We start from the raw sequence: 55552 nt of genomic DNA, 5'->3' as shown, positions 1-55552 counted from the left end.
TACAGGATACTGAATACTGGCTACTTTTTCTATTATTTCCTTGCTAAAATATGAGCATATGCTTATAATTGAGAGTGAGCCGGGCACCCGCAGTACCCATGCTGCAGCCCTGAACCCTATTGAAAAATAAACGTTTAAATTATCAGTGAAATGAGTAAAGATATGATCATCACCTTCGAAGGCGGCAAGAAAGTGAATGCCGAATTCAAGGGATTCACCATCGAGACCGATCAGTCGGAATACGCCGGCGGAGAGGGTTCTGCTCCTGAGCCGTTCATGCTGTTTCTTGCCTCCATCGGAACCTGTGCGGGCATCTATGTCTATTCATTCTGCCAGAGCCGTGAAATTCCGACCGAGGGTATCCGGATCGTGCAGTCACATTTTCCCAAAGAGACCGGGCGGGGTATAGGCAAAATCGTGCTGACCATCGAAGTTCCTCCGGATTTTCCCGAAAAGTACAGGGACGCCGTCGTCAATGCGGCGAATCTCTGTGCCGTGAAAAAGCATATCCAGGATCCGCCTGTTTTTGAAGTGGTTACGGCCACAACATGAAAGTGAGGATCTTCTGATGCCTTCTGAAACCGTTTTTTTTCAACATGTCTGCAAACAACACCATAAACAAGATGACCACTGAAGCTCTGCATGGAGGGCAGCCGTCCAAGCTGCGCAATTTTCACATAACCTTTTTCGCCATCGTGCTCGGCATGGCGGGTTTTACGCTTGCCATACAGAAAGCAGGGGGGCTGCTTGAACTCCTCAAACCCGCAAGCGACATTCTTCTCTATGTTACGCTCGCCATGTTCGTGGTGGTAAGCGCGGTCTATCTTCTCAAGGCTGTAACCAATCCGGATACCATCAGTCATGAGTGGAACCACCCGATCAAGATCAACTTCTTTCCGCTCATCGCGAAGATTTTTCTCGTGCTGAGCGTCGTTTACCTCGAACGGAATCTGCAGATATCCTACTACATGTGGGTAACCGGCGTCATTCTGCAGCTGCTTGCCTCGATCTTTATCATTTCAAGCTGGATAACCCAGACGCATTTCAAGATCGAGCACATGACTCCCGGCTGGTTCATTCCCATCGTTGGCGCCATCATCGTGCCGATTGCCGGTGTCAAGCATGGATTCGTCGAAGTGTCGTGGTTTTTCTTTTCCGTCGGTTTGATCTTCTGGATGGCCCTTTTCACCATCGTGATGTACCGGATTGTTTTCCACGCATCGATCCCCGAGCGTCTTCTACCGACACTCTTCATTCTGTTCGCGCCTCCGGCTATCGGATTCATAGCCTATAACAAGCTGGCCGGCGGTGAACTCGATGCTTTTGCCCGTATTTTGTACTATTTTTCGCTCTTCATGTTCATTCTCGTCCTGTTCAGGCTCCCCATGCTTGCCAAGATCAATTTCTACCTCTCATGGTGGGCGTACTCCTTCCCGGTTGCAGCCAAAGCGCTCGCCACGCTTCTGATGCTCAATCTGACAAAGGACCCGTTTTTCAGGAATCTCGCCATATTCGAGCTCGGTTTTCTTGTGCTGATCATTGCGATACTGCTTGTGAGGACAACCATGGCCATGGTTAAAAGTGAGATTTGCATCGAGGACTGATCGTTATCCAGCCTAAAAGCCTATGAAGCAGAACAAGGTGGGCCGGCCGGTGAGCTGCCGATGTATAGAGGATCTGCCGAAATTCACCTGTTTCAAGCCGGAGGGGATCTCTCCCTCAAAGCTCGAGAGCGTCGTGCTTTCCGTCGATGAGGTCGAGGCGCTCCGGCTTGCAGACAAGCTCGGCCTTTACCAGGCCGAGGCTGCGTCGAGAATGAAGGTGTCGCGGCAGACCTTCGGCCGTATTATCGAATCGGCGCATAAAAAAGTTGCCGAGGCCATTATCGACGGCAAATCGATCTGCGTCGAGGGCGGCAACATCGAACAGGTCTGCGGCCATGCCGAAATTGCCGGCGAGAACACCTGCGTCTGCCTGCACTGCGGTTTTGAAAAGCCCCATCTCGAAGGCATTCCCTGCCGCATGGAGCAGTGTCCCGACTGCGGCAAGCCGCTGATACGCAAGGGGAGGTGCAGCAGTGTTGCCTGAACCGCTATCCTGTTTTTCCCTTCTCAGGCTGCCGGCGCTCCATTTCGGTGCCGGCAGCTTTTCTTTTCTTCCGAAGCTCGCATCGGGATTCGGCAGGAACCCCATGATCGTGACCGGCAGTCGCTCGCTTGAAGCTTCAGGCCGTCTCGAACAGCTGTTTTCGGAGCTGCGTCAATCGGGTTCCGGATATCTGCACACGAGGGTTCAGGGGGAGCCCTCTCCGGAGCTGATCGACGCCGCAGTCGAGTCGGGCAGGAAGGCCGGAACCGATTCGGTGATCGCAATCGGAGGCGGCAGCGTGATCGATGCCGGCAAGGCGGTTTCGGCAATGCTGCTTCAGTGCCAACCGGTCGAGTGCTTTATCGAGGGACGCCCCGGTTTTCTCGAACACGACGGACGAAAGGTGCCGTTCCTTGCAGTGCCGACAACTTCCGGAACTGGCAGCGAGGCCACGAACAACGCCGTAATCAGCAGGGTGGGTGCCGACGGATTCAAGCGTTCCCTGCGCCATCCCGCTTTCGTGCCGGACGTCGCCGTTGTCGATCCCGAGCTTCTCTGTTCGGCGCCGCGCCATCTTACCGCCGCGTCAGGTATGGACGCCTTTACCCAGCTGCTGGAAGCCTGGGTTTCCCCTTTTGCTTCTCCCTATACGGACAGCCTTGCTTTCAGCGGCATGGAATATTTCAGCCGGTCGTTCCTGAACGCCTGTTCGGACGGGGCCGGCGATCCTGCGGTGCGTGGTGATATCGCCTATGCCGCATTTCTTTCGGGTGTTGTGCTCGGCAATGCCGGGCTCGGCATCGTTCACGGCTTTGCCTCATCGGTCGGCGGCGCGTTTGATATTCCTCACGGAGTACTCTGCGCCGCACTGCTCGGCGAAGCAACCCGTGAAAATATTCTGCAGTTGCAGCTTTCCGGATCAGGCCGTTCTGCCCTGCAGAAATATGCAGCGGTCGGTCGCCTGCTCACGGGACGTGCCGATGCGGGCACGGATGAAGGGTGCATGCTGCTGGTTGAAGAGCTTGAGGCGTGGCGAAGCCGGCTCGATATTCCACGGCTCGGCGCTTACGGTATCGGTGAAGGTGATACGGAGCGTCTTGCCGTTGTCACGCGCAGCAAGAGCAATCCGGTAGAGCTTGGGCCCGAAAGCCTTAAAAAAATCCTGCTTGCCAGCCTGTAGCCGCTTCGGGACTTTTTAATCCTGAGCGACCGCCTATTCTTCCCTTTTTGCGAATGGGCATTTGATGTATATTGAAAGCACGTTATAAAACGAATGCCCGGTACGGTGCCTTTTTTCAGGGCAGCGCATCGGCATGAGTGCAGACAAAGCCTTCCCCCAACACGACAAAGGCTTTTATGAAATCAAGGATTCGGGTAATTCTGATTGCCGTCGCATCGTTGGCAATAGTTGCAGGAACGGCTGTTTTGTTTCAGCGGACGCAAAGTTCAGCAAATTCCCTGAAAGCCGGGGAGCGTCTTTTTTACGATCGGAACTATTCCAGGGCTCTTGCAGCTCTCTCGACGGCACATGCAAGAGATCCTGAAGAAGAGCGGGCGGCCTGGTATCTTTATCTGACCTATCTGCGCCTCGGCCGACAGAAAGAGGCTGATGTGCTGCTTGCGGATCTGAACCCGAAGGGCATCCGCGACAGTGGAATTCTGGCCGAACTCGGCAATTACCATTATGAAAAGAAAGCATATGCCGAAGCCGCGCGCTGCTATGCCGGAAGCCTTTCTCTGGCCGAGAATCCTTTCGTCCGCCGCAGGTATGCGGAGGCGCTTGTCTGGCAACGGAGCTACAGCAGGGCGCTTGCCGAACTCGATCGTCTCCTGCGTGACAACCCCTCCGACAGGTGGCTCCAGGAACTCAGAGCCGACGTGCTTTCGTGGGACGGCCAGCATGTGAAGGCGCTCGGCAGGTATCGGGAACTCTATCTTGCCGGCTATCACACAGAGTCGATCCTCAGAAAAATGACGCCGCTACTCGGATACGTCGCCGCAGATTCAGCAGGAACGGGTTTCAGCAGGGAGTCGCTCCCGAAAAAGAGCCCTGCCTTCAACGATTCTGCGGAGCGGCCGCTTGCCGGTGATGAGTCTGCTTCCGGCCTGTACCTGAACACTGAAGAGAACGCAACGAGACTGCTCAAACGGCATCCCGGCGATGAAGGACTGTTGAGGAGGGCTATTTCGGCTCACGAAGCCGCAGGCCATCCGCAGCAGGCCCTCGCGCTGTATGAACGCCTTTTGATAATGCGGCCGCACGATCCTGCATTGGCGACGGCGGCCGCCAGGACTTTTGCATGGGCGGGAATGCTCGGGCGTGCCCGGCAGCTTTACGGCGCGCTCATCCACAGAGGAAAGGCAACCGACGCGGCAAAGGCTGAATATGCAGAGGTGCTTTACCGGGACAGGGCTTACGGCGATGCTGCGCAACAGTACCGGGAGCTGTGGAAAAGAGGTGCGCTCACAAGCAAACAGGCGCTTGACTACTCACGCGCGCTTATCTCCCTGAAGGAGTATGCTGAGGCGTCAGGCGTTCTCGAAGAGCTTCAGCGCCGTGAGCCGGGTAATTCCGGAGTGCTCGAAGCCAGGGCCGATCTGGCGTTCGCGATCCGGGAATACGACCGGGCGGAGCGGCTGTACGGCAGTCTGATACAGGCAAGGCCGCAGGACCCTGTGCCTTACGGCAGGCTTGCCGATATCGCCATGGCAAGGCACGATTATCCGAAAGCGCTCGGCATCAGCCGGAACATGCTCCTGAAGTTTCCTTCCAGCGAGAACGCCCTGCTGAACATCGCCCGCATATCGAGCTGGCAGAGGGACTACAGTACCTCTCTGGAGTCTTACGACAGGCTTCTCGGGTCGGTCCATGCCAGCTCCCGCCATTACCGCGAAAAAGCGCGGGTGCTCGGATGGATGAGGGCTTACGGGAGCTCGCTTCGCCTCTACAGGGAGGCGATTTCCCGGTATCCGGAGGATTCCGCTCTCAGGGCCGAGTCGGAAGCCAAGAGCCGCTATTATCGGAACGCCTACCGCAGTTCCGTCAGGGCATACAGAAGCTGGCTGCTTGCCGAACCGCACCATCCCGAGGCGCTTTTCGACCTCGGGCAGCTCTACATGCAGCAGCAGCGCTGGCGTGAAGCCGCGGAAACCTATGATGCACTTTTGGCCGATATGCCTGATCATCGGCAGGCGGCAACCGTAAGAAAGAAAATCGATGTGCTTTCATCTTTCAGGAGGCTTGAAAGCGGTGCGGAATATTTCAGCGCAAAGAGCGCCCGTCGTCTTACCGACGTGAACTGGACCGGCTTGCGCACGGCTCTTTACATGCCCATGCAGGACAGGGTTTCAGTATTTGTGAAATTCGACAGGAGGGATTACCGTTTCGGGTCAGGACGGTATACCCCGTTCAGTAACGCCCTGACGGCAGGGCTGGAATACAGAAACATGCCGGATATCCTGGTGCGGGCCGCCTGGGGCTTCAAGCAGAACTCCGGAAATCTCAGGGACAGTCATACCGGGTATATCGAAGCCGAGAGCATGCCGCTCGACAACCTTCATTTCGATCTTGCGTTCCGGCGTGAGGAGGTGATCGAGAATTATGAAACATTCAGCAATCATCTTCAGAAAAGCAGCTGGCAGGGCAGGGTGCTCTATGACGGGTTCAGACGCTGGAATGCTGGCGTCGATTACGCTCTTGACCGTTATTCCGACGGCAACAGCAGGACAAACATCGGAGCCGATGTCACCGCGCATCTTTTCTATGAACCCACGCGCCTGAGCGTGAGCTACCGCTGGCAGAACTACGGTTTCAGCGACCGGCGGGAGGAGTACTTCTCGCCTGCATCCTTCACAACCCATACGCTTGGTCTGGAGTGGCAGCATTTCCTGAACGGCGAAGAGCTCTACCGCAGCACAAACGACACCTATTACGGCGCGGCATACCGGGTGAGTTTCGAACCGGGCAGCAGCCTCTCCCATCACGTCGAGGCCGGCGTGTACCGCGACTGGAACAGCCGTTTATCCACCTCCCTGCAATACCAGCATACATGGAACAGCAAGGAGGATGTCTACGAGGACGACCGGTTCTCCGCCCAGGCCCGGTGGCATTTTTAGGCAACGTTTCCTAACGCTTAGTTTGCGATGCAGCAGAAAAATAAATTCAGGATTCTCGCGGCCCAGGTGGTTGTGCTGCTTGTCGCCGTCACCATCTACGTGCTCGCCCGTGCCTGGTTTCTTTACCAGGCTCGTTTCGACACCTTCGAGCGGATTTTCAGCATCGTGTTTCTGCTTTCGGAACTCTTCATCATGTTTCACGCCTTCGGCTTTTTTTCGAACCTCGTCAGCGAAAGCCGCAACCATGATCCTTCCCCGCAGGCGGATCCCGGCAGGGACGCTTCGGTGGCCATCCTCATCCCGGCACGGCATGAACCGAAACAGGTTGTCGAAAACACCCTGCTTACCTGTATGGGTCTGGCATATCCCAACAAGAGGGTTTACCTTCTCGACGACTCGGCCATCGAAAGCTACAAGCAGGAAGCAAGGGAGCTTGCCGAACGATACGACATTACGCTTTTCACCCGGCCTGACAACAGGGGTGCGAAAGCCGGCCTGATCAACGACGTGCTGAAAACCCTTACGGAAAAGTATATCGCCGTATTCGACGCCGACCAGAACCCCATGCCGGGATTTCTGAAAAAGGTGCTGCCATTTCTGGAAGCCGACGATCGTCTCGCCTTCGTCCAGACGCCGCAGTTCTATTCCAATACCGATGCCAGCCGGGTGGCGCTGGTCTCCAACGTCCAGCAGGCGGTGTTTTTCGAGTACGTCTGCGAGGGGAAATCGTCGAAAGAGTCGATGTTCTGCTGCGGCACCAACGTGGTGATACGGCGCAGTGCGCTTGAAGATGTCGGGGGATTCGACGAAGAGACCGTTACCGAGGATGTCGCCACAACGCTGAAACTGCACCGGAACGGATGGAAGTCGCTTTACTACAACAAGGCCTACACCTTCGGCATGGCGCCTGAGGACCTTGGCTCGTACTTCAAGCAGCAGAACCGCTGGGCGATGGGCAACGTCCAGCTTTTCAGGAAGCTTGTCGTCCTGTTCTTCACCGACATCAGGGTGCTCAAGCCCGTGCAGTGGTTCGAATACGCCATAACCTCGACCTACTATTTTATCGGATGGGCCTACCTGTTTCTCCTGGCCGGTCCGATTCTCTACACCTTTTTCAATGTTCCCTCCTATTTCATGGACCCGTCGGTCTACGTACTGACCTTTGTGCCGTATTTCATGCTGTCGCTTCTGGTTTACTATTCGAGCATGGAAAAGAGAAACTACTCCACGATCAACGTTTTCAGGGCACAGATGCTGAGTCTCATGACCATTCCGGTTTATATCAGGGCTTCGGTGTCCGGCCTGCTGAATGTCGGAAAAGGGTTTCAGGTGACGCCAAAGGACGGAGCGAAAACCGTTCCGCTCCGGGTGCTCTGGCCCCAGCTTCTTTTGTGGGGCGTGCATGTTTCCGCCCTGACGTGGGGGCTCCTCAGGCTTTATTACGAGCAGAACGTTTCCCTTCTGATGAACGTTTTCTGGACCGGTTTCCATTGCTTGATGTTCAGCGGAATCTTTTACTTCAACCGTGAATGAAGGTGTTTATTCTTTTGCTGTTATTCATGGCGTTTCAGCTTTCGATGGTCAACTGCAGTGCAGCTCCGCCGGATCCTTCGGAGATTGTGCGGGGTTCCTGGGAGCATTACCGCCAGGCATTTATCAGGGAGGGACGGGTAGTGCGCCCCGGGAACGGCAGCGATACCGTTTCAGAGGGTGAGGCTTACGCCATGCTCCGTGCCGTGCTCATGGACGACAGGAAAACCTTTGACGAGTGCCTTGCATGGACCGAATCCCGTCTTTCCCGAAAAAACTCCCATGGTGACCGGCTGCTTGCATGGCACTTCGAAAACGGAGAGGTTACCGATTCGACAGCTGCTTCCGATGCCGATATCGATTACGCCTTCAGTCTTGTTCTTGCATCGCGGACCTGGAAGGATGGAAGCTATCTCGATCTTGCCCGGGAGGTACTCGAAAGCATCCTCAGGCACGAAACCCTGGAGCGGGCCGGCAGGCTCTACCTGCTGCCATGGCCGGCCCCAACCGGCGGGATTGCTGATCTGGCGCCCCAGAACCCATCCTACTACGCCCCTTCGCACTTCAGGGTGTTTTACGAGGTCACCGGCGACAAACGCTGGCTTGAGCTTGCCGACACCGGCTATTACCTTATCGGACGGCTTCAGGACTCCTGCGGCGGAACGGGAGGGAGCGGGCTTGTGCCGGACTGGTGCGCCGTCGATCTGCAGGGGAACATAGCACAGCTTCCCGGAAAATCCTCGATCTACGGCTGGGAGTCGGTCAGGGTTCCACTCAGGGTTGCCGCAGACTTCCAGATCAGTGGCGACAGCCGCGCCCTGGGCGTTCTTCGGCGTTTTGGTGCGTTTTTCGACCGTGAGTTCAGCCGGACCGGCAGGATTTTTTCCGAATACGCCTGTGACGGCAGAGCCGTTGGCCCCTTTGAAAACGCACTGTTCTACAGTGCAGCCTATGCTGCTCTCCAGTCATCGGAATTTCAATCGGCCGACGCTGTACTGGAGCGTCTCCGGGAGTTTGTCCGCCATGACGGCTTGCAATGGTGGTATCAGGACAGGGAGGACTATTATGTCAACAGTCTTGCATGGCTTGTTGAGTATTACAATATGAAAAAGCAGTGAGCATATACCCGGGGCTGAAAAAACGTAAATGATCGACAGCCTCAGTGAAGCTGTAAACAGGAAAGAATGCTCTCGTTTCTCCGGTATTTGACTGGTGTGAACCGGATCCGGGTTCAGTGATAGTGTGTTTTATTTGGCATGGAAGTTGCAATATTTAACTGTAAAGGCGATAAGCAACCCCAACCCCTAAAATGCACAAGCCATGTCACAGCAATACAAAAACATACTGGACTCCCTCAACGCAATGGGCCTTTATGCAAAGCATGTTAAGAGTACCCTGGAGTTTTCAGGACTCGAAGAGGAGTCTCGCAGGCAGATAGCGGTCATTCTTGAGTCGATGTACGAAGAGTCCTGCCGTCAGGAAAGAGCTTTCAAACAGGCTCTCGCGAACTGAAAGCAACAAAAAAGCCCCTCATTGCGGAGGGGTTTTTTTGTTTACGAAAACATTTTTTTCAAGCAGACAGCCACCATTGCGCACTGATACAGTCGTATCAGAACAAGTCGGTTGTATCATATAAGACGGTTTTTATCTACTTCTTTTCACTCCGGTGTTGTCCTGTTCAGGGGTTTATGGCATATAATCCGTTTGGCACAGGAATTGAAACTATAAAAACAGAAGTCATTACAAGCAAAACGGAGCCGGAAATGTTAAGCAAGGAGATTTACCAGGATTACTTCGAGCAGATACTTGATGTTCGCGCAAGGCTCATAGAGCAGGCATCGGAAATTGTCGCAGAGGCCGATGATGAAGCGCTGCAGGAGGTTGTAAGGAATATCGCGGCATTCGGAGAGCGACAGCTATCGATGGCGGAGGAGTTGAGCCGTCTTCTCAATGCGGCATGAAAATGCTCCACAGCCTGATGCGATCCGGGCTTCATGCCGTTATTGCGCTCAATTTCCGCTTTTTCCTCCTGCCAAGGAATGCATCACTCCGATCTCATGCAAAAGCCGAACTGTTTTCGTGCCCGTCCGGCCTTTTTCTGATGGTCTGAAGCGTTTTTGCAGTGTGCCGTTGTTTTGCGCCTCGTATCCGTTACTTTCCGGCTGCGAAATATGCCTTGACTTTGGCGGTAAACTGGTTTTCGGTCATCCTTTCACAGGTTTCCACAGCGGTGATTCTGTTTTGGAGATCATGGTTTGAGCGGATCTCTTTTGCCAGTTCAACTTTTGCTTCCCCAGGGCCGAAAAGAGCAATCGAATCGGAATCTGCGAGCAGGGCGATAATCTGCTGAAAAAAAGCGTGGTACTGGTGCATCCGGCTCTCTTCAGCGCTTTTTTCCTTCACGACCGACTGTGCTACGTTCGTTCCTCCGGCCTTCCAGCCGCCGGATGGCTTGAAATGGCTTTCGGCACCCGATTCCAGGTACTGCACCGAGACGTTTTCGCCTTCAACGGAAACCAGAACGGCTTCCCTGTGGTCAATCCATATACCGGTGTTGTTTTTCATGGTTTCGCTCCTTCTGTTGCTGCAGGATATCTTCACACTTCAATATACGCTGCTTTCGTGCTTATTGTCTTGTAGACCACCAATCGTCTCCATAGTTGTAAAACAGCTCTTCGCCCCGTTCGATATTGCGCAGGGCATAAATGACGAGCTCCGGTCCGAGAGAGGTTTCTTCGAGGTAGTAAGCCACATTCGGGGTGGAGGAGTGGTTGAAAAGCATGCCGTTGCCCATGGCGACCAGGCGTTTCTTTTCATCGCTTCCGTAAAAGACGTAGTTGAGCAGTTCGCCTCCGACATCCCTGTCGGTTACTTCAAGGGCCGGACACCGCTCGACGGTAGCCCCCTCCCTGATGTTTTTGAGTGCGAAGGCTCCTCGTCCGGCAACCGTCGAGGCCTCAATGCCGACCAGCCCGGTACCGCCGGCGTTACGGGTTTTCAGGAGAAAGCCGATTCCTCCTCCACCCAGAATGCCGCTGGCAAGAGCCGCAGCGATGAGGTAAAGATTGCTGTCCATAGGTGTTTCTGTTTGAAAAAAACAATGTTACGAAAAATTGCCCATTTTCGGAGGTGATGAGAGATCCTGGTTTTTTCGTGAGCATCCAATCCTGCAGCAGCTTTGTCAGCCCGTTGCGGCAAAATGGCACCGGTCAGCAGTTCCGGGGCTGCACGGGATATCCTGCGAATGCCGTGGATTTTCCGGTTTATGTCTTTACAACCCTTCGAAAAGGTCGACAAGCGGGGGAGTGTGGTTCTCCTGAAAGATTTCGAATACGGCCTGAAGGCCAACCATACCCTTTATTCCCGTTTTTTCGATTGTATCCTGAAAGGTGGCGTAACAGTCCAGTGCGTTCAGGTTGCTTCTGACGTCGCACTCTTCAGCGGTTACGATGCAGTCGATCTCCTCCGGGGTTGAGCCGCTCAGTTTGAAATGAGGGCTTTTCAGGGCATCCTCCTCCCGGAGGGTGACGAAGGCAAGCCGTTTGAGCCACAAACACCTTTCCTTCATAGCGGTAAAAACTCTCTTGACGACGGAGTGCGTAACCAGGTGGTCGTGAAATCCGCTGATGCCGTGCACCGGATAGGTTACGACAACCTGCGGCTGTACAGATTCGATCTGCCGTTCCACTATCCTTTCGATCTCCCTCGGATCCATCTCCTTGAGAGCGCTGTCGGGAAGGTCGAGTACCCTCATGCCGCTCAGGCCGAGTGCTTCGGCCACCGAGAGCATCTCCCGGTGGCGGATCCGGCCCATCTCTTCAATCGAATAGCCGTATTTATGACGCTGTTTCGTTGCTCCGCCCCTGGTGAGTGTCAGAAGATGGACCTCGTGACCCTGCCTTTTCTGGAACGACATAACCTGGGCCGGACCGAACGATTCGTCGTCAGGGTGCGGATAGATGTAGAGTATGTTCACGCGGTTTCCTTTGTTTTCCTGCCGGTTCCCGAAGCCTCCTTCCTTTCGTGGAGGCGACTGCATGATCCAAATTACGGGATAATTCGCCAAATATTCAACGGCCTCTTCCGGAATGATCAGCTTTTATCGGGGGTTATAGAATAGCTGGCGGTTCCAACGGATAATCATGATGTATCATTTTCCATGAAACTCTTTACCGTTTTGCGTTATCTCTGGGCATTCCCCAATACGGCTATCGGGTTGCTGCTGCTTCCTCCTGCGCTTGTTTCAGGCGGTACCGTCAAACGGATTCGGGGCGTGCTGGAAATCAGCGGCAGGGTGCCGGCATGGGTGCTCGAGCGCATTCCCTTTGCCGGGACGCCTGCTGCCCTGACGCTCGGCCATGTGGTGCTCGGCTGCAGCGAGGAGGATCTCCAGCGGTGGCGCAGCCACGAACTGATACATGTACGGCAGTACGAGCGCTGGGGTCCTTTTTTCATTCCCGCATATGTGTTCAGTTCCCTTTCTGCCCGTTTGAAAGGGAAAGACGGTTATCTGGCGAACCGTTTCGAAGCGGAAGCATTTTTGCGTCAACGGGATGTCACATGAAAAAGAGGAAGGTGCTGCATGCAGCTCAATGCGTCAGGTAACGATTCGCATCAGGCCGTCCTTAAAATAAGCGGGCTGTCGAAAACCTATCTCATGGGAGAGGTGAGGGTCGAAGCACTCAAAAATGTTTCGATCGAGTTTTTTTCCGGTGAGCTTGCCGTGCTGCTCGGGGCCTCCGGCAGCGGTAAATCGACCCTGCTCAACATCATCGGAGGGCTTGACGTGCCCTCGGAGGGAAGGCTTTATTTTAACGGACAGGAAATCACCGCGGCAAGCGAAGCCGAGCTGACGGCTTACCGCCGCCGTTCCATCGGGTTCGTGTTCCAGTTCTACAACCTGATCTCCAGCCTTTCCGCCCTCGAGAACGTGCAGCTCGTCACCGAAATCGCCGATAATCCCATGCCTGCGGACGAGGCTCTCCGGCTGGTAGGGCTCTCCAGTCGTCTGAACCACTTTCCCGCTCAGCTTTCGGGAGGCGAGCAGCAGCGAGTTGCCATAGCGAGAGCGGTAGCAAAACGCCCCGAACTGCTGCTCTGCGATGAGCCTACCGGCGCTCTCGACTACCAGACAGGCAAGCTGGTGCTCGAGGTTATCGAAAAGGTGAACCGCGAACTGGGCACGACGACACTGGTCATTACCCATAACGCCTCGATTGCCGGTATGGCAGACCGGGTGGTAAGGCTGGGAAGCGGCGAAGTTACCGAAGACCGCAGAAACCTTGTGCGCCTGACTCCTTCCGAACTCGTCTGGTAGGCCGATTATGAACCTGCTCCGGAAAAAACTTTTGCGGGAACTGATGCACCTGAAGGGCCAGATGCTCGCTGTGGCTGCGGTGGTAGCCTGCGGTATTTCCGTGTTCGTCTCCATGAGCAGCGTCAAATATTCGCTTGAAGCGTCGCGCGAACGCTATTACAGCCGATACCGGTTTGCCGATGTTTTTCTGCAGGTCAAGCGCGCTCCGGAGTTTTACCGCGAAAGCGTGAGCCGCATTCCCGGAGTGGCTTCGGTCAGTTCACGCATCGTTGCCGATGTGACGCTCGATGTGCCGGGTCTTGACGAACCGGCGACCGGCAGACTTGTTTCCATACCCGAATATCGCACGGCACCGGTACTGAACGATCTGTTCATCAGGAGCGGACGCTATATCGAGCCGGGCAAGCCGGAGGAGGTAATTGCCAGCAAACCATTTCTCGAAGCCAACGGACTCGTTCCCGGCGACCGGATAGGTGCTGTGATCAACGGGCGTAAAAAACAGCTGCTGATTGTCGGCATGGGGCTTTCGCCCGAATATATCTATGAGGTTCAGCCCGGGGCTTTTTTTCCCGACAAACGGCGATTCGGGGTCTTCTGGATGAGCCGGAGCGCTCTGGAATCGGCGCTTGACATGAGCGGTGCGTTCAACGATCTTTCCCTTACGCTGGCGCACGGAGCTTCCGAAAAGGACGTTCTCATGCAGCTCGACAATATCTTCAGGCGTTACGGTTCTCTGGGTGCCTACGGCCGGAGCGAGCAGCTTTCCGACCGCTTCATTGTCGATGAGATCAAGCAGGTGGGTATCCAGATCACTTTTCTGCCTGCCGTGTTTCTTGCCGTTGCGGTTTTTTTGCTCAACATCGTGCTTCGCCGCATTGTTGCGACCCAGCGCGACCAGATTGCCGTGCTCAAGGCCATGGGGTATTCGAATGAAGAGGTCGGGCTGCACTATCTCGGTTTCGCCATGGTCCCTACGGCTGCGGGAGCCGTTGCGGGAACAGTGCTCGGGGCGTGGCTCGGAAGGGGGCTGATGAACATCTATGCCGATTTCTACAATTTCGCCGAACTGGTCTATCTTTTCCGGATCGAGGATGTAGCCCTCTCGGTGCTTCTGAGTTTCGCCGCGGCCCTGGCCGGAGCGCTCGGCGCAGTTCGCAGCGCGGTGCTGCTGCCTCCTGCCGAAGCGATGCGTCCGGACTCTCCCGCACTTTTCAGGCCGGGTATTCTCGATCGACCTTCGCTGCAGAAAAAGATATCCGTTCCGGTCAGGATTATCGTACGCAACCTGGAGCGGCGACCGTTGAAAGCCGCCCTGTCGGTAGTGATGATTTCGCTTGCCGTAGCCATTCTCGTTGCCGGACGCTACACCTACGATGCCGTTGACCGCATGATACTTGTCGAGTTCAACGAGAAGCATCGCGAAGACGTCACAGTTGTTTTCAACGATCCAATGCCGCCGGGAGTGGCCTATAATCTGGCTTCGCTCGACGGCGTGCTCGAACATGAGTATTATCGGGAGGAGCCGGTCAGAATGAGCTTCGGACACCGCATGCGCCGCCAGTCGGTCAAGGGACTGCAGTCCGGCGAAGGCCTGCAGCGGCTGGTCGACAAGATGAACCGCCAGATCAGCCTGCCTTCCTCGGGTATCCTGCTTACTTCGACGCTTGCCGATATTCTCGGCGTCAGGCAGGGCGACAAGCTGCAGATCGAGTTTCTTCAGGGTCGGCAGCTGCATCGTGAAGTGGAGGTTGCCGGCACGATCGACGAGATTCTGGGACTTTCCGCATATATGCACATCGAGGCGCTCGACAGGCTTGCCGGCGACGGCGGCGCATTGAATGCCGCTTATCTGCGTATCGACAGCTCCAGTACTTCCCGACTCTATTCCGATTTCAAGAATACCCCCGGGGTGGGCAGCATCATGATGCTCAAGGCGCTCAAGGAGAGTTTCGACGAGCTGATAGCCGAAAGCATGACTACCTCTACCGTTATTCTTACATCATTTGCCTGTGTGCTTGCCTTTGCCGTGATCTACAACGGCGCACGGATTTCGCTTTCCGAACGGGCGCGTGAGCTTACGAGCCTCAGGGTGCTGGGGATGACCAGGGGTGAAATCTCCTTCATTCTGCTTGGAGAACAGGTACTTCTGACCCTTCTTGCCGTTCCTCTCGGCTTTTTCACAGGCATAGGGCTTTCGGCGCTGCTCGCCGTCGGACTCAGTTCGGAACTTTACCGGCTTCCTCTTGTTTTCAGTGCCTATAACTTTCTTTTCGCCTTTACGGTTGTCGTTATTGTTTCTGCGGTTTCTGCCGTAGCCGTCAGGCGGCGTCTTGTCGCTCTCGATCTTGTCGAAGTTCTGAAAACCAGGGAGTAAATGCCATGAAGGTTCTTTCCAAAACACAGCGCATTGCGGCGCTCTCTCTTGCCGCTGCGGCACTCGTTCTCTTTTTTGTGTTCAGACCCTCACCGCTTCCGGTTGATTTCGGCAGGGTCAGCAAAGGGCCTCTGCAGGTTACCCTCGATGCCGAAGGCGTTACAAGGGTGAATGAGCGCTTTGTCGTTGCGGCTCCGGTTACCGGAAGGCTGGTGAGAATAACCCTTGAAGAGGGGGATCGGGTAAGCAGGGGGGATGTGGTGGCGGCACTGCTTCCTCCGGAACTCGATTCCAGGGAGTACCGCGAGGCTTCGGCACGTGCCGCATCGGCAAGGGCCGTTTTCGACGAAGCGGTTGCGCGCGAACGCCGCGTTGCGCTGGATCTCCGGCAGGCGGAGCGCCGCTCGGTGCGGTACCGGAACCTCTACAATGAAGGAGCGGTTTCCAGGGAGGCGTTCGAACTGGCCGGCAACGAGGCGGAAATGCTTCGCAAGGAGGCTGCTGCTGCCCGTTCGGCTGCCCTGTCGGCCCGTTTTGCGTTCGAGGCACAGGAAGCACTCGTTGACCGGGAAACAGCGGGGAAACCCCTGCAGGTGCTCTCTCCGGTTGACGGAAAGGTGCTCAGGATACATGAAAAAAGCGAACGGGTGATCGCTGCCGGCTCTCCTCTTGTCGATATCGGCGACCCCTCCTCGATAGAAATAGTCATCGATGTGCTCTCATCGGATGCGGTGAGTGTAAGGCCGGGCAACTCCGTGATCGTCGAAGAGTGGGGAGGGGGGAAATCGCTGAAGGCTACGGTCAAAACCGTTGAACCGGCCGCCTTTACCAAGGTGTCGGCGCTCGGCATCGAGGAGAAACGGGTGAACATCGTAGCGGTTCTCCAGGAGTATGAGCCCCTTCTCGGGGACAACTTCCGTGTTCAGGCCAGAATTGTGCTCAGGAAGGCGGAAAACGTGCTTCAGGTACCGGTAAGCAGTCTTTTCAGGGGTGCCGGGGAGTGGAAGGTGTTTGTGATCGAGCACGGAAAGGCGGTCGAGAAACCCGTCAGGATAGGTATGCGCGGAGCCTTTCATGCCCAGGTCCTGGAGGGGCTCGAGGATGGCGACCGGGTGGTCGTCCATCCTACGAACGAACTGGGCGACAGGATGAGGGTTACCATTCAGAAATAGAGGTCGATACCAGGGTCCTTCATTTGAACCAGATGGACTCGGGGTGGCGTTCATGCAGTTTTTTGTCGAGGCCGAGCCAGTGGCCGGAAGGCAGAATCATCATCAGCACCGAAAAAATCATGAAGGGTGGCAGGGTGAGGTTGTAGAATCCTCCAGCCGCGAAATTCAGCACCAGAAAAAGCGCAAAGGCAGCATTGGCACGCACGGTAAGTCCCAGAGCAAGGCAGACCCCTATGATCATCTCTCCTATGGTGACGATCCAGGCTATCGGCAAGGCCAGCGGAATGGCGAAGTGTTCGAGATAGAAGGTCTGAAAGTCGTTAAGGAGCGGGGGAGCCGAGAGCCGCTCTGTGAAAAAACCATACATCTTGTCGGTCCAGAGCCAACCCCGGACAAGTTTGTGCCAGAAGCCGTAGAGAAAAAAGATGGCGAAAATGTAGCGTCCGATAAGGAAGAGCACGATTCCTGCGGTCTGCAGCGGATGCGCTTTCGTGTACTCCCGATTCAGGGAAAAGGTACTCATACTGCTGTTATTAAAGCGTTTATCAAAGCAGAGGCAATATACTAATTTCCCGGAAGTCAAGCTATCCGGTAGTCAGTAGTCAGTAGTCAGTAGTCAGGAGTCAGTAGTCGGTAGACAGTAGACAGTAGACAGTAGACAGTAGACAGTAGACAGTAGACAGTAGTCGCTAGGCGGTAGTCAGTAGTCAGGAGTCAGTAGGCGGTTGGCGGTAGTCAGGAGTCAGTAGTCAGGAGTCAGTAGACAGTAGGCGGAAATCCGGAATACAGAATACTGGCTACTGTCTACTGATTTCACATCAGATTCTGCGGATCGACGTCGATGGTTACCGTGAGCCTTGCAGTGCGGTAGAGGGCGTGGAGCGCATCAATCTGGTTGTGTATGAACGGGGGAGAGAGTTTCCCTGCGAGAATTTTTGCAAGCAGCTGGAAGCGGTACCGCCCTTTCAGTTTGGCGATCCCGGCCGGTGCGGGGCCCAGCAGCAAGGCTTTTTCGGCAGGCAGGTGAGCTTCGAGCTGTTTTTTGAATGCGAGGGCCGCCTCTTCGGCTTTCCGTTCGTCCGTCGACGAGAATTCGAATTTAACCAGCCTTGCGGCGGGGGGATAGCGGAGCATGGTTCTCAGAGCCATTTCCCGCTCGAAGAACTTTTCGTAGCTCCCTTCCAGCAGGGCCCTGAATACCTCGCTTTCGCTTTTGTAGACCTGAAGATAGACCTCGCCTGCAATGGAGGATCTTCCGGCTCTGCCGGAAACCTGGGTCAGGAGGGAGTACATGCGTTCGGCTGCCCTGAAGTCGGGGAGGTTCAGTCCGATGTCGGCCATCAGCACCCCTACGAGGGTCACGTCGGGGAAATCGAGCCCTTTTGCAACCATCTGCGTGCCGAGCAGGATGCGGGATTTTTTTTCATGAAACGCTTTCAGAATGCGGCCGTGCGATCCTTTCGTCGAGGTGGTGTCGATGTCCATGCGGAGGATGTGCTCTTCGGGAAAAAGGGTTTTCAGCTCCTCCTCGATGCGCTCCGTGCCGCTGCTTTTGTAGAAGAGGTTTTCGGAGCCGCACTTGCCGCACTTTTCCGTGAAAAGCTCGGTATGGCCGCAGTAGTGACATCGCAGCTGCATTCCGGTGGTGTGGTATACCAGCGGAATATTACAGTGCCGGCAGACGGGGGTGTGACCGCAGTCGAGGCAGAAAACGCTTCCGGCAAAACCCCTCCGGTTCTGAAGCAGAATGACCTGTTCGTTTTTTTCGATCCGCTTTCCGATTTCACGGAAGAGCCGGTCGGATATCGAAGCTGACGCTCTTGGCGCTTCCCTCATCGAAATCAGGGTGACGAGCGGCATGGAGGCCCCGTCGATTCTCTGTGCAAGGCGGATCATCCGGTATTTTCCGCTTCGTGCGTTGTAGTACGATTCGAATGACGGTGTCGCGGAGCCGAGTACGCACAGGGCGCCTTCGAACATGGCGCGCATGACTGCGGTGTCCCTTGCATGGTAGCGCGGGTTCCGGTCCTGTTTGTATGCGCCGTCATGTTCTTCATCGACAATAATCGCTCCCACGTTGTCGAGGGGGGCGAAAATGGTCGAGCGCGCCCCGAGCGCAATTTTTGTACGGCCGTTTCTGAGACTGTGCCATGCGTCGTATTTCTCCTGATCGCTCATGGCACTGTGCAGAATGGTTATGTCGTCATGGAAATGGTGGCGGAAACGGCCTGCGGTCTGGGGAGTGAGGGATATTTCCGGAACCAGAACAATGGCTGTTTTGCCGCCGGCAATCACTTTTTTCAGCAGTTCGATGTAGATGAGGGTTTTGCCGCTTCCGGTCACTCCATGCAGCAGGAATGCGCCGAACCGCTCCTGCCGGACGGCTTCGCCGAGAATGTCGAGAGCTGCACTCTGGGCGTCGGTAAGAGATTGCGGTTTTTGGGGGGCTTCCGAATAGGTGTTCCTGAAATTGCTTCTTATATCGACCGATGTTTTGTCGGCAACGCCTTTTCTGACCAGTTCGTTGAGGATTGCCGGAGAAAACCCGAGAGTTTCGGCAAAACCGTTCTGATCTCCGAGTGCCTCAAGAGCCCTGAAGGCTTCGAGCTGCCTTGGCGCGTTGCGCAGGATATCTTCAGGGTCGCCAGGCGGCTTTGCGGCGATTCTCCAGGCAGTTTTTTGCTTGGGCCTGGTCGTGGCGAATTTTTTTTTCAGCGTGATATAGCCACCTTTTTCCAGTTCGGAGAGCGTTCCGGAAAGCTGCTTTCTGCCGAGTCTTTTCTGAAGCTGGCGCAGGGTGAGTTTTTTTTCATCCGCGAGCAGCTGCAGGATCGAGCGGCGGAGCGGTGTGCTGACGGTTTTTCGGTCGGCAGGTTTCAGCTCAAAGCTGTTGAGTTCGACAACGTCGTTGATTGTGGTTCGGATTGCTGCAGGAAGGGCGGCTATGACCGTATCGAGCGGCATGGTGAGGTAGTAATCAGCCATCCATTGTGCGAGCCGGATCTGGTTTCTGCGCAGCACAGGCTCTCCTCCGTAGAGAAGGTCGGCGATGAGCGGTCCGCTGATCCGTTCGCTGTTTTCCGGGTTGAGTTCAAGAACATATCCGGGGTAAAGCGCATCCCTTCCGTTTCCTGAATTCACCAGCACCATGCTCCCGTGCCGTATCTCCTGTTCCAGGCCGACCGGAACCGGAAGCGTCACGGGTTCGCCCCTGAAAAGCCTGTCGATAACGAGGAGTGCCTGCATAGCGCGTAAAGAAAAAGTCAGTGGCGGGGCTCTGACTTTTTATGTTCTGATTTACCCTGCATTCTGTTCAGCAGGATGAAAGCGCTCCCAGAATCCGGTCCCTGATCTCCTCAACGCTGCCGGTTCCTTTCACTTTCCGGTATTTGGGTGCATTCGCTTCTCCGTTCATCGCCCAGCCGCTGTAATATTCGATAAGCGGCGCAGTCTGGCTGTGGTAGATTTCCAGCCGTTTTTTTACGGTTTCTTCCTGGTCGTCCTCTCTCTGTACGAGGGTCTCTCCGGTTTCATCGTCGAGGCCAGCCTGTTTCGGAGGGTTGAAGAGGATATGGTAGGATCTGCCTGAAGCCGGGTGGATCCGTCTTCCGCTCATGCGGGTGATGATTTCAGTATCGTCCACATCGATTTCAACGACATGATTGATCGTTATTCCGTCTTTTTTCAGGGATTCCGCTTGCGCCAGCGTACGGGGAAAGCCGTCGAAAAGACATCCGTTAGAGCAGTCGGACTGTTCGAGGCGTTCTTTTACCAGTGCAAGGATGATGTCGTCCGAAACGAGCTGGCCGGCATCCATCACCTTCTTGGCTTCAATACCGACGGGCGTCTCTGCTTTGACTGCAGCTCTGAGCATGTCGCCAGTTGAAATCTGGGGGATGTTCAAAGCTTTTGATATATAGTATGCCTGTGTTCCTTTTCCGGCTCCGGGAGCTCCCAGTAAAATAATTCTCATCAAAAACTGCTTAGATGGTTTTTTTTGTGATAATCGTGAATTTCGGCTTGGACGGTTTTGCTTCGGATGCCGCGCTATCCGTTTCGGTCACAGCTGAGGAGGTTCCGTTCTGTTCGGCCGGTTTTTCTGCTGCAGGTTCGGCCGAAGCATTTTTTGAGCCCATTTTCAACGGTATGGACTGAACAGGGCTTTTCTTCTTGAATTCGATTGGCTTCGCTTTCGGCGAGCCATCCGGTTTCTTCTGGTTTTGCAACCTTGCCTCGTCGAAAATCTGCTGAAAAGCCGCGGTTGCGCCTTTGGGATCTACGGAACGGTAGAGGTAGTCATCCTCATTGATGATTTTTTTCCTGAATTCGAAATCCAGAGCTCCAAGCAGCATTCTTATGACCCTGCGGCTTTCTCCGAGATCGCCTTTCGATTCGATATTCGTCAGTGCCTTGGCGTTCACGGTGGTGATCAGGCGGCCGTTCACATCCTTTTCTTCGTGGAGTCCGAACGTGACATCGATTTTCATGCCGAGCAGGGCAAAGGAAAACACTTCGGCACGGATAACCCTCATGCCTCCGACAGCCGTTTTTTCATGTTTGAAATTCCATCCCACCCACCGGTCGATCTTGTCGACGATGAAATCCGATACTTCCTGGGCGGGGAGTTCATACCTGCGAACCTTCAGTTCGTTGAAAACAGGCGTTTCCGAAGTGTGCGTGGCATTGCCGGTCAAGCCGTGATAAGCCTTGGCGAACTCTGTTTTGAAAGGAATGAAATCTGTCAAATCCATGGTTGTTGAGCCGGTTAGATAATTAATGCGGTTCTTACGGGATATGCGGCCGTTCTCCTGCGGCAAGCTGACCGCATGCGGCATCGATGGTCGCTCCCTGACTTTTTCTGACAGTTACCTGAAGCCCCGAATCAAGAAGAGAGCGCATAAAGAGCTCTCTCGTCCCGGTATAAACAGGCTTGAACTTAATATTAACGATTGCATTATAATCAATCAAATTAATTTTACAGAAAAGGCTTTTTGCGAATTTGACGAGTGCCCTTGCGTCTTCCGGGCTGTCGTTGATCCCGTCGAGCAGCATATAAACAAGGGTCACCGGCTGTCCGGTTTTTCTGTTGTATTCCGAGAGCGCCCGCTTCAGTTCGTCGAGAGGGTAGTCGTGCGCGACAGGCATCAAGGATTCGCGTTTTTCCTGGATTGCGGCATGCAGCGAGACTGCAAGTTTCGTTTTTACCGACGAGTCGCCGAGAATCCCGATTTCAGGCACCAGGCCAACGGTAGAGAGGGTGATCTTGCGTTGCGGCAGACTGAACCGGTAGTGCTGGTCGGTGAGGGTAAGCACTGCGTCAAGAACATTGGTCATATTGAGCAGCGGTTCTCCCATGCCCATGAATACCAGATTGGTTATTTTTTTCGCTTCGCCGTACCGTTCCGCAAGAAAATCGTTGAGCAGGAACACCTGATCGGTTATCTCTCCGGGCGAGAGGTTTCTTATGAAACCCATCCGGCCTGTTGCACAGAAGGAGCATTTGAGCGGGCAGCCCGCCTGAGATGAAATGCATGCGGTTATTCTGTCGCCGGAGGGGATGAGTACCGATTCCACGGATTGGCCGTCCGGCATGCGTACCAGAAATTTCGTTGTCGGAATGTCCTGGCCGTTGTCGGACTCCTCCCTGTGTTCGTCAAGGGTGGCCGTCCTGACGGTGTACATGGAGGAGAGCCGGCGTCGCAGAGCAAGGCTCAGGATCGTTATGTCATCAAAGTTGCCGGCGCGGTGACTGAACAGCCACTGGTGGATCTGGGATGCCCGGTATGCAGGTTGGTCGAGAGCTGAAACAGCCGCTCTCAGTCCGGTTCTGGTCAGGTCCTTGATGTTTTGATGTATCGGCTGTATGGATTGCATGAAACAGGGGAAAATGGTACTGGTTGAACTTATTGCCGGTGATGTGCGGCATTGATTTGTTTGTAACGGTAAAAAAGGTTTTTTTTAGTCTGAAATAGGATTAAAGGGATTTTGGAAAAAAAAAGTAAATACGTATAGTGATTTCAGTGAGCTTCAGATGGCATTTGCCGGCTTTTTTCGTGTTGTCGTCGGGCTGGAGATCATTTCAAAATCGTAAACATATTACTAAAAACTCGCCCATACAGTCTATCATGAGTGCAAAAAACGAAAACGATGTCAACTATGACCATCAACTGCTCGACAAGGTAATTCATGCCCGGATACGTTTTGCTGCCCTGGCTTACCTTCATGCAGCCCGTCAGGCCTCGTTCGTTGAGATCCGTGATCAGATAAGGGCGACAGACGGAAATCTGAGTGTACACATGCGGAAGCTGGAGTCGGCAGGCTATATCAGCTGCGACAAGGAGTTTCAGGCACGCAAGCCCCAGACCATATACAGTATAACACCAGCAGGCAAAGAGGCGTTTTCGAACTATAAAAATCACCTCGGTTCTTTTTTCGGAGAAGAGATCGTTTTTCAGCCGGCCTGAAGCCATCCGTTCAAAAGCCGCTGTTTATTTTTTCCTTAGAGGGAAAAGTAATAGATTAAGTTCTTTTGTTAAAGTTATAGGAAACGGATGATACTACCGGGTTACGGGCGTAAGCTTGATTTGAAGGAATGGTCTCCTGTTATTGAGGTTTTGCTTGATGGTCGGCATTTTGTGCTGACGACTCATGAAAATTCCGACGGTGACGGTCTTGGCAGTGAAGTCGCCCTTTCACTGGTACTCAGAGCGCTCGGTCGGGATGTGGCGATTGTAAATCCCACTGAGGTTCCCCCCAATTATATTTTTCTGAAACAGGCCGGAGATATCGCGTTTTTCAATGATCGCGATGAGGAGGCAATTCAGGAACTCTCTCTCAGCGATGTCGTTGTCGTGCTCGATGCGAACCTCGCTGACCGCCTTGGTTCATTGCGACCGCATGTCCAGTTCGCACGGGAGCTCGGGGCTCTTAAAATAGTCTGCATCGATCATCATCTCGATCCTGAGGATTTCGCCGATGTGATGGTCTGCGAGCAGTATGCATCTTCCACCGGTGAACTGGTTTACGATCTTATCAAGGCTCTCGAGGAAAAGACGGGTATGTCGCTCATCACGCCGCAGGTTGCCGATGCGCTCTATACGGCAGTCATGACCGATACAGGATCTTTCAGGTTTCCCAAGAGTACTCCCTATGTCTATCGCCTCGCCGGTGATCTCGTTCAGAAGGGAGCCGATCCGTCGGCAATCTACGACAGGGTATACAACTCGCTGACTCCGCAGGCGCTGAAACTGCTGGGTGCTTCACTGAGTGCCATCACCATACATGACGACGGAAAAATCGCTTCGCTTTTCATTTCACAGGAGATGATGAAATCGACAGGCAGTAAACTCTTTGATACCGATCTGATCGTTAAATATCTTTTAAGTGTGCCCTCGGTGCTCATTGCCGTCCTCATGGTTGAGATGCATGACGGAAGGATCAAGGCCAGTTTTCGCTCGAGAGGCGCCATCTATGTAAACCAGCTGGCCAAGCGTTACGGTGGAGGAGGGCATATGAATGCGGCAGGATGTCTTTTGCAGTATTCTGCTGAAAGAGCCCGCAAGGCCATACCCGATGATGTCAGGGCATTTCTGAAAACGCAGGATATCGCCCAGTATACCTGATTACACTGAAAGACAAACGAACATTTCTGTTATGAACATATCTGCTATAGCCGATCCGGTCAGGAAAATCAGTACAGCTCTTCTTGTCGTTCCCTTTACCAGCGCTTCACTTAAAAAGAACGGTGCAGCACTGCTCGCCGACCTTGGCTTCGATGCCGGGGTCATGGAAGATTTCAAGGCTGAAAACGGCCAGGTGGCATTGCTTTATGGGAGTGCCGGAAAAGCCTCTGCCGAAAGGGTCGCCCTGCTCGGGTTAGGCGAGGGAAAGAAAATCGAGGATTATCGGAAGGCCGGGGCCATGCTTGCGGCAAAAGCCATCGAAATAAAGGTCGGTTCGCTTGTGGTAGATATGACTGCCATAAAGACCTTTGCGGTATCAGCTAAATCCTCCATACAGGCTCTGGTTTCGGCGTTCATAGAGGGTGGTATTTTAGGTTCCTACCGTTTCGACCGGCTGAAAAGCGACAAGCTTAAAAAGAAGAAGGACAGGGACGATAAAAAGAAGGAGATTGCCGAACTGGTTCTGCGGTCCGATTTCTCGCAGCTTGCCGCTCTTGAAGAGGGTATCGCTGCAGGCCGGATTACCGGTTCCTGCCAGAATATGGCCAGAGATCTGGTGAATCTTCCCGGAAACATGCTCCAGGCCGAGGATATCTCCCGCGCAGCCCAGGATTCCGGCGCAAGGGGCGGCTATGAGGTCAGGGTATTCGGAAAGGAGGAGATCGAAGCTCTCGGTATGGGGGGGCTGCTTGCGGTGAACAAGGGCAGCCTGCATCCGCCGACCTTCACCGTGATGGAATACAATCCCGCCGGCAAAGCAGCGCGGACGATAGCGCTTGTCGGCAAGGGCGTCACCTTCGATTCCGGAGGAATTTCCCTGAAACCTTCGGAAGGTATGGGGGAAATGAAATCCGATATGGCGGGTGCAGCTGCCGTTATCGGCGCGCTCGAAGCTGCGGCGCTCCTCAGGCTGCCGGTAAGGGTGATCGGTCTTGTTCCCGCTACTGACAACATGCCGAGCGGTTCCGCCCTGAAGCCCGGTGATGTCATCACGACCTATTCCGGTATTACGGTGGAAGTAGGAAATACCGATGCAGAAGGCCGGCTTATTCTTGCCGATGCTCTCACCTATGCAAAAAAACAGTACAACCCCGATATCATCATCGATCTGGCGACCCTTACAGGGGCGTGCATCGTTGCGCTCGGGTACTCCGTTGCCGGACTTTTCAGCAACAGCGACAAGCTTGCCGAGGATATCTACGATGCGGGACAGCGTACAGGAGAGAAAGTGTGGCGCATGCCGCTCTGGGAAGAGTATGACGAGATGATCAAGTCGGATATCGCCGATGTCAGCAATCTCGGCGCCAGAGGCGCAGGTTCTGTAACCGCAGCCAAATTTCTCGAGAAATTTACCGACGGCCACAAGAAGTGGGCGCATATCGATATTGCCGGGCCGTCATTCGCGTCTGGCAAGGGTGGCGCGAAAGTCGCCGGGGGAACAGGTTTCGGCGTGAGACTGATCGTCGATCTTCTGAAAACCTGGTCGTAACGGGAACCGCAGGAGAATGATCTGTTCATAAAACGTTAACGCTCATGACGCTGACGCAACCCAATCCGGTTGTTATTGTCCCCGGAGTGCTTTTCTGGGACGGCCTCTACGAGGTGATGCGCGATGCACTGTCCGAATACATGCCGAAAGAGAAAATCGCCATAGCTCCGGTGAGTTTTCTTGACTGGGTGGGTTTTCCTCCTTCCCCTGAACGTTCAACCAACAGGGTAATGGCGGCAATCGACCGCTCGGTGCGCGCTTTGCAGAAACAATTTCCGGGAGAAAAGGTCACGATTGTCGCGCACAGCGGCGGAGGTACCGTGGCCATGATCTATCTTCTTGAAAAACCTTTTCAGGGGGATATCTATCATCCAGGTGAGTCTGTCGGAAAGCTCGTGACGCTCGGAACCCCCTTTCATACCCATGAGCACTATGCGAAAATCAAGACGGATTTTATTTTCAGGTATCTCGACCGGGACTTTTTTTCCCGTAAAGAGGTAGTCTCTATCGTGAGCGACCAGTATCCGGGCAATCTGCAGGGCAGTGTTGTTGAAAAGATGTGTTTTATGTTCTATAAAAGCGTTGCCGAAGACGGCCAGGTTTCCGGAGACGGTATCGTTCCCGCAGGTAGTTGTTATCTTGAGGGTGCGCGCAATGTAACCATTCCGCATGTCGAGCATCTTCCTACACCGCATACCAGATGGTATGGCACAAAAGAGGGGGTTGAACAATGGATTCAATGGCTGTAAGGCATAACGGGTTCAGGCCGGCCGCACTGCTGGCGTTTCTGGCATTCTTGCTGTTTCTTTCGGGATGTGACCGTTCGGCAAAGCCTGAAGAGGACCCGCAGCAGCAACATATGGAATCGATGATGGCCATTCTGACACAGGTACAGAAGAATCTGGTGAGAATACAGCAGAAGGAGGCTGTCGTCGAACGTCTTTCCTCCGATATCGAAAAACATGACAGCAGGGATGCCGATCGTATCGGAAGGGATATCTATGCAAGTATCCGTTTTATCGATTCGACGCTTTCGGCAAGCAAGGCGCTTATTGCGACGCTTGAAGAGGAGAACAGGAAATCGCAGTACCGGGTGGCATCGCTTGACAAGCTGACTTCCGAGATGAAAACCGCCATCCACGACAGGGACACGGAGGTAAAGAAGCTTAAAGGGCAGGTTCAGCGGCTCAGCAGCGAGGTGACCTCCCTGATGAAGACGGTAGATGTGCTTGACGATTTCATTCAGGAGCAGGGCGATCAGCTCTATACGGCATACTATATCACCGGCACATTCGAGGAGCTTGTTTCCAGGGGTGTTCTTGTAAAAATCAATGCGCTGGAGAAGTTTTTCGGCAATCAGTACCGTATCTCCCCGGACTTCAACGTAGAGCTGTTCAAAAAGCTCGATATTACCGAAACGAGAGATATCTTTTTCAACAAGCCGCTGAAAAGCCTTAAAATCATCACACCGCATACAACAGGATCGTATGAGCTTGCCGGAGGCACTACCTCATCCCTTCTGTTGATCCGCGACGAAAACGAGTTCTGGAAAAAGTCTCGCTGTCTCGTTGTCGTTTTTGAATGAGGGTAAGCCCCTTGAGTTTTAACTTACTTGAATTAAATAAGATAACTGATGAAAATCACGATATTCGGTTCCGGTTATGTAGGTCTTGTCACCGGAGCTTGTTTTGCCGAGGTTGGTAACGAGGTGCTGTGCGTCGATATAGACCAGACAAAAATCGACCGTCTGAAGAACGGCGAAATACCCATTTACGAACCCGGACTCGATACCATCGTTCATGAAAACAGCCGGAAGGGCCGTCTAAAATTCACGTCGGACATTCTTGAAGGTGTCGAATTCGGTCTCTACCAGTTCATTGCCGTCGGAACGCCTCCCGATGAGGATGGTTCGGCCGATCTCCGACATGTTCTGAGCGTTGCGGAAAGTATTGGTACCCATATGCAGGAGTACCGCATTATCATCAACAAATCTACCGTTCCGGTAGGTACCGCCGATCTGGTGCGAGAAAAAGTGCTTTCCGTACTCAACGAGCGCAATGCCGGCATCGATTTCGATGTGGTTTCCAATCCGGAGTTCCTCAAGGAGGGAGATGCCGTCAACGATTTCATGAAACCTGAAAGAATCGTCGTGGGAGTCGACAATCCCCGCACAAGGGAGCTTCTGCGTTTTCTCTATTCGCCGTTCAACCGGAGCCACGAGCGCTTTATCGCGATGGACATCCGCTCGGCAGAGCTGACCAAGTATGCGGCAAATTCCATGCTTGCCACCAAAATCAGCTTTATGAACGAGATCGCCAACATCGCCGAGCGTGTCGGTGCCGATGTGGAAGAGGTAAGAAGAGGCATCGGATCGGATTCCCGGATCGGATTTTCGTTTATCTATCCAGGCGTCGGCTATGGAGGCTCCTGTTTTCCTAAAGATGTACAGGCGCTCGAACGTACCGCCCGCAAACACGGTTACGATTCGAGAATTCTGCAGGCTGTCGAGGCGGTCAACAACGACCAGAAAAGCAGCATCGTCGGAAAGATCAGGGAGCATTTCAACGGCAACCTCAAAGGCCTCATCATTGCGCTCTGGGGGCTTGCCTTCAAACCCAACACCGATGATATGCGTGAGGCACCCAGTCGGCGCGTGATGCAGGACCTCTGGGAGGCGGGCGCAACCGTAAGGGTTTACGATCCTGTGGCCATTGAAGAAGCGAAAAGAATTTACGGCCAGAGGGATGGCCTTTTCTATGCGTCGAGCCCCGATGATGCGGTTGCCGGTGCCGATGCGCTTGCCATCCTGACTGAATGGCTTATGTTCCGCAGCCCCGATTTCGAAATGATCAAGAGGGAACTCAAGGAACCGGTGATTTTCGACGGCAGGAACATCTATAATCCAGACTTCATGGAACAGTCGGGCTTTACCTACTACTCCATCGGCAGGCGTCCGAGGGGCGTAAGCTGAGCGGTTTCATTTCCAGAACCTGTAACAGTGATGCAGCGGGCCGCTTCCTTTTCCAAGCTGGAAGGCGGCTCCTGCCCTGATTGCCTCGAACGTGTAGGCTTTAGCCTTTTCCACAGCTGATTCCAGCGGCATACCGCCGGCAAGAAAGGCCGCGACAGCCGAAGATAGCGTACAGCCGGTGCCGTGGGTGTTGCGGGTTGTGATTTTTTCCGTGCTGAACCAGCTGATCCGGTTGTTGCTGATCAGGCAGTCGCTGCATCGATCTCCTTTCTGATGTCCCCCCTTTACAAGCACCGAAGATGCTCCCATCTGCTGCAGCATTCGAGCGGTTTGCTCTATCTCCTTTTCGGTTGAAGGTAGCCTCTTTTCTCCCAGAAGGAGCGCGCTTTCGGGAATGTTCGGCGTAATCAGGCGCGCAAGAGGGAACAGTTCTTCGATCAAGACCGGCAGGGCATTGCGTTTGAGCAGCTCCCTTCCGCTGGACGATTGCAGAACGGTGTCGAGTACGACGGGAGCTTCGATTTTTTTCAGCATTCCGGCCACCGTTCTGATGATGGCCACGCTTCCCAGCATGCCGATTTTCACGGCATCGACAGGTATGTCGCCGAGAATCGTCTCCAGCTGGACTTTTATGTTCGATACGGGCATTTCGAAGCAGTCGGCAACGCCAAGGGTATTCTGTGCGGTGACGGCCGTTATGACGGAAACTCCGTAGCAATCCAGAGCGGCGAAGGTTTTCAGGTCCGCCTGTATTCCGGCTCCGCCGCTGCCGTCAGAACCTGCGATGGTGAGAACGGTTTTATATCGCACTTCGGTTTATTGACGGTGTTGAAGAAGGTTCACCAGCTCCCGAGCTTCACGTTCAGGTTCAGGAGCCCTGCTTATGGCGGCAATAACGGCGATTCCAGAGGCTCCCGAAGTGATCGTAAGTGCGGCGTTGTTTCTGTTTATGCCCCCGATGGCAACAATCGGAATACCGACTGCTGTCTTTACGGCGGCTATGGATTCAGGCCCGAGCGGGCGACAGTGTTTTTCTTTCGAAGAGGTCTCAAAGATATGGCCGAACCCTACATAATCAGCCCCGTCTTTTTCTGCACGCAGAGCCTCTTCATAGGTAGAGGCCGAAATGCCCATGATTTTTTTCGGGCCAAGCAGTTTCCGTGCCGCTGCGGCAGGGAGATCCTCCTGACCCAGATGTACACCGTCTGCATTCATCGCCAGGGCTATATCCAGCCTGTCGTTGACGATAAATAAGGCGTTGTATTCCCTGCAGAGTGCCTGTACTGCAATTGCCCACTGGTAAAGCTGATCTCCGGATGCGGATTTATGGCGCAGCTGGATCATCGACGCCCCGCCTTCAAGAACTTCGCGGACGAGAGTGACCGGAGAGGGGGACTCCTCGGTAACATAACAGAGAAACGGTGCGGAAGGGATCATGAGACAAGCATTTTTTCAAAGGTTTTCAGTAATTCCGGTAACGTTCCGGTATCGGTAAACAGTGAGAGAGCGGCAACTCCGTAAGCGCCTTCCGCCAGACAGAGCCTTGCATTTTCCGGCGTAATGCCACCAATGGCGAATACCGGGATCGATACGGAGCGGCAGACGGCTCGAAGGGTGCCGGAACCCAGGGGAGCTCCGTACTGTCGCTTGGAAGGGGTATCGAAAACAGGCCCGAATATCAGGTAATCCACACCGGATTGTGCGGCGTTCAGGGCAGATTCCAGAGAGTGAGCGCTTTTTCCTATGATCATGTTGCCGGTAAAGGATCTGAGTTTATCAGGGGGCGATGACGATTCCCTCAGGTGAACTCCGTCAAGGGCTGCCGCTGCAGCTATATCTGCACGTTCATTAAGGGAAACAGACGCATTTCTTCCTGCAGCTTCGGTTTTTACGGCAAGGCTCAGCCTGAAAAGCGTCGCTCCATCGAGATGTTTTTCCCTTATCTGCAACAGGCAGGGAAGGGAAGGGCGGAGCAGCCGTATCTGCCGCCGTATCAGCAGGCCTGAACCATCCTGATCGGTGCCGCTGCTGATTATGCAGAGACGCGGCAGTATTGCAGGGGCGTTTATGCTCATTTTACGGATAGATAGCGTGTTTTTGATGTAAAATATCACAACACAGGCTCCCTATCAACAGCCGGTATTGCTAAAAAGAAGGATTTGATGTAACATATCAGGAATGCCCGGGGTTCCCTTACCCTTTGCTGCAGCGAGCATTCTTTATTTTTTTGCAATATAACGATCCCTCCCCATGTCGCATATTGAAGATAACATTGTTCGTGCAGGCTTCAGCCTTCCTCTGCCGGCCGTTCCTGCCGGGTTTTATCTGCCTGCGCTCAGGCAGGGCGATATGGTCTACACTTCCGGTCAGCTTCCGCTGAAAGACGGCAGGCTTGTAGAGCCCGGGGGCAAGGGAAAAGTCAATGAAATCAACCAGCAAGATGCGGCAACAGCTGCCGGAGCAGCTCTTCTCAACGCTCTTTCAGCCGTTAAATTCCTGATCGGATCGCTTGATGCCGTTGAGCGGATCGTCAAGCTTACGGTCTACGTTGCGAGCGAATCGTATTTTTCCGGTCAGCACCTTGTCGCCAACGGGGCATCTTCCCTTCTGGTTGAGTTTTTCGGAGAGAAGGGAAGGCACGTGAGAAGTGCTGTTGGCGTCGCTGAATTACCCCTCGATGCAAGCGTCGAGCTTGAACTTATTGTGGCATGTAACCCCTCCCCCAAGCCGGAATAAATCCGTCCAAAAAATCACTTTCAGACCCTCCTTAATCGAGTTGGAATAACTTTTTCAATTCTGGTTTTTTCTGTTGTTTATCGATTCTTAAAAAAAAGATAAACACATTGCTTATTACATTGTGTATTTCCAATAAATATAGAGATTATAATAAGATAGGTGCTCTTATTTTTGCTTTTTAACTTTTTTATTATATGGTTTTTGACTTTATAAACATGAACCATAACTTTTTTATAAGTAGACGGTTACCTGTATCGTATGTCTTGTTTATGGTGGTGTGTATAATGTTATATATCATTTTATTTTTTAGGTAAACAATATAAATAATTTTTTAGCAAAAACAATATAATATATTTAAAAAAAAGAAAATAGGCTAATTTGTCTGATAATTCTTTTATGCTGTTATAAATGTTTTTTATTTTTCTATTTATGTGTGTATTTATTGAATTTTATGGTTTTGATGATTTTGTAAAATCTTTTAAATAATATCATCTGTTGATATATTATTATCGGATATAAAATTTTCTTGTGTTCGGTTTATTATTGATTCTGTTTTTTATATGGATTCATTGATCGATCTAATTTTCTTTTTTTTGTTATTAATTTATAGCATCTGAAAAATCACGACAGCTTTCGATTGTTATCGTTGTCTTGTCCTTTCAGGATTTTGTTTACTGTCAGGAATATGCTTTTGATGCTGACCGATAATTCCGAATCGATCGGGGTGCGGTTGATTGAAGTCCCTTGCGGATCCGGAGGAGAGGGGGACGGGTTTGGAATGTTTTTTTGCGTTTTTGTTCCGTGATCGGTAAAATGCATATCAAAAAGAATGAAGCGGCTTTTCGCTTAAATCAATCCCGGCTCACATGTCCCGCATTTTAACCGTTATCGTAATGGTCGTTGTTCTTGCCTTCGGCGTCTTTCTCGGTACCAGACTGAACAGGGGTGAACAGGAGGGCAAAGGCTCCGAGAGAAAAATGGTTGATGCATACAGTCTGATACGGGATCTGTATGTCGATGAGGTGCAGGCCGACAGCCTTGCTGGAGCAGGCATCAAGGGAATGGTTGAGTCGCTTGATCCTCATTCGGTTTATCTCGAGCCCGAGGAGGTTTCCTTTTCGCAGGCGGAGTTCGACGGCAATTTTGACGGTATCGGTATCGAGTTCGACGTTATTAACGATACCCTTCTTGTCGTTACCCCACTTTCAGGGGGGCCAAGCGCTGCTGTAGGTATGGCCGCAGGTGACCGGATTGTTGCCATCGATTCGGTTTCGGCCATAGGTATAACGCATCAGGAGGTATTGCGCAAGCTCAGGGGTAAAAGGGGAACAACGGTAAAACTGAAGGTGTTCCGCCCTCTCAGCGGAAAGCTTATGGATTTTCTTGTCACAAGGGAGCGGATTTCAACATCGAGTATTGATGCCGTCTTTGTTCTCAAGGATGGAACCGGATATATACGTCTGAGCCGGTTTGTCGCAACAACGGCCGGCGAGTTCCGCAAGGCGCTTGCTTTACTGAAAAAGCAGGGCATGAAAAATCTCGTGATCGATCTGCGTGGAAACCCGGGCGGATTTCTCGAACAGGCCGTCGAAGTGGCTGACGAGTTTCTGCACAAGAATCAACTTGTCGTTTATACCAAAAGCGCCAAGAATGCGGTTGAAGACGCCCGTTACGAGGCGAAATCCGGAGATGGTTTCGAGAAGGGCAAGGTTGCAGTACTGGTCGATAAGGGAAGTGCTTCCGCTTCGGAAATTCTTGCCGGTGCCCTGCAGGACAACAAGCGCGCTGTGATTATCGGCGAGCTGACATTCGGCAAGGGGCTTGTGCAGCGGCAGTTCGAGTTCAAGGATGGCTCGGCCATGCGCCTGACCGTATCGAGGTACTACACCCCTTCCGGTCGGCAGATTCAGAGAACCTACCGTAAAGGTGGCGACGGACGGGATCTTTATTACAAGGACGCCATGGTCAATCTGCAGCCGATGAAACTGTTTGCTGCACCGGAGAGTTACCTTTATCTTAAAAACAGCGATATATCCGTTTACCGCACCGGTTCTCTCCCCGGAGTTCTTTCTCGCCCCGAAAACGGTAAAGTCCTGCAGAAAGGACAGTATGATCTGCTCAGGGATGCCGGCGGAATTATTCCCGACTACTGGGTCAGCGGCAGGCCTTATGCGGATTTTTACCAGGAGCTTTACGCTACAGGCTCATTTGAGTATCTTGCACAGCGGATTCTTGACGATCCGGCAAGCAGCGTCCAGAAGCACCGGAAATCGCTCGAGCGTTTTATCAGCGATTACACCGGGGAAAGCCGTCTTGAGGCGCTTGTCATGAAAGTCTGCGCGGAAAAAAAGATTACATTCAAGAAGCAGGCCTTCATTCAGGAGCGGAAGAACATCGCCCTCGCAGTAAAGGCAAGGCTTGCCCATCGTATGTTCGGAGCTGAAGGGCAGATCAGGGTTTACATCATGCAGTCTGATCCTCTTGTTATGGTTGCCTCGAGAGTTCTTGGTTCGGAAACGTCCGCAGTGCGTTAATTTCAAAACAATACCGCCATGTCCCTGCTCGAAAAAATAAACAGCAGTACCTGCGCCCTTCGTCTGAAAAACGACTGGCTCAAGATTTTTACCTGCCCGGTTCCGACCTCCGATTTTCTCTCTTTCGTCGGCGTTGCCGAAATCGACGCCCCACAGCATGCGGTGCTCAGTCTGCTCTACGATATCGAAGCCGCAACGGAGTGGGTCTGGAAAACCAGGGAGATGCGTCTGCTCAGGGAGCTCTCCGAAGAGGGCGACGACGGACGGATCGTCTATCAGCTTGTCAGCGCGCCCTGGCCGATTTCCGATCGTGAAATCATCACCCGTTCCCAGGGGTATACCGATCCCGAGACCTCCGAGGTTTTCATCAAGCTGGAGGCCGTGCCCGATTTTCTTCCCCTGAACGACAAGTACGTGAGGGTTATGCAGCTTGAAGGCGCATGGAATATCCTGCCGCTCTCCGACAGTTCGTGCAGGGTCGTTTTCAGGCTCCATATCGAACCGGGCGGAGAGATTCCCGCATGGCTTGCCAATATCGCGGTTATCGATACCCCCTATCATACCCTGAACAACATGCGCGAGATGGCAAAAAGAGAGAAATACAGGACACCTGTCGAAGCGCCCTTCAAAAACTCGCCGGGTGATATCGTCCAGAACTATGAGGATTTCATTTCCGAATAGCTCTTTGAGCAAAAGATTCGTCTTCAAAAGCAGGTGTGCTTTTTTTTACACTTAACGTTTCTGCTATATGGATGTTCAGTCGGCGCTGCAGGCAAACTGGGATTTTCGCGTAGAGCACAAGGGGATCCGGATTTTTTCCTCGAAAGTCAAAAACTCCGATGTTCTGGGATTCAAGGGGGAAACGGAATTTCCGGTAACCTTCAGAAAGCTGATAAGCCTTTTTTACGATACCGCAAACTACCACCGCTGGGTGCACCAGCTTGCGGGTATGGATGTTCTCGAAAAAAACGATTGCCTCGAGTATGTGGTGCGCCAGGTCATCAATGCGCCCTGGCCGCTGCAGAAGAGGGAGATGATTGTCCGGACGGGACTTGCCCAGGCCGGCGATCACGCCGTAGCCGTTACGATGACCGGAGAGCCCGACTACCTGCCGCCGAACCCGCAGTACCACAGGGTGCGCCACTGCAGGGGATTATGGATTTTTTCTCCGACCGACAGCCAGAGTGTGCATATAACCTTTGTCATGCATGTCAACCCCGGAAGCGACGTGCCCTCCCCCGTCAGCAATACGGCCATGTTCGAAGTGCCCTTCTACTCGCTGCAGAACATGAGAAACCTCCTGGTCAGCACCGCCTACAATCCGCCCTACCCGGAGGAGATAGAGGAGCATCTCTGCATCATCTGAGATGTTCCGTCCAGGCTCTGAGGAGCCTTTCGGCCTTTACAGGGACCGCGCCGACCTCCTGACAGACGGTTCCTGCGGCCAGGTTCGCGATCTCCGCACTGGTGACGATATCGAGCCCGGCGGCCGTTCCAAGGGCAAGAACGGCGATCACGGTATCGCCCGCGCCTGAAACATCGGCAACCTCGACCGAGGCCGAAGGAATATGGGTGAACTCTCCGTTGAAAATGGTCATGCCCTTTTCGCTTCTCGTCACGACAATGTTTTCCGTATCGAGCTTTTCCTCGAGCAGGAGGCAGGCCGCTTCGACCTCGAAATCGCTATTGTGCACCACCATGCCGAGAGAGGAGGCCAGTTCCGAAAGATTGGGCTTGAAAACCGTGCTGCCCTGATAGGCGAAGAAACCCTGCAGCTTCGGATCGACAAGCACCGGAAGATCGTGATCCCGCGCAATGCCGATAATTTCGCGGATAAGGGAGGGCGTCAGGAGCCCCTTGTTGTAATCTTCCAGAATGACCGCGTCGATCGAACCGGCAATTTCACGCAGTTTTCCGGCGATCAGCTTTTCGATTTCCGAGTCTACGGGAGTCCGGCTTTCGATGTCAACTCTGGTGATGTGATGGTTCTGCGACAGGATCCTTGTCTTGCAGGTGGTTGGTCGCGATGCGTCGCTGACCAGATAATCGGCCGGAAGGCCGTGGCTTCTGAAAAGGTCGGCAAGCATCTCCCGTCCGGCATCTGACCCGGTCACCCCGATCAGAAAGGTTTCTGCCCCGAGCGAGAGCGTATTGCGAGCCACGTTGGCTGCGCCGCCGAGACGATGATCCTCGTGGGTGACATCGACCACAGGAACGGGGTACTCCGGCGAAATGCGCGAAACATGGCCGAAAATATATTTGTCGAGCATGACATCGCCGACGACGGCGATTTTCAGCCGCCTGAACGATTCGATGATCTTTTCAATCGGGAGAGCGTACATATGCTTGCCTGTTTTTCATTGCTGTCTTCGCGCGTTGCCCGGCGGTCTTCTTCAGTTCCGGCCGGCCCTGTAGGAGCCTGCAGCCCTGCTGCAGGTTTCCCCGGCATGGGTTAAATTGTGTACAGGTAATAAAAATAGCGTTAAATTCCGGAATAAGCGCAAAGTGAAGATGCGATGATTTTATTTTCTGCGAATTTTTGTTATAATTAAAGCTAATCATTTTTAAGCTTTATCTTAAAAAGCAGATACGCTCATGTTCGACAGTCTCAGTGATAAATTAGAGCTTGCCTTCAAGAAACTTGCGGGTCAGGCAACCATAAACGAAATCAACATCGGTATCGCCATGCGCGATATCAAGAGGGCGCTGCTCGGTGCGGACGTCAACTACAAGGTTGCCAAAAAGCTCGTTGAGGATATCAGGGAAAAATCCCTCGGCGAAGAGGTTATCAGGAGCGTTTCACCGGCCCAGATGATCGTCAAGATCGTCAGTGACGAACTGACCGAGCTGATGGGCGGCGAAAACAGGCCGCTGAACCTCGCGCCAAAAAAGCTTCCGGCCATCATCATGGTTGCGGGCCTTCAGGGTTCGGGCAAAACAACCTTCTGCGCCAAGCTGGCCAAAAGACTCAAGAAGAACGGCAAAAACCCCATGCTGGTCGCCGCCGACGTCTACCGTCCGGCTGCGATCGATCAGCTTAAAACCCTCGGCGAGCAGGTTGACGTTCCTGTTTTTTCCATAGAGGCGCAGGACGCCATGCAGGCCGCCATGCAGGGCCTCGATGCCGCTCGTGCGGGTGCGAAGGATGTGCTTATCGTCGATACCGCCGGACGGCTGCAGATCGACGAGAAAATGATGGCCGAGGCCGAAGCGCTCAAGCATGCGCTCAAGCCGGATGAACTGCTTTTCGTCGTCGACTCCATGATGGGTCAGGAAGCCGTCAATACGGCCCGCGAATTCAACGAGCGGCTCGACTTCGACGGTGTCGTGCTCACCAAGCTCGACGGCGACGCCCGCGGAGGCGCGGCCCTCTCCATCAGGCAGGTCGTTGAAAAGCCCATCAAGTTCATCAGCATCGGCGAAAAGATCGACGACCTCGACCTCTTCTACCCTGACCGTATGGCCCAGAGGATTCTCGGCATGGGCGATATCGTCAGCTTTGTCGAGAAGGCCCAGGAGACGCTCGACATCGAGAAAACCATGCAGATGCAGAAGAAACTCATGAAAAATGAGTTCGATCTGAACGATTTTTTCGATCAGCTGCAGCAGCTCAAGAAAATGGGTTCCATTCAGGGACTTATCGAAATGGTTCCGGGCCTCAACAAGATGGTTCCGAAACAGGAGATCGACAATCTCGATTTCAGGCCTATCGAGGCGATGATCAATTCGATGACCCGGCAGGAAAAGGAGAATCCCGAAATCATCAACGGAAGCCGCCGACAGCGCATAGCCAAAGGCAGCGGCACCAGGGTTCAGGACGTGAACCTTCTGTTGAAGCAGTTCGGAGAGATGAAAAAGATGATGCGATCGGTATCGAAGCTGTCGCAGTCCGGCAGAAAGATCACCTCGCAGAATCTTGCGCTCGACAAGTTTTTAAAGCGATAACGTATATTTGTAGTTACCATCAACTAAACTATTGAAGCATTGGTAAAGATCAGACTTAAAAGAGCCGGAAGAAAGAAAATGCCGTTTTACCAGATCGTCGCTGCCGACTCGCGTGCACCGAGGGACGGCAAGTTTCTGGAAGTTGTAGGGCACTACCAGCCTACAGCGAAACCGCATGCCGTCACCATCAAGAAAGACCGTGTTTCCTACTGGATGCAGACCGGAGCGCAGCCGACCGATACCGTACGCAGCCTTATCCGTTCGACAGGTCTTCTCCACGAGCTGAGGCTCCGTAAACTTGGCCGCAGCGAAGAGGATATTACCGCCGAGATGGAAAAGTGGCAGCAGAACCAGGCCGAAAGACGCGTGAAGCGCATTGCCGTCAAAACCCGTCGTCGTCAGGCTAAAAAAGCCGCCGAAGCGAGCGGCAGCCAAGCCTGAGCCCTTCGGGGTCGGGTTTTCAGGGGATGGATCTCTACAGGACGGGCATCGTACTCAAGCCGAAAGGCTTGAAAGGCGAAGTGAAGGTTATGCCTGTCACCGATTATCCCGAGCGGTTTCTTTCGCGCAAGGCATACCATGTAGGCAAAACGGACGGCGAAACGGTGCTCCGCAACGTTGTCCGCGCCTCGCTCTCCAGGGGCTTCGCGTGGCTGTTTTTTGAAGGTATCGAAAGTCGTGAAGAGGCCGAGGCCATTTGCGGCATGAACCTCTATATCGGCGAGAAGGAACTGCAGGCAATGCCGGAAGGTCGTGCATATCTGCATGAGCTGACGGGACTGAAGGTGATCGACGGGAGCGGCACAGAGGCCGGAGTGGTCACCGATGTGCTCAGCATGCCTGCCCATGAGGTTTACGAGGTCACCATGAGCGGCGGCAGAATCGTGCTGCTCCCGGCCATCGAGGAGTTTATCGAAGAGATAGATACCCGAAGAGGCCTGATGGTTGTACCGAGGTTTGAAGAGTTTTTGTAACAGGTTGTTCCTAAACGGGAGCTGACGTCCCCTGGCCATGATGGACCCTTTACGGATTGATGTGATTTCCGTTATTCCCGGCTTTTTCGACTCGCCGCTTGCAAACGGCCTGCTCGCGATAGCAATGAAGAAGCAGTATGCGGAAATTCATGTGCACAATCTGCATGATTACGGTCTCGGGCGGTACAAGCAGGTTGACGATACCCCGTTCGGCGGGGGAGCCGGCATGGTGCTTCGTCCCGAACCGGTTTTTGCGTGTATCGAAAAACTGCTTGCCCACAGAGAGTATGATGCGGTTATCTTTCCCACTCCGGATGGAAAGCCGTTCGATCAGCCTCTGGCGAACCGGCTTTCGCGCACGAAAAACCTCATGCTGCTCTGTGGCCATTACAAGGCGGTGGACGAGAGGATCCGCCAGAAGCTGGTCACAATGGAGGTTTCGGTAGGTGATGTTGTGGTTTCGGGAGGCGAAATACCTGCGCTTCTGATCATGGATGCGGTTCTGAGGCTTATACCGGGCGTGATCGGTGACGGAGAGTCCGCACTGACCGACTCCTTTCAGACCGGAATGCTCGATTGCGTATACTATACGAGGCCTGCGGAGTTCAGAGGTATGAAGGTTCCGGATGTTCTCATGACGGGGCATCACCGCAACATCGAGAAATGGCGTCATGAAAACGCCCTGCAGAGGACGCTCGAAAGACGGCCGGACCTGCTTGAAAAAAAGGTTTTTGAAGAGTAAGAGAAAAAATAACGTAAATAGTTGTCGAAAAATGGATCAGTTAATTCAGTTAGTTGAAGCCACGCAGAGCAAAATCGATTTTCCGGAGATCAATCCCGGTGATACCGTAAGGATCCAGCTGAAGGTTATCGAAGGCGAAAAAGAGCGTCTGCAGGCTTTTGAAGGCGTCGTCATCAGCGATCGCGGTGCCGGCGGCTCAAAAACCATTACGGTTCGCAAGATTTCGCACGGCGTCGGTGTCGAGAGGATCATTCCGGTCAACTCCCCGAACGTCGAAAGCGTTACCGTGCTCAAGCACGGCAAGGCAAGAAGGGCAAAACTCTTCTATCTGCGCAAGCGTACCGGCAAGGCCGCACTCAAGGTCAAAGAGCGCAAGTCTGCGGTAAAGGCCTGAGAAAAACAGCAGGAGAGCCGGCAGATATTCCCTGTCTGCCGGCTCTTCACCTGTCCGGCTTTTTTTCATTTCATGGTTATCCTCCTTCAGGACAGCCTGAGGGTTCTTTTCTTCGTTTTCCCCCCTTTCGGGTTTCCATTCTTTTTTTCTGCCGCTCTTTTTTCCGCCCGGAAGCGGCGAGCCGCATAGATGCGAATCTGCGGGTTACGCCACGGCAGGAAAAATATCCGGCGGTTTTGTGAATATTGCCACCGGCGCCATACATTGCAGGAAAGCGATTCACGGCCCGCAATGCTGACTGGTGGTCATTTCAGGGCGCTCGACAAACAGGCACAACATACCTATGATGCAGATTGGCGACTATCGGCTCCATTCTCTCGACCTGCAGGATTTCGCGCTTGACGGCGGCTCCATGTTCGGCGTCGTGCCGAAGGTCATGTGGGAAAAACTCACCCCTTCCGACGAGCTCAACCGGGTCATGCTCAAGACCAGGGGGCTCCTGATTTCCGGAAACGGGCGTCATATCCTTGTCGATACGGGCATGGGCACGGCATGGAGCCAGAAGCTCCGCTCGATCTACCGCCTTTCGGACTTCAGGCTCGAAACGGAACTGGCCAATCACGGTCTCACGCCGGAGGATATAACCGACGTCATCTACACCCATCTGCACTTCGACCATCTGGGCGGTGCATTCAGGCCGGCGGGAGATGGCCTTGAACCGGTTTTTACCGGTGCGCGCCATTACGTTCAGAAAGAGAACTACATCTCGGCCAGACACCCCAACCTGAAGGAGAAGGTCAGCTACTCGGCGGCTTTCGTCGATGCGTTCAGCCGGCTTTCGGAGGTGGAGCTGCTCGATGGCCCTGCCGAACTCTTTGGGGGCATCGAGGTGCTGGTCAGCAACGGACACACCAGGGGGCAGCAGCTTGTACGCATAAGCGACGGCGTGCGGACTCTGGTGCATGGAGGCGATCTCGTGCCCTCTTCGGCGCATCTGCCGCTTCCGTGGGTTATGGGCTTCGACGTCGAGCCGCTCACGCAGATCGACGAGAAAACCGCACTGCTCATCCGGATGCACGAGCAGGGAGAGCTGCTCTTTTTCGCTCACGACCCCTTCAACGAGGCAGCACTGCTCAGGCGCGACGAAAAGGGAGCTATCGTCGCCGACCGCTTTTTCACCGTTTAAACGAAAGGCGCTCTCTTGAATACGGATCTCCTTCATCGCGATCGGATAGATATTTTCCGGCGGAAGATTTTCGATTTCTACGACGACAACCGCCGCAGTTTTCCCTGGCGGCAGACCTGCGACCGGTATGCCGTCATGGTAAGCGAAATCATGCTGCAGCAGACACAGGCCGAACGTGTGGCTCAAAAATACGGGCTCTGGATGGAGCGCTTTCCCGACATGGCAACGCTTGCCTCCTCTTCGCTCCGCGATGTGCTCGCGCTCTGGAGCGGTCTCGGCTACAACTCCCGCGGTCAGCGCCTGCAGAGCTGCGCTCGGGCCGTGATGGAGCGTTTCGGGGGCGAGGTCCCCGCCGATCCCGCCGAACTGAAAACCCTGCCCGGCATCGGCGACTACACCTGCCGTTCCATTCCGGTATTTGCCGACAACCTCGACCTCGCCGCCGTAGACACCAACATCCGGCGCATCATCATCCACGAATTCGCCCTGCCGGAAGACACCACGAAGCGACAGATGCAGGCCGCCGCCGAGCAGCTTCTGCCGCCGGGGCGCAGCCGCGACTGGCACAACGCGCTCATGGATTACGGGTCGCTATGCCTCACCAGCCGCACAACCGGTATCCGGCCGCAGACGAGGCAGTCGAAATTCCAGGGTTCGAAACGCTGGTATCGCGGCAGGCTGCTCAGGGAGCTTGTGGCTTCGGAGCAGCTGCTGCTCGAAGAGATCGGGGAGCGTTACGGCGATTGCCCCTGGGGATTCCGGGAGATCGTCGACGGCCTTGTCCGCGACGGGCTCGTCGATGAGGTTGAGAGCGCGAACGGGAAAGGGCGGGTGCTGAGGATCAGGGAGTGATCACGCTTTGCGTTTCAGGCAGCGCATCCCTTTTTTTTCGGCTTGCCAGTAGACGCATTCCGACGGTACGGAGGGGCATATTTCCTGATGTTTCCCTGAAACCCTCGATATGATGAGGGGACGGCCCGAACTTTTTTCCAGGCTTTTTCGGGCATCTTCGGCATCGGCATTTTTTGCCTTTCCGGCACGAACCATTGCAACGGCGAGATCGTCGAGAAACACCGATTCGCTGCAGACCGAATCGGGATGGAGAACCCTGCAGACCCTCTCGCCGATCGCTATGGCTTCTGCCCGCCGGATATACTCCATAGCCTGTCCGAGGGTAAGGATAAGGGGTTCGAATGCATCGATTTTGTGGAGGATATGGTGGAATTTTTCATCCCGTGGCACACTTCCGGCCACAGCATCGAAATACATGAGCGTTTTTCCTATCCCCGCAAGGATGGTACCCCCGGAGTACTCTTCGATAGTTGCCATTGTCGATCAGGTTTATCGTGTAATTGACCAGAGATACGCATGCTTAATGCAACACAGCCGGCAACCGCTCAGAGCCTGAGGATGAAGTTGGCTACGGTTTCCCGTTCCTCCCATCCGAGTTTCTGGTAGAACTCCCGCTTGTAGGAGTGGCGGGTCCGGCTGTTGCAGAGCATGAGGCGGGAACACCCCTTCCCGTTCGCCTCCTGCCGCACGGCATCGAGCAGCGCCTTTCCGATACCCTCTCCCCGGTAGCGTTCGTCCACGAAGATTTCCGATACATACCCTTCGGGAGCCGGCAGAAAGAGATAGGGGAGCCATTGTACGGTAACGTATCCCGCAACGAGCCCTTCGCCGGTTTCTGCAATGTAGGCCGAATGGCTCTCCGTTCCGGCGTAGTCGTTTTCAAGAGCGGTGCCGATGCGTTCGGCGTTTCGCTCCAGGGTGTCGTCGTTGAAATGCGGAAACCATCCGGTCTTTTCCAGAATCGAGGCAATTGCCGTGGCGTCGGCTGGTCCGGCTTTGCGTATTGCTATTTCAGGCTGCATGGGTTCGGGGATTCGTGCGATAAACTGAACGTAATAGCGTAAAATAGTACAGAAAGGTCGGAATTCCAGCGTGTCGTGCTCTCCGGTGTCCGACTGGATTTTCATGTGGTGGTTCAGTGCGGGGGGGAACCGCCACGGAGGTCTTCGGAGCGGCGGCGCAGCAGAAGGCTTATCGGTACAGAGGGGGATTGTCGCCGCAACTCATTCGGTGTTGTACACCATGTTCAGGGCGCTGTATACCTTGTCGATCTCCCGTGCGTATTTCTCCGTTATGGTCTTGCGTTTCAGCTTCATGGTCGGGGTCATGTCGCCCTTCTCGATGCTGAAGGCCTCTTCGATCAAAAGGAACTTGCGCACTTTTTCATGAGTCGCGAGCTGGCGGGAGATGGTGCGCATAAGCTTTTCGTAAATCTGCTGCACGGCTTTGTGTTCGATCAGCTCTCTGTTGTTTTTTGCCGAAATCGAGTTCTGCGCGGCATACTCGTTGAGCTTTGCAAAGTCGGGCACGATGACGGCGATAAGGAAGGGGCGTTTTTCGCCTATTACGATCACCTGATCGACAAAGGGGCTTTCGGTGATGAGGTTTTCTATCGGCTGCGGGGCGATGTTCTTGCCGCCGGAGGTGACGATGATGTGTTTTTTCCTGTCGGTTATTTTCAGGTAGCCGTTCCGGTCGATTTCGCCGATATCGCCGCTGTAGAACCAGCCGTCCCTGATGACTTCGGCTGTAGCGGCCTCATCCTGCCAGTATCCCTTCATGATGTTGGGACCCTTGATCAGTATCTCCCCGTCCTCGGCTATCTTTATCTGCACATTGGCCACTGCAGGCCCCACGGTGCCGAACTTGATCTTTTCAGGGCGGTTGACGTTGGTGACCGGTGATGTTTCCGTCAGCCCGAACCCTTCGAGAATGTTGATGCCCAGCGCCTGGAAGAACTCTCCGATTTTCTGGGGGAGGGCGGCGCCACCCGAAACGAAGTAACGCAGGCGCCCGCCGAACTTTTTGCGGATCTTGTGGTAGACGAGCTTGTCGGCCAGCCCGTGCTGTATCGATAGAGCCATCGAAACCCTGTCGTTTCTGTTCATCTCGCGGTGGTACTCCTCTCCGGTTTTGACGGCCCAGTGGAAGATTTTCTGTTTCAGGGCGCTTTCGTTGCCGATCTGCTTGAGCATGTTCGTTTTCATCCGGTCGAAGAGCCTCGGCACCGTAAAGATGATGGTCGGTTTCGCTTCGGAGATGTTGAGCGATATGGTTTCGATGCTTTCCGCCAGATAGATCGCCGAGCCGCAGGCAAAGAGCAGATAGTAACCGCCTGTCCGCTCGTAGGCGTGGGAGAGCGGCAGAAACGAGAGGCTGCAGTCGGTTTCGTCGAGCCGCATGACGGTTGAGCAGCTTTTCACGTTTTCGCAGAGGTTCCGGTGCGTGAGCATCACTCCTTTCGGCAGGCCGGTCGTGCCCGAGGTGTAGATGATGGTGGCCACATCCTCCGGTTCCACCCTGATGCCGTCGAGAGTCCAGGGTTTATCCTCAAGGATTTTTTTACCCGTCTCCTTGACGTGGTTCAGGTCGATAACGTCCTCTATCGGCTCCTCAAGACGGTTCAGTACGATGACCAGGTTCAGGTCGGGCAGGTTCTGCCAGATGGAGAGAATCTTGCCGAGCTGCAGCATGTTTGAAACTACAATGCCTTTTGCGCTGCAGTTTTTCAGGATGTATTCGATCTGGTTGGGAGGCAGGGAGGGGTAGAGCGGTACATCGATCGCTCCGATAGTGAGAATGGCCATGTCGGCAAGATACCACCCCGGTCGGTTTTCCGAGAGAATGGCAACCCTGTCGTGCTCGGCAATGCCGTTCTCCCTCAGATATGCCGCAAGATGGTGCATATCCTGTTCCAGGGATTCGTATGGAATCGGCTGATACTCTCCGTTGATCTTTCTTGCAATCGGAAATTTCTCTTTCTGGTGGCGGAAGTGGCTGAACACGGAAGAGAAAAGTTCAGGTAACGTATGAAAATCGGAGTTGATAAGTCCCATAGAGCGCCATTGTTATTCTTAAGGATACCTGAAGCAAGGGGCCTGAGCCAGTCCTTGTTTATTTCTTCTGACGGCAGTTTCGGCCTGCTCGCGATGCGACGAACCGGGACTTCGGTCGAAAGGAGATGTGCCCGAAATTGCCGGAAAGATAGAGTTGTCCGAAAGAACTAAACAGGAAGGTTCGAAACGATTGAACAAATAATTAACGATACAATATTATCTTTGCAAAGAGTGTCTGGTACTTTATGGTATCTTTTATGTCTCTTTTTACCCGTTTTATGCAGTTGAAGCAAAATAAAAGCAATAAAGTGCCGGGATATGCCGGTCTTCTGCTTGGTATTTCCCTTATTGTCTACCTTTTCAGCCAGATCGATCTGCAGGGGGCTTTCGAAAGAATCTTTTCGATAGGCTTTTCATCGGTGCTGATACTCGCTCCCTTTCTCGTGCTGCATGTGGTGGAGACCTTCGCGTGGATAAAGGTGTTTCCGCCCGGCGTAACGCAAATACCCTTTTTCCCTCTCCTGAGAATACAGCTCATTGCCGAAACCGTTTCGATGACGCTGCCTGCGGGAGTGGCGGTCGGCGAACCGCTCAGGCCGTATCTCTGCAAGCGCTTTATAGGTCTTCCCGTTCCCGAATCAGTGGCGAGTGTTGCGGTGCGCAAGCTCATGCTCGGTGCTGCGCAGGGTCTTTATACCCTGCTTGGCGCACTGGCTGGTTACGGTTTTCTGCAGACGGTTTCAGGCAGGGTGATCGGGTTTGACGGTCTTGGACTGTTGATGCTTGTCAGCGGTCTGGCAGTTTTTCTTTTATTCATGCTCTTTCTCCTGCTGCTCCTGAACGGAAGGGTAGCCGGACAGCTGCATCGGTTTCTGATGCTTGTGCCCTTCAGGCGGGTCAAGGAGTGGCTGCTCGAAAAGGAGTCCGGTTTTCTCGATACCGATCAGGCGCTGAACAGTTACCGGGGTTCGCCTTCCGGAGGGCGTCTGCTGGCGATGTTTTACTATGTTGTCGCATGGTTTATGCTTACGGCCGAGAGTTACATCATACTCTCCCTGCTTGGGGTCGAGATCTCCTTTTACCAGGTTTTCGCCATCGACATAGCGCTTGCCATGCTTCGCTCGCTGTTTTTCTTCATCCCTTCGGGACTCGGGGTGCAGGATCTCGGTTATCTGCTGTTTTTTCAGGCGATCGGCATACATGATTTTGCGGCCGACGGGGCGGCATTCGTGCTGCTGCGGCGTTTCAAGGAGGTGCTCTGGTATGCTTTCGGTTACGGGATCATGTTTCTTTCCGGGGTACATCTCGGCGATGCGGAGCGTCAGGAGGACCTTGAAACGTGAGGATGATGTTCAGCAACTCAAGGCCGGTTCAAGGCAGGTCAGTAAAACCATCAATCCGTCGATCATCGATTTTCTCCCCGAGGATAACCACAAGCGTACCGTATTGAGCGGTTTGCCCAGTACAATCGATATGGTCCGGTGTTTCAGGCCGCATACCTCCGAAAGCAGAACCGAGAGTTTTCTGTCCGTCTCCTGCTGGCGCAGCAGGATCAGCAGGTTTTCATCGGGATAACGGGACGTTTCCGGTTGGGATGTCGCACCATCCAGACCGAAACGCTCGTAATAAACGTCCCTGAATGTTTTGAATACCTCGATTTCAGGAGTGTCGGAGTCGACCTGCCGATAGGTTCCGAGGACAAGTTCATTGGTTTTTTTCAAAGAACCCGTCATCCAGTAACCCAGCGAGTACATTTCGTCCAGCAAATCCAGCGGTTCTCTTTTTTTTGCAGCCATAGTTTCGCTCCTTGGAAAAGTATGTTCAGAAATTGACGAAAAAGCGATCTGTCGAATTCAGGTACTGACCTGTGCATGCGGAAAAATCTGTTTGTCATGTAATGGTGTAACAGTCGAACGGCTGGGGGAGGGAGTGTGCTTCAGTGCGATGGTCATTCTTTTTCAAAAATGATTCTTTGTTAAATAAAGTTCCTGATAGATCAAAAAAATGTGGATTTTGTGATGGTTTGGTTCATTTCACAGCCTCATGTTCCGGTCGGCGAATCCGACGGTCATCCGGAGGATTTTCAGGAATCTTGTCGAACGCGACCGGTATGGCTGCGATGTTAACGGCTTTTTTATATTTTTGTTCGAAGTATTTTTATCCTGTGCAACGAGATAGCCGAAGGTGCCTCCCTCAGAGGGCATGCTCATGAAGAAGAAGATTCTGTTTATCTGCGGTTCGATGAACCAGACCACCCAGATGCACCAGATTTCGGAGTGCCTGGGCGATTACGACCGTTACTTTTCCCCGTTTTTCAGTGACGGCCTGCTTGGAGTGGCAAGCGGCATGGGCCTTCTGGAATTCACGATTCTCGGTAAGAAACGCTCAGGCAGGGCGCTTCAGTATCTTCTCGATCATGACCTGCAGCTCGATACACGCAGAACGGGTCGTGATTACGATCTTGTGGTTACCTGCACCGACCTGATCGTACCGAAGGAGATCCGGAGAAAGAAAATCGTTTTGGTTCAGGAGGGGATGACCGAACCGGAAACAGTGCTCTACCATCTTGCCCGAAACTTTCGCTGGGTGCCTCGCTGGGTTGCCGGCACTGCTACTACCGGGCTAAGCGATCTGTACGAAAAGTTCTGCGTGGCAAGCGAGGGATATCGAGATCTGTTTATCCGCAAGGGGGTCAACCCCGACAAGATAGTGGTAACCAGCATTCCGAATTTCGACAACTGCGAACAGTACCTCCACAACGACTTCGAATACCGCGATTTCGTGCTGGTATGCACCTCCGACAACCGGGAGACTTTCATTTACGAGAATCGCAGGAAAAATATCGAAAAGTATCTCGAAATGGCGGATGGGCATCAGTTGATTTTCAAACTCCATCCCAATGAGAATGCCCCGAGGGCGGTGCGGGAAATCAGGAACTGGGCACCTGAAAGCATGGTGTTTGCCGAAGGGAAGACCGAGGAGATGATCGCCAATTCACGCATGCTGATAGCGCAGTTTTCCTCGACCATTTTTGTAGGTTCCGCCCTGAACAAAACCGTGCACTGCGGGCTTTCTCCCGAGGAGCTCAGGGCGCTCACACCGGTTCAGAACAAGTCGGCTGCGCGGCGCATCGCCGACGTCTGCAGGACGGTCATAGACGGATAAACGGAGTTGCCAACGGTATCATGAAGGAGAAGGGAGTGCACAATATCGCCATCATTCCCGCAAGGGGAGGTTCCAAAGGGCTCAAGGGAAAAAACATCTATCCGGTTGCGGGTCGTCCGCTTCTGGCCTGGAGTATCATGCAGGCGCGCCAGTCGCGGCGGGTCGATCGGGTGTTCGTTTCGACCGACGATCCCGAAATCGCGGAGGTAGCCGGGCGTTACGGCGCCGGGGTTATCCGGCGCCCGGCGGAGCTCTCCGGCGACAGGGCTTCGTCGGAATCGGCCCTGCTGCACGCCGTCGAAGTGCTTGAACGGGAGCATGCCGTTCAAGTCGGTCTGGTGGTGTTTCTCCAGGCCACCTCGCCCCTGCGCAAGCCGGGGGATATCGACCGGGCTATAGAACGCTTCGAATCCGAAGGGGCGGATTCGCTGATTTCCGTTACCCGGCTCGACGATCTAACCCTGTGGGAGCGCCGTGTGCAAGGCTGGGAGAGCGTGAATTTCGATTTCCGCAACAGGGGCATGCGCCAGGAAAGGGTGCCGCAGTATATCGAGAACGGTTCCATCTATCTGGTCACTCCCGAGGTGCTCAGAATGTGCGGAAACCGCATCGGAAACCGGCTTTCCGTCTATGAAATGGAGTTCTGGCAGACATGGGAGATTGACAGTCTGGAGGAAATCGATTTAATTGAGTTTTATATGTTCAAGAAAAACCTGGCAGACCAGGAATCAGGACCTCGGAACCCATAGCATCAATACCTATGCAATTTTTTCTATCCACCGATCTGGTGATCGGAGTCAGTGAAGCCCTCAACCTGCAGGAGTATGTCCGGCAGACCGGCATGAAAAAACCGGGCATCATCTACGATGCCAATCTTGCTTCCAGCCTCTATTTTCAGGATGTGCTCAAAGGGCTTACCGGCCGCTTCGGTGCTCATGTGCTCTACTGCAACGAGTTCAGAGGGGAGCCGACCTACGCCCATCTGGAGGATGTGGCCGGGTTTTTCCGCAGCAATGCGCCCGACGGCATTGTGGCCATCGGCGGGGGAAGCTCGCTCGATCTCGGCAAGGGCGTCGCCCTGCTCCTGACGAACCATGTGCCCGCGCTCTCCCTGAAAGGGTTCCCGCAGGATGTCTCGGATCCCGTACCGCTCGTGACGGTGCCCTCGCTGCTCGGCAGCGGAGCGGAGGTCAGTTTCAATGCGGTGTTCATCGATGAGGCCGAAGGGCGCAAGCTCGGCATCAACAGCCGCCGCAACTTCCCCCGTAAAACCGTGGTCGATCCCCGCCTCTCCATGACAGCCCCGATGGAAAGCGTGATCGCCACGGCCATGGACAGCCTGGTGCACTGCATCGACAGCTTCGGTTCGCTGAAGCACACCCCGCTGAGCCGGATTTTTTCCATCGAGGGGTTCCAGCGCACCTTCTACGCGCTCCGGCAGGGGCAGCTCGACCGGGCGGAATCGCGGCTCGATCTGGCCATCGGCAGCATCTGTGGCACGGCGGCGCTCATGAACTCGGGCGACGGCCCGACCAACGGGTTTGCCTACTATCTCGGCGTGAAGCACAAGGTGCCGCACGGTCTGGCCGGCGCGATCTTCCTCAAGGAGGTCATGCGCTACAACTTCGACCGGGGCTACGAAAAATACGCGCTTCTCAACCCCATGCGCTCCTCTCCGTCGGCCAGGGAGGTCACCCATGAGCTGCTGGCTGAAATGGACGATCTCTACCGGCAGCTGCAGATACCAACCCTTGCGCCTTACGGCTACGGCAAGGGCAACGCCCCCGAATTCGCAAGGAACGCCTCGGCGGCCCTGAAAGGATCGTTTGCCGGCAACCCGGTGGAGTTCAACGAGGATTCCGCAAGGCATGTGATCTACAATCTGACCTGACGGCAATCGGGACTGTGACAATAATCCGGCGGTCTGGGGCGCGAGTATCAAGCCCAGACATATCAGGGCGCGAGTGCCAAGCCCCGAAACATCGGGGCGCGAGTGCCAAGCCCCGAAACATCGGGGCGCGAGTATCAAGCTCCGACATATCGGGCGCGAGTGCCAAGCCCCGAAACATCGGGGCGCGAGTATCAAGCTCCGACATATCGGGCGCGAGTGTAAAAAACTTGACCGTGTAACAGATACAGAGAGATACCCTCACGTAACGTACCAAAACAAAAAAAATGGCAGGAGCAGAACTCATAGGCCGCGAGGAGCTGGCCGAAATACAGGATCTTTTCAGCGGAGAAAAGGTCAATCTCTACCGCTACGGCGGAGGCAACTACAAGGCAAGGGAGTTCGAGGAGCGGTTCGCCCGGTACATGGGCGTGAAGTACGCCCATGCGGTCTCCTCCGGCACGGCGGCCATCCACTGCGCGCTTGCCGGTGCGGGCATCGGGCCCGGCGACGAGGTGATCACCACAGCATGGACCTTCATCGCCCCGGTCGAGGCCATCAGCGCGCTCGGCGCGGTGCCGGTTCCGGTCGAGCTCGACGAGACCTACCACCTCGATCCGGCAGAGGTGGAAAAAGCAATCACACCCGCAACGAAAGCTGTGGTGGCCATCCCCATGTGGGCCCCGCCGAAAATGGACGAGCTTGCGGCCATCTGCGAGCGGCGCAATATCATGCTCATCGAGGATGCGGCGCAGGCGCTGGGAGCCTCCTACAAGGGACGCAAGCTCGGCACTATCGGACGGGTAGGCTCCTTCTCGTTCGATGCGGGCAAGACCATGCACACCGGCGAGGGCGGTATCATCGTCACCAACGACAGGGAGGTGTACGATCGTGCGGCCGAGTTCTCCGACCATGGCCACATGCACCTGGAGGGTCTGCCGCGCGGCAAGGACCCGCGCAGGGCCAAGGGGCTCAACCTGCGCCTCAGCGAGGTGACGGCGGCCATCGGCCTGGCGCAGCTCGGCAAGATCGACCTGATTCTTTCGCGCACGAAGGAGAACAAGAGAAAAATCAAGGAGGCCATACGCCATCTCGGTAACATCACCCTTCGGCCCTTTTCGGACGAGGAGGGCTCGCAGGGCGACACGCTGATCTTCCGCGTGCGCAATCGCGAGGCGGCCCTGCAGTTCGAAGCGCATCTCATGGAACGCGGCTTCGGCACCAAAATCCTGCCCGAAGCGCTCGACTGGCACTTCGCCGGCGTCTGGAGCCACCTGCTTCCCGAGTTCGAGCGCTATCGTGACGTCGATCTCGAAACGCTCTGGCCGAAAACCGGCGCCATGCTGCGCAGCAGCATCTGCCTGAACATTCCCGTGCTCATGGACCAGGCCACCATCGAAAAGCTCGTGGACGCCATCATCACCGGATCGGAGAGGATAGGATAAGGGGTGCCGCGTCTCTGTAAGCAAAAAAAAAGCAGCCGCAATGTGCAGCTGCTTTTTTTTGAGGCGAAGAGCGGATTCGAACCGCTGTACAAGGTTTTGCAGACCTCTGCCTAACCACTCGGCCACTTCGCCATACCGTTCAGGGGAAGTAAATGTAAAAAAATGCAACGGTTATTCAAAAAGGAAGCATAACTATTTTCTTTATGAGGATTTCTGGATACCATCCAACGCAGGTATCATGGCTCGCAAAAGATTTATTCATCAGCCAAAGGTTCGATGCAATCCTTCCGTATATACTGCGGGTTATTGATTTTGCGCGAGACGCGGTGTAGTTCCAGAATCCCTTCGGCTGCCGGTTTCAGCAGTTCGACTGATGCGTCTTTTTCCGGTTCCAGCCACGGCTTCCATGTTTCCGGTTCGAGGATCACCGGCATGCGGTCGTGTATGGCGCGCATCTGAGGGTTCGCAGCGGTGGTGATGATGGTGCATGAGGTGAGCGGCGGTTTTTCGGGATCCGGCGGCTGCCAGATATCCCAGAGTCCGGCCAGCGCCATCGGTCGGCCGTCCGAGCGGTGGATGAACCATGGATGCTTGGCACTCGCGTTTCGCTGTTCGCGCCACTTGTCACTCGCGTTCCGCTCAGCGCTGCACTTGTCACTTCCGTTCCGCTCGGCGCTCCACTCGTAAAATCCGCTTGCCGGGATGAGGCAGTGGCGGCGGTTGAGCATGTGTCGGAAGTAGGGTTTCATGCCGAGGCTTTCGGCGCGGGCGTTGATGGGGCGCACCTTCGGCATGCTATCGGCCCAGTGGGGAATCAATCCCCAGTGCGCGTTCGAGAGCAGATTCGTGCCTTCGTCGCCGAGCAGCACGGTTATGGTGCTCTCCGGCGCGATGTTGTAGCCCGGCATGAAGTGGTAGTGCTCATTCCTTTCGTAGGGAAAGCCGGTTTCCCGCAGCTCGTCGAGGAAGCGCAGGAGTTCGAAAAACGCGAATCGTCCGCACATGGGAGGAAAAATTTGTATTAATTTCCCTAACAACGAAACAACCTGAAAAGCTTCCGAAAACGATTCCTCCAATGGCGGATATCCGTACTGAAATAACCATCCCCGTTCCGCCCGACGACGTATGGCGCGTGCTTCTCGACATGGAGGCCTATTCCGGCTGGAACCCGCTCGTCACGGCCGTCAGGGGAGCGCCGGAGCCGGGCGGAACGATCCGCATCCGCTTGAAAGTCGGAACGCTTCCCCCGCTCTGGGTGCCGGTGATCGTGGAGACGTTCCGGCCCGGAGAAAGGCTCTGCTGGAGCTTCACCCTGCCCTTCCGCATATTGCGGGCCGAGCACTGCTTTTCGCTATCCGAAGAGCCGGACGGAAGCACCCGTTTCCTTAACACCGAGCAGTTTACGGGGCTGCTGGGCGGTGTCGCGGGAACGCTCATGAACCGGTTTTTTCTCGATGATTATAGGGGCATGGATCGCTCGCTTGCCGCAAGGGTTGCTGCTGGTTGATGCGTTTGTTGATACCCGGTGAACGTTGTAATTCCGATCTACCGATATATCGCCCTTACAGGGCATAGAGGAAATGGGGGAGATACCTTTTCTACCGATATGCCGTCCCTCCGGGACTTCGAAATTGGCACTCCGCAAACCCCGCAGGGGTGCAATATCGGTAGAAAACCGATGCATACCCCCCAATCCGGCTCCGCAGGCGCGGCACAGGTTTCTGATGGCCGGGGAACCTGTTGCGGTTTTTTTGTATTATTCCTTACTGACAGGTCAGAAAAAAATATCAGGTAAGGAAAAACAATGCCTATTGCAACCATGACCGGAAAGGGACAGGTGACGATCCCCAAGAAAGTGAGGGATGCTTTCGACCTGCATACCGGAGACAGGATCGAGTTTGTGCTCGAAAAAGAGGGAGTCATCATCCTCAGGCCCATCAAGAAAAGTGTGGACGATGTTTTCGGCTGGCTGTTCAATCCTGCACAAAAGCCGTTATCGGTCGAAGAGATGAACGAGGCTATCGGGAAAAAAGTTACAAGCCATTCAGGCGGACAAATCGATGAAAGCGCTTGACACCAATATCCTGGTTCGTTTTCTTGTAAAAGACGACAAAACCCAGGCAGAGAGGGTCTATCGCCTGTTCAGGGAGGCCGAAGAAAACGGGGAGGCTTTTCTTGTGCCCGCTCCCGTTGTTCTCGAGCTGCTCTGGGTGCTCGAATCGGCATATGCAGTTTCCCGCAATGATCTGCTCGATGCCCTGGAACAACTCCTGTTATTGCCCGTTATCGAGTTCGATCGCCAACCGGCAGTCCGGGCTTTTGTTTCCGATGCACGCAAAAGCCGGTGCGACCTTGCAGATCTGTTCATTGCGCACTACGCCACCCAGACCTGCAGCAGCGATACGCTGCTCACTTTCGATAAAAAAGCCGCCCGCTCGCCGCTCTTCACGCTGCTTGCCTGACGGGCAGGTCAGAATATCCTCTTTTTGTTTGCAGAGAAAATCCGGAGTTTCAGGATGGATCCGGAAATTGTATATTTCTGGCTATAATGGACAGAATTCGAGAAGGAGCGTACAATATGGAAAACTGGCAGATACAGAAAGCGAAAAACCATTTCAGCGATCTTGTCCGCAAAGCGCAGGAGGCAGGGCCGCAAGCCATCACCAGACACGGAAAAGCCGAGGCCGTGCTGCTTTCGATGAAGGATTACCGTAATCTGATGAAAAAGCAGGAGACGCTCACGGAGTTCTTTCGTCGTTCTCCGTTGCAAGGGGTAACGCTCGATCTTGAAAGAAGAAAGGATGCCGGTCGGGAGGTCGAGCTGTGAGTTTTCTCCTCGATACCTGCGTTATCTCCGAACTGGTGCGTCCGGTTCCGGATAAGGGGATGATTCAGTGGATCGAGTCCCGAAACGAGTTCGATCTTTACCTGAGTGTCCTGACACTTGGTGAAATACAGAAGGGCATCTCCCGGCTCTCTGCCGGCAAAAAAAAGTCACAGTTGACACTATGGCTCAAAGATGAACTCGAAGTCCGATTTGCGGAAAGAGTACTTCCTGTTACCGATGCTATTGCGCTGATGTGGGGGGACATGCTTGGTACCTCCGAAAAAAACGGCCAGCCTCTTTCGGTTATCGATGCGCTTATCGCCGCAACGGCCACAGTGCATAACCTTGTTCTTGTGACAAGGAATATCACCGACTTCAGCGGTTGCTCCGTCGATATCGTCGATCCATGGAGCATTCCCTGAATCACGGAAACCTTCTGAACCTCCCGCATAAACCCCGGCGAACGTTGTAATTCCCGTTTCTACCGATATGCCGTCCCTCCGGGACTTCGAAATTGGCACTCCGCAAACCCCGTAGGGGTGCAATGTCGGTTGCAAACCGACGCCCATCACCACCCCATCCGGTTCCGGAGGAGCCGTATACGACCGCATAAAATCCGACCAACATTGTAATTTCGATCTACCTATATGTCGCCCCGACATGTCGGGGCTTAGAGCAAATGGGGGAGATACCCGTTTCTACCAACATGCCGTCCCTCCGGGACTGCGAAATTGGTGCTCCGCCAACCCCGTAGGGGTGCAATGTCGGTAGAAAGCCGACGCCCGCCCGTCGCTTTTCCTTTTTCTGTTTGTTGTGCACAAAGAACTTTAATAATCAAAGTATTTGCAGGCATGGGGGGAGGGCAGAACGCCACGGTTTGTATATAGCGGACCCCAGTTTTTAGACAGCGGTTTAAGTTGGTAACTTGCACAAAAGAGGAGCAAGTAAATGAGCCAAAGGAAACGCAAGAGTTTCAGTAGCGACTTCAAGGCCAAGGTGGCACTTGAGGCCATTCACGGAGTGAAAACCCTGAACGAAATCGCCCAGGAATTCGGTGTCCACCCCGTCC

At 54.1% G+C, this 55552-nt stretch carries 58 protein-coding genes, 1 tRNA gene and 1 pseudogene; 41 read left to right on the top strand and 19 right to left on the bottom strand.

Features of this window, described 5'->3' with window-relative positions:
• Positions 1-150 precede the first annotated feature (150 nt).
• The 9 genes from K9G39_RS04940 to K9G39_RS04900 all read left to right on the top strand — a co-directional run bounded on the left by K9G39_RS04940 (position 151) and on the right by K9G39_RS04900 (position 9695).
• Positions 151-552 carry an OsmC family protein gene (locus tag K9G39_RS04940; RefSeq protein WP_292003827.1) on the top strand — a complete coding sequence of 134 codons (402 nt, stop codon included), beginning with the start codon at positions 151-153 and terminating at the stop codon, positions 550-552.
• Positions 553-623: 71 nt separating this feature from the next.
• Positions 624-1604: an SLAC1 anion channel family protein gene (locus tag K9G39_RS04935; RefSeq protein ID WP_363319361.1), complete on the top strand. Its 981-nt coding sequence runs from the start codon at positions 624-626 to the stop codon at positions 1602-1604.
• Positions 1605-1626: 22 nt separating this feature from the next.
• The gene (locus K9G39_RS04930; RefSeq protein WP_292003825.1) at positions 1627-2088 is read left to right on the top strand and encodes a DUF134 domain-containing protein; all 462 of its coding nucleotides are present in this window, start codon (positions 1627-1629) and stop codon (positions 2086-2088) included.
• Positions 2078-3268: an iron-containing alcohol dehydrogenase gene (locus tag K9G39_RS04925; protein WP_292003824.1), complete on the top strand. Its 1191-nt coding sequence runs from the start codon at positions 2078-2080 to the stop codon at positions 3266-3268. The genes K9G39_RS04930 and K9G39_RS04925 overlap by 11 nt, the downstream gene beginning before the upstream one ends.
• Positions 3269-3444: 176 nt before the next feature.
• Positions 3445-6204 carry a tetratricopeptide repeat protein gene (locus tag K9G39_RS04920; protein ID WP_292003823.1) on the top strand — a complete coding sequence of 920 codons (2760 nt, stop codon included), beginning with the start codon at positions 3445-3447 and terminating at the stop codon, positions 6202-6204.
• A 27-nt stretch (positions 6205-6231) separates the two neighbouring features.
• Entirely contained in the window at positions 6232-7737 is a 1506-nt protein-coding gene (locus K9G39_RS04915; protein WP_292003822.1) for a glycosyltransferase, read from the top strand.
• Complete coding sequence (locus K9G39_RS04910; protein ID WP_292003821.1) at positions 7734-8852, top strand: glycosyl hydrolase family 8; 1119 nt, start codon at positions 7734-7736, stop codon at positions 8850-8852. Before K9G39_RS04915 ends, K9G39_RS04910 begins: the two co-directional genes overlap by 4 nt.
• A 202-nt stretch (positions 8853-9054) precedes the next feature.
• Complete coding sequence (locus K9G39_RS04905; RefSeq protein ID WP_292003820.1) at positions 9055-9246, top strand: hypothetical protein; 192 nt, start codon at positions 9055-9057, stop codon at positions 9244-9246.
• A gap of 251 nt (positions 9247-9497) precedes the next feature.
• A complete protein-coding gene (locus tag K9G39_RS04900; RefSeq protein WP_292003819.1) occupies positions 9498-9695 on the top strand; it encodes a hypothetical protein in 198 nt (65 codons plus the stop codon).
• Between the two features lie 190 nt (positions 9696-9885).
• Here the strand turns inward: K9G39_RS04900 and K9G39_RS04895 are convergent, their stop codons facing one another.
• From K9G39_RS04895 to K9G39_RS04885, 3 genes are all read right to left on the bottom strand, one after another.
• Positions 9886-10299, bottom strand: coding sequence for a hypothetical protein (locus K9G39_RS04895; RefSeq protein WP_292003818.1), 414 nt, complete (start codon positions 10297-10299; stop codon positions 9886-9888).
• Between the two features lie 61 nt (positions 10300-10360).
• Positions 10361-10810, bottom strand: a complete 450-nt coding sequence (locus K9G39_RS04890; RefSeq protein WP_292003817.1) for an SET domain-containing protein-lysine N-methyltransferase — start codon at positions 10808-10810, stop codon at positions 10361-10363.
• A 195-nt stretch (positions 10811-11005) separates the two neighbouring features.
• A complete protein-coding gene (locus K9G39_RS04885; RefSeq protein ID WP_292003816.1) occupies positions 11006-11710 on the bottom strand; it encodes a PIG-L family deacetylase in 705 nt (234 codons plus the stop codon).
• 183 nt (positions 11711-11893) lie between these two features.
• On the opposite strand from K9G39_RS04885, the gene K9G39_RS04880 reads away from it, so the two are divergent.
• The 4 genes from K9G39_RS04880 to K9G39_RS04865 are packed head-to-tail and all read left to right on the top strand — an operon-like array spanning position 11894 to position 16597.
• Positions 11894-12298 (top strand): hypothetical protein, encoded by a 405-nt coding sequence (locus tag K9G39_RS04880; protein ID WP_292003815.1) that lies wholly within the window; start codon positions 11894-11896, stop codon positions 12296-12298.
• An 18-nt stretch (positions 12299-12316) separates the two neighbouring features.
• A complete protein-coding gene (locus K9G39_RS04875; protein ID WP_292003814.1) occupies positions 12317-13051 on the top strand; it encodes an ABC transporter ATP-binding protein in 735 nt (244 codons plus the stop codon).
• 7 nt (positions 13052-13058) lie between these two features.
• The gene (locus K9G39_RS04870) at positions 13059-15425 is read left to right on the top strand and encodes an FtsX-like permease family protein (RefSeq protein WP_292003813.1); all 2367 of its coding nucleotides are present in this window, start codon (positions 13059-13061) and stop codon (positions 15423-15425) included.
• Between the two features lie 5 nt (positions 15426-15430).
• Entirely contained in the window at positions 15431-16597 is a 1167-nt protein-coding gene (locus tag K9G39_RS04865) for an efflux RND transporter periplasmic adaptor subunit (RefSeq protein WP_292003812.1), read from the top strand.
• Between the two features lie 19 nt (positions 16598-16616).
• Here K9G39_RS04865 and K9G39_RS04860 read toward each other — a convergent pair whose 3' ends face one another.
• The 5 genes from K9G39_RS04860 to rlmN form a co-directional block, all read right to left on the bottom strand.
• Entirely contained in the window at positions 16617-17120 is a 504-nt protein-coding gene (locus K9G39_RS04860; RefSeq protein ID WP_292003811.1) for a MauE/DoxX family redox-associated membrane protein, read from the bottom strand.
• Positions 17121-17410: 290 nt separating this feature from the next.
• Positions 17411-19843, bottom strand: a complete 2433-nt coding sequence (priA, locus tag K9G39_RS04855; protein ID WP_292003810.1) for a primosomal protein N' — start codon at positions 19841-19843, stop codon at positions 17411-17413.
• Between the two features lie 67 nt (positions 19844-19910).
• Positions 19911-20570 carry an adenylate kinase gene (gene adk, locus K9G39_RS04850; protein WP_292003809.1) on the bottom strand — a complete coding sequence of 220 codons (660 nt, stop codon included), beginning with the start codon at positions 20568-20570 and terminating at the stop codon, positions 19911-19913.
• A gap of 10 nt (positions 20571-20580) precedes the next feature.
• The gene (locus K9G39_RS04845; protein ID WP_292003808.1) at positions 20581-21348 is read right to left on the bottom strand and encodes a hypothetical protein; all 768 of its coding nucleotides are present in this window, start codon (positions 21346-21348) and stop codon (positions 20581-20583) included.
• Between the two features lie 34 nt (positions 21349-21382).
• Positions 21383-22471, bottom strand: a complete 1089-nt coding sequence (rlmN, locus tag K9G39_RS04840) for a 23S rRNA (adenine(2503)-C(2))-methyltransferase RlmN (RefSeq protein WP_292003807.1) — start codon at positions 22469-22471, stop codon at positions 21383-21385.
• Between the two features lie 251 nt (positions 22472-22722).
• Between rlmN and K9G39_RS04835 the strand changes: the two genes are divergently transcribed.
• From K9G39_RS04835 to K9G39_RS04810, 6 genes are all read left to right on the top strand, one after another.
• Positions 22723-23061: a transcriptional regulator gene (locus tag K9G39_RS04835; protein WP_292003806.1), complete on the top strand. Its 339-nt coding sequence runs from the start codon at positions 22723-22725 to the stop codon at positions 23059-23061.
• 87 nt (positions 23062-23148) lie between these two features.
• Positions 23149-24219 carry a bifunctional oligoribonuclease/PAP phosphatase NrnA gene (locus tag K9G39_RS04830; protein ID WP_292003805.1) on the top strand — a complete coding sequence of 357 codons (1071 nt, stop codon included), beginning with the start codon at positions 23149-23151 and terminating at the stop codon, positions 24217-24219.
• A 31-nt stretch (positions 24220-24250) separates the two neighbouring features.
• Positions 24251-25768 carry a leucyl aminopeptidase gene (locus K9G39_RS04825; protein WP_292003804.1) on the top strand — a complete coding sequence of 506 codons (1518 nt, stop codon included), beginning with the start codon at positions 24251-24253 and terminating at the stop codon, positions 25766-25768.
• A 44-nt stretch (positions 25769-25812) separates the two neighbouring features.
• Positions 25813-26517, top strand: a complete 705-nt coding sequence (locus K9G39_RS04820) for an alpha/beta hydrolase (RefSeq protein WP_292003803.1) — start codon at positions 25813-25815, stop codon at positions 26515-26517.
• Positions 26499-27353, top strand: coding sequence for a BLOC-1 subunit 2 family protein (locus K9G39_RS04815; protein ID WP_292003802.1), 855 nt, complete (start codon positions 26499-26501; stop codon positions 27351-27353). Before K9G39_RS04820 ends, K9G39_RS04815 begins: the two co-directional genes overlap by 19 nt.
• A gap of 48 nt (positions 27354-27401) precedes the next feature.
• The gene (locus K9G39_RS04810; protein ID WP_292003801.1) at positions 27402-28739 is read left to right on the top strand and encodes a UDP-glucose/GDP-mannose dehydrogenase family protein; all 1338 of its coding nucleotides are present in this window, start codon (positions 27402-27404) and stop codon (positions 28737-28739) included.
• Between the two features lie 6 nt (positions 28740-28745).
• Here the strand turns inward: K9G39_RS04810 and thiD are convergent, their stop codons facing one another.
• The 3 genes from thiD to K9G39_RS04795 are packed head-to-tail and all read right to left on the bottom strand — an operon-like array spanning position 28746 to position 30814.
• Positions 28746-29549 (bottom strand): bifunctional hydroxymethylpyrimidine kinase/phosphomethylpyrimidine kinase, encoded by an 804-nt coding sequence (gene thiD, locus K9G39_RS04805; protein ID WP_292003800.1) that lies wholly within the window; start codon positions 29547-29549, stop codon positions 28746-28748.
• Positions 29550-29555: 6 nt separating this feature from the next.
• Positions 29556-30176, bottom strand: a complete 621-nt coding sequence (thiE, locus tag K9G39_RS04800; RefSeq protein ID WP_292003799.1) for a thiamine phosphate synthase — start codon at positions 30174-30176, stop codon at positions 29556-29558.
• Positions 30173-30814 (bottom strand): thiamine phosphate synthase, encoded by a 642-nt coding sequence (locus K9G39_RS04795; protein WP_292003798.1) that lies wholly within the window; start codon positions 30812-30814, stop codon positions 30173-30175. Before K9G39_RS04795 ends, thiE begins: the two co-directional genes overlap by 4 nt.
• Positions 30815-30989: 175 nt before the next feature.
• Between K9G39_RS04795 and K9G39_RS04790 the strand changes: the two genes are divergently transcribed.
• From K9G39_RS04790 to K9G39_RS04775, 4 genes are all read left to right on the top strand, one after another.
• The gene (locus K9G39_RS04790) at positions 30990-31475 is read left to right on the top strand and encodes a RidA family protein (protein WP_292003797.1); all 486 of its coding nucleotides are present in this window, start codon (positions 30990-30992) and stop codon (positions 31473-31475) included.
• An 866-nt stretch (positions 31476-32341) separates the two neighbouring features.
• Positions 32342-34009, top strand: a complete 1668-nt coding sequence (locus K9G39_RS04785) for a S41 family peptidase (protein WP_292003796.1) — start codon at positions 32342-32344, stop codon at positions 34007-34009.
• 18 nt (positions 34010-34027) lie between these two features.
• Positions 34028-34690 carry an START domain-containing protein gene (locus K9G39_RS04780; RefSeq protein WP_292003795.1) on the top strand — a complete coding sequence of 221 codons (663 nt, stop codon included), beginning with the start codon at positions 34028-34030 and terminating at the stop codon, positions 34688-34690.
• Positions 34691-34757: 67 nt separating this feature from the next.
• A complete protein-coding gene (locus K9G39_RS04775; protein WP_292003794.1) occupies positions 34758-35375 on the top strand; it encodes an START domain-containing protein in 618 nt (205 codons plus the stop codon).
• On the opposite strand, the gene rfaE1 is transcribed toward K9G39_RS04775, so the two are convergent.
• On the bottom strand, positions 35368-36351 hold the full coding sequence (gene rfaE1, locus K9G39_RS04770) for a D-glycero-beta-D-manno-heptose-7-phosphate kinase (RefSeq protein WP_292003793.1): 984 nt from the start codon (positions 36349-36351) through the stop codon (positions 35368-35370). The two genes, K9G39_RS04775 and rfaE1, sit on opposite strands and share 8 nt — an antisense overlap.
• Before the next feature lie 253 nt (positions 36352-36604).
• Between rfaE1 and ffh the strand changes: the two genes are divergently transcribed.
• From ffh to K9G39_RS04735, 7 genes are all read left to right on the top strand, one after another.
• Entirely contained in the window at positions 36605-37954 is a 1350-nt protein-coding gene (gene ffh / locus K9G39_RS04765) for a signal recognition particle protein (RefSeq protein ID WP_292003792.1), read from the top strand.
• Positions 37955-37993: 39 nt separating this feature from the next.
• Complete coding sequence (gene rpsP, locus K9G39_RS04760; protein ID WP_292003791.1) at positions 37994-38395, top strand: 30S ribosomal protein S16; 402 nt, start codon at positions 37994-37996, stop codon at positions 38393-38395.
• A 26-nt stretch (positions 38396-38421) separates the two neighbouring features.
• Positions 38422-38928, top strand: coding sequence for a ribosome maturation factor RimM (rimM, locus tag K9G39_RS04755; protein ID WP_292003790.1), 507 nt, complete (start codon positions 38422-38424; stop codon positions 38926-38928).
• 40 nt (positions 38929-38968) lie between these two features.
• A complete protein-coding gene (gene trmD, locus K9G39_RS04750) occupies positions 38969-39670 on the top strand; it encodes a tRNA (guanosine(37)-N1)-methyltransferase TrmD (protein WP_292003868.1) in 702 nt (233 codons plus the stop codon).
• 31 nt (positions 39671-39701) lie between these two features.
• Positions 39702-40064 (top strand): 50S ribosomal protein L19, encoded by a 363-nt coding sequence (gene rplS, locus K9G39_RS04745; RefSeq protein ID WP_292003789.1) that lies wholly within the window; start codon positions 39702-39704, stop codon positions 40062-40064.
• Between the two features lie 343 nt (positions 40065-40407).
• Positions 40408-41250 carry an MBL fold metallo-hydrolase gene (locus K9G39_RS04740; protein WP_292003788.1) on the top strand — a complete coding sequence of 281 codons (843 nt, stop codon included), beginning with the start codon at positions 40408-40410 and terminating at the stop codon, positions 41248-41250.
• Positions 41251-41265: 15 nt separating this feature from the next.
• A complete protein-coding gene (locus tag K9G39_RS04735) occupies positions 41266-42102 on the top strand; it encodes a Fe-S cluster assembly protein HesB (RefSeq protein ID WP_292003787.1) in 837 nt (278 codons plus the stop codon).
• Here K9G39_RS04735 and K9G39_RS04730 read toward each other — a convergent pair whose 3' ends face one another.
• From K9G39_RS04730 to K9G39_RS04720, 3 genes are all read right to left on the bottom strand, one after another.
• Positions 42103-42579, bottom strand: coding sequence for a hypothetical protein (locus tag K9G39_RS04730; RefSeq protein WP_292003786.1), 477 nt, complete (start codon positions 42577-42579; stop codon positions 42103-42105). It lies immediately after the preceding gene.
• Between the two features lie 68 nt (positions 42580-42647).
• Positions 42648-43229: a GNAT family N-acetyltransferase gene (locus K9G39_RS04725; RefSeq protein ID WP_292003785.1), complete on the bottom strand. Its 582-nt coding sequence runs from the start codon at positions 43227-43229 to the stop codon at positions 42648-42650.
• Between the two features lie 96 nt (positions 43230-43325).
• Complete coding sequence (locus K9G39_RS04720) at positions 43326-45158, bottom strand: long-chain fatty acid--CoA ligase (RefSeq protein ID WP_292003784.1); 1833 nt, start codon at positions 45156-45158, stop codon at positions 43326-43328.
• Between the two features lie 278 nt (positions 45159-45436).
• On the opposite strand from K9G39_RS04720, the gene K9G39_RS04715 reads away from it, so the two are divergent.
• Positions 45437-46501 carry a lysylphosphatidylglycerol synthase transmembrane domain-containing protein gene (locus K9G39_RS04715; RefSeq protein WP_292003783.1) on the top strand — a complete coding sequence of 355 codons (1065 nt, stop codon included), beginning with the start codon at positions 45437-45439 and terminating at the stop codon, positions 46499-46501.
• A gap of 9 nt (positions 46502-46510) precedes the next feature.
• Here K9G39_RS04715 and K9G39_RS04710 read toward each other — a convergent pair whose 3' ends face one another.
• Complete coding sequence (locus tag K9G39_RS04710) at positions 46511-46954, bottom strand: RNA polymerase subunit sigma-24 (protein ID WP_292003782.1); 444 nt, start codon at positions 46952-46954, stop codon at positions 46511-46513.
• 237 nt (positions 46955-47191) lie between these two features.
• A complete protein-coding gene (locus tag K9G39_RS04705) occupies positions 47192-47368 on the bottom strand; it encodes a hypothetical protein (RefSeq protein WP_292003781.1) in 177 nt (58 codons plus the stop codon).
• Between K9G39_RS04705 and K9G39_RS04700 the strand changes: the two genes are divergently transcribed.
• The 4 genes from K9G39_RS04700 (at position 47367) to K9G39_RS04685 (ending at position 51656) form a co-directional block, all read left to right on the top strand.
• A complete protein-coding gene (locus K9G39_RS04700; protein ID WP_292003780.1) occupies positions 47367-48323 on the top strand; it encodes a hypothetical protein in 957 nt (318 codons plus the stop codon). The two genes, K9G39_RS04705 and K9G39_RS04700, sit on opposite strands and share 2 nt — an antisense overlap.
• Before the next feature lie 20 nt (positions 48324-48343).
• Positions 48344-49072, top strand: coding sequence for an acylneuraminate cytidylyltransferase family protein (locus tag K9G39_RS04695; RefSeq protein ID WP_292003779.1), 729 nt, complete (start codon positions 48344-48346; stop codon positions 49070-49072).
• Positions 49073-49083: 11 nt separating this feature from the next.
• The gene (locus K9G39_RS04690; protein ID WP_292003778.1) at positions 49084-50214 is read left to right on the top strand and encodes an iron-containing alcohol dehydrogenase; all 1131 of its coding nucleotides are present in this window, start codon (positions 49084-49086) and stop codon (positions 50212-50214) included.
• A gap of 284 nt (positions 50215-50498) precedes the next feature.
• The gene (locus K9G39_RS04685; protein ID WP_292003777.1) at positions 50499-51656 is read left to right on the top strand and encodes a DegT/DnrJ/EryC1/StrS family aminotransferase; all 1158 of its coding nucleotides are present in this window, start codon (positions 50499-50501) and stop codon (positions 51654-51656) included.
• Between the two features lie 61 nt (positions 51657-51717).
• Here the strand turns inward: K9G39_RS04685 and K9G39_RS04680 are convergent.
• Positions 51718-51788, bottom strand: a tRNA-Cys gene (locus K9G39_RS04680).
• 122 nt (positions 51789-51910) lie between these two features.
• Positions 51911-52660 carry an SOS response-associated peptidase gene (locus tag K9G39_RS04675; protein WP_292003776.1) on the bottom strand — a complete coding sequence of 250 codons (750 nt, stop codon included), beginning with the start codon at positions 52658-52660 and terminating at the stop codon, positions 51911-51913.
• Between the two features lie 71 nt (positions 52661-52731).
• Between K9G39_RS04675 and K9G39_RS04670 the strand changes: the two genes are divergently transcribed.
• From K9G39_RS04670 to K9G39_RS04645, 6 genes and pseudogenes are all read left to right on the top strand, one after another.
• Complete coding sequence (locus K9G39_RS04670; RefSeq protein WP_292003775.1) at positions 52732-53163, top strand: SRPBCC domain-containing protein; 432 nt, start codon at positions 52732-52734, stop codon at positions 53161-53163.
• Positions 53164-53460: 297 nt separating this feature from the next.
• Positions 53461-53730 (top strand): AbrB/MazE/SpoVT family DNA-binding domain-containing protein, encoded by a 270-nt coding sequence (locus K9G39_RS04665; protein ID WP_292003774.1) that lies wholly within the window; start codon positions 53461-53463, stop codon positions 53728-53730.
• On the top strand, positions 53717-54118 hold the full coding sequence (locus K9G39_RS04660) for a PIN domain-containing protein (RefSeq protein ID WP_292003773.1): 402 nt from the start codon (positions 53717-53719) through the stop codon (positions 54116-54118). The genes K9G39_RS04665 and K9G39_RS04660 overlap by 14 nt, the downstream gene beginning before the upstream one ends.
• Positions 54119-54234: 116 nt before the next feature.
• The gene (locus tag K9G39_RS04655; protein WP_292003772.1) at positions 54235-54483 is read left to right on the top strand and encodes a type II toxin-antitoxin system Phd/YefM family antitoxin; all 249 of its coding nucleotides are present in this window, start codon (positions 54235-54237) and stop codon (positions 54481-54483) included.
• On the top strand, positions 54480-54905 hold the full coding sequence (locus K9G39_RS04650; protein ID WP_292003771.1) for a type II toxin-antitoxin system VapC family toxin: 426 nt from the start codon (positions 54480-54482) through the stop codon (positions 54903-54905). The genes K9G39_RS04655 and K9G39_RS04650 overlap by 4 nt, the downstream gene beginning before the upstream one ends.
• Before the next feature lie 526 nt (positions 54906-55431).
• Positions 55432-55552, top strand: a pseudogene (locus K9G39_RS04645) (IS3 family transposase); the annotation flags it as partial.

It is taken from the genome of Chlorobium sp. (genome assembly GCF_021740465.1).
Taxonomy (GTDB): Bacteria; Bacteroidota; Chlorobiia; order Chlorobiales; family Chlorobiaceae; genus Chlorobium.
Note: the sequence above shows the minus strand (reverse complement) of the source record. Positions and strands in the feature narration are given on the sequence as shown.

Bases quoted from the DNA above. Each gene is read 5' to 3' on its own strand.
- K9G39_RS04940 (WP_292003827.1), top strand. From the start codon at position 151: ATGAGTAAAGATATGATCATCACCTTCGAAGGCGGCAAGAAAGTGAAT.
- K9G39_RS04935 (WP_363319361.1), top strand. From the start codon at position 624: ATGACCACTGAAGCTCTGCATGGAGGGCAGCCGTCCAAGCTGCGCAAT.
- K9G39_RS04930 (WP_292003825.1), top strand. From the start codon at position 1,627: ATGAAGCAGAACAAGGTGGGCCGGCCGGTGAGCTGCCGATGTATAGAG.
- K9G39_RS04920 (WP_292003823.1), top strand. From the start codon at position 3,445: ATGAAATCAAGGATTCGGGTAATTCTGATTGCCGTCGCATCGTTGGCA.
- K9G39_RS04915 (WP_292003822.1), top strand. From the start codon at position 6,232: ATGCAGCAGAAAAATAAATTCAGGATTCTCGCGGCCCAGGTGGTTGTG.
- K9G39_RS04910 (WP_292003821.1), top strand. From the start codon at position 7,734: ATGAAGGTGTTTATTCTTTTGCTGTTATTCATGGCGTTTCAGCTTTCG.
- K9G39_RS04905 (WP_292003820.1), top strand. From the start codon at position 9,055: ATGTCACAGCAATACAAAAACATACTGGACTCCCTCAACGCAATGGGC.
- K9G39_RS04900 (WP_292003819.1), top strand. From the start codon at position 9,498: ATGTTAAGCAAGGAGATTTACCAGGATTACTTCGAGCAGATACTTGAT.
- K9G39_RS04895 (WP_292003818.1), bottom strand. From the start codon at position 10,299: ATGAAAAACAACACCGGTATATGGATTGACCACAGGGAAGCCGTTCTG.
- K9G39_RS04890 (WP_292003817.1), bottom strand. From the start codon at position 10,810: ATGGACAGCAATCTTTACCTCATCGCTGCGGCTCTTGCCAGCGGCATT.
- K9G39_RS04880 (WP_292003815.1), top strand. From the start codon at position 11,894: ATGAAACTCTTTACCGTTTTGCGTTATCTCTGGGCATTCCCCAATACG.
- K9G39_RS04875 (WP_292003814.1), top strand. From the start codon at position 12,317: ATGCAGCTCAATGCGTCAGGTAACGATTCGCATCAGGCCGTCCTTAAA.
- K9G39_RS04870 (WP_292003813.1), top strand. From the start codon at position 13,059: ATGAACCTGCTCCGGAAAAAACTTTTGCGGGAACTGATGCACCTGAAG.
- K9G39_RS04865 (WP_292003812.1), top strand. From the start codon at position 15,431: ATGAAGGTTCTTTCCAAAACACAGCGCATTGCGGCGCTCTCTCTTGCC.
- K9G39_RS04860 (WP_292003811.1), bottom strand. From the start codon at position 17,120: ATGAGTACCTTTTCCCTGAATCGGGAGTACACGAAAGCGCATCCGCTG.
- priA (WP_292003810.1), bottom strand. From the start codon at position 19,843: ATGCAGGCACTCCTCGTTATCGACAGGCTTTTCAGGGGCGAACCCGTG.
- adk (WP_292003809.1), bottom strand. From the start codon at position 20,570: ATGAGAATTATTTTACTGGGAGCTCCCGGAGCCGGAAAAGGAACACAG.
- K9G39_RS04845 (WP_292003808.1), bottom strand. From the start codon at position 21,348: ATGGATTTGACAGATTTCATTCCTTTCAAAACAGAGTTCGCCAAGGCT.
- rlmN (WP_292003807.1), bottom strand. From the start codon at position 22,471: ATGCAATCCATACAGCCGATACATCAAAACATCAAGGACCTGACCAGA.
- K9G39_RS04835 (WP_292003806.1), top strand. From the start codon at position 22,723: ATGAGTGCAAAAAACGAAAACGATGTCAACTATGACCATCAACTGCTC.
- K9G39_RS04830 (WP_292003805.1), top strand. From the start codon at position 23,149: ATGATACTACCGGGTTACGGGCGTAAGCTTGATTTGAAGGAATGGTCT.
- K9G39_RS04825 (WP_292003804.1), top strand. From the start codon at position 24,251: ATGAACATATCTGCTATAGCCGATCCGGTCAGGAAAATCAGTACAGCT.
- K9G39_RS04820 (WP_292003803.1), top strand. From the start codon at position 25,813: ATGACGCTGACGCAACCCAATCCGGTTGTTATTGTCCCCGGAGTGCTT.
- K9G39_RS04815 (WP_292003802.1), top strand. From the start codon at position 26,499: ATGGATTCAATGGCTGTAAGGCATAACGGGTTCAGGCCGGCCGCACTG.
- K9G39_RS04810 (WP_292003801.1), top strand. From the start codon at position 27,402: ATGAAAATCACGATATTCGGTTCCGGTTATGTAGGTCTTGTCACCGGA.
- thiE (WP_292003799.1), bottom strand. From the start codon at position 30,176: ATGATCCCTTCCGCACCGTTTCTCTGTTATGTTACCGAGGAGTCCCCC.
- K9G39_RS04795 (WP_292003798.1), bottom strand. From the start codon at position 30,814: ATGAGCATAAACGCCCCTGCAATACTGCCGCGTCTCTGCATAATCAGC.
- K9G39_RS04790 (WP_292003797.1), top strand. From the start codon at position 30,990: ATGTCGCATATTGAAGATAACATTGTTCGTGCAGGCTTCAGCCTTCCT.
- K9G39_RS04785 (WP_292003796.1), top strand. From the start codon at position 32,342: ATGTCCCGCATTTTAACCGTTATCGTAATGGTCGTTGTTCTTGCCTTC.
- K9G39_RS04780 (WP_292003795.1), top strand. From the start codon at position 34,028: ATGTCCCTGCTCGAAAAAATAAACAGCAGTACCTGCGCCCTTCGTCTG.
- K9G39_RS04775 (WP_292003794.1), top strand. From the start codon at position 34,758: ATGGATGTTCAGTCGGCGCTGCAGGCAAACTGGGATTTTCGCGTAGAG.
- rfaE1 (WP_292003793.1), bottom strand. From the start codon at position 36,351: ATGTACGCTCTCCCGATTGAAAAGATCATCGAATCGTTCAGGCGGCTG.
- ffh (WP_292003792.1), top strand. From the start codon at position 36,605: ATGTTCGACAGTCTCAGTGATAAATTAGAGCTTGCCTTCAAGAAACTT.
- rimM (WP_292003790.1), top strand. From the start codon at position 38,422: ATGGATCTCTACAGGACGGGCATCGTACTCAAGCCGAAAGGCTTGAAA.
- trmD (WP_292003868.1), top strand. From the start codon at position 38,969: ATGGACCCTTTACGGATTGATGTGATTTCCGTTATTCCCGGCTTTTTC.
- rplS (WP_292003789.1), top strand. From the start codon at position 39,702: ATGGATCAGTTAATTCAGTTAGTTGAAGCCACGCAGAGCAAAATCGAT.
- K9G39_RS04740 (WP_292003788.1), top strand. From the start codon at position 40,408: ATGATGCAGATTGGCGACTATCGGCTCCATTCTCTCGACCTGCAGGAT.
- K9G39_RS04730 (WP_292003786.1), bottom strand. From the start codon at position 42,579: ATGGCAACTATCGAAGAGTACTCCGGGGGTACCATCCTTGCGGGGATA.
- K9G39_RS04725 (WP_292003785.1), bottom strand. From the start codon at position 43,229: ATGAAAATCCAGTCGGACACCGGAGAGCACGACACGCTGGAATTCCGA.
- K9G39_RS04720 (WP_292003784.1), bottom strand. From the start codon at position 45,158: ATGGGACTTATCAACTCCGATTTTCATACGTTACCTGAACTTTTCTCT.
- K9G39_RS04715 (WP_292003783.1), top strand. From the start codon at position 45,437: ATGCAGTTGAAGCAAAATAAAAGCAATAAAGTGCCGGGATATGCCGGT.
- K9G39_RS04710 (WP_292003782.1), bottom strand. From the start codon at position 46,954: ATGGCTGCAAAAAAAAGAGAACCGCTGGATTTGCTGGACGAAATGTAC.
- K9G39_RS04700 (WP_292003780.1), top strand. From the start codon at position 47,367: ATGAAGAAGAAGATTCTGTTTATCTGCGGTTCGATGAACCAGACCACC.
- K9G39_RS04705 (WP_292003781.1), bottom strand. From the start codon at position 47,368: ATGAGCATGCCCTCTGAGGGAGGCACCTTCGGCTATCTCGTTGCACAG.
- K9G39_RS04695 (WP_292003779.1), top strand. From the start codon at position 48,344: ATGAAGGAGAAGGGAGTGCACAATATCGCCATCATTCCCGCAAGGGGA.
- K9G39_RS04690 (WP_292003778.1), top strand. From the start codon at position 49,084: ATGCAATTTTTTCTATCCACCGATCTGGTGATCGGAGTCAGTGAAGCC.
- K9G39_RS04685 (WP_292003777.1), top strand. From the start codon at position 50,499: ATGGCAGGAGCAGAACTCATAGGCCGCGAGGAGCTGGCCGAAATACAG.
- K9G39_RS04675 (WP_292003776.1), bottom strand. From the start codon at position 52,660: ATGTGCGGACGATTCGCGTTTTTCGAACTCCTGCGCTTCCTCGACGAG.
- K9G39_RS04670 (WP_292003775.1), top strand. From the start codon at position 52,732: ATGGCGGATATCCGTACTGAAATAACCATCCCCGTTCCGCCCGACGAC.
- K9G39_RS04665 (WP_292003774.1), top strand. From the start codon at position 53,461: ATGCCTATTGCAACCATGACCGGAAAGGGACAGGTGACGATCCCCAAG.
- K9G39_RS04660 (WP_292003773.1), top strand. From the start codon at position 53,717: ATGAAAGCGCTTGACACCAATATCCTGGTTCGTTTTCTTGTAAAAGAC.
- K9G39_RS04655 (WP_292003772.1), top strand. From the start codon at position 54,235: ATGGAAAACTGGCAGATACAGAAAGCGAAAAACCATTTCAGCGATCTT.